Below are 57671 nucleotides of genomic sequence, written 5' to 3' on the forward strand. Positions count from 1 at the left end.
CGGAAAAGACACACTTTTCTTTACTTAACCCCTTTTTGCTACTTAACCCTACTTTTGCGCCCTAGAAATCAAGAAAGCCAGGTAGGAAACATCGTCCTACCTGGCTTAATTGCTCCTCCAGCTGGACTCGAACCAGCAACCCTTCGATTAACAGTCGAATGCTCTGCCATTGAGCTATGGAGGAATATCCACCGCACAGAACCGGCTAAACCGTACTTCGGCCATGCCGTTCCTTGCGACGGATAGATACTTTACCCAGACCCCTTGAAACTCACAAATCGCCAGGTCAAAGGTCAATTTAGACCTTCTTTTCCCACACGTCATGACACCGTTGTGAGTTCTCAGAGCCACGCAATCCACACAATCCACGCAACCTCGCACAGCGCCCACAAAGCTCCTACCAGTACTGAAAATGCTTTCCATCATGCACTTTTCATACCGCGTTCATACGATGGGGCTTATGTCTGAACAAACCAACGGAACCGAAAACACCGAGCAAACCGCACGCGTTGTTCGCGGCGTTATCGCACACGAAAAAGGCGCACCTGTAGAACTTACTGATATCCACATCCCGTCCCCGGGCCCGAACGATGTCATTGTTGACATCCAGGCCTGCGGCGTCTGCCATACAGACCTGGCTTACCGCGACGGCGATATCACCGACGAGTACCCGTTCTTCCTCGGCCACGAGGCCGCAGGCGTGGTCTCCGAGATTGGCGAAGAGGTCACGCATGTTGCCGTCGGCGATTTCGTTGTCCTCAATTGGCGCGCCGTCTGTGGCGAGTGCCGCGCCTGCAAGCGCGGTGAGCCACAGTACTGCTTTAGCACTTTCAACGCCTCCAAGCCCATGACGCTTGCCGACGGCACCGTCCTCACCCCAGCACTTGGAATCGGCGCTTTTGCGGATGCCACCCTCGTCCACGAGGGCCAGTGCACCAAGGTCGATTCGGCAGCCGATCCGGCCGTTGCCGGCCTGCTTGGCTGCGGCGTCATGGCCGGCATCGGTGCGGCTATTAACACCGGCGAGGTCAAGCGCGGTGAATCGGTAGCCGTCATCGGCTGCGGTGGCGTTGGTACGGCCGCTATCGCCGGTGCCAAGCTGGCCGGCGCTAGCAAGATTATTGCCATCGACATCTCAGACGAGAAGCTGGATACCGCCCGCGAATTCGGCGCGACCGAGACCATTAACTCTGCGGAGCTGGCCAAGAGCGATAAGGGCACCGGGGAAGAGGATTCCGTCGTTAAGCGAGTGCGTGAGCTGACCGACGGTTTCGGTGCTGATGTCGTGATTGATGCGGTCGGCCGTCCGGAAACCTACAAGCAGGCGTTCTACGCCCGTGACCTGGCTGGACGCGTTGTTCTGGTCGGCGTTCCGGCGCCGACGATGGAGCTGGATATCCCGCTGGCGGATGTGTTTAGCCGCGGTGGTGCGTTGAAGTCGTCCTGGTACGGCGACTGCCTGCCAGAGCGCGACTTCCCGATGCTGGTGGATCTGTCGTTGCAGAACCGCCTGCCACTAGAGGGCTTCGTGACGGAGCGCATTGGCATTGAGGATGTTGATGAGGCCTTCGAAACTATGAAGGCCGGTAAGGTACTGCGATCGGTGGTGGCGCTGTGAACAAGGATTTGAGGGTTGACCACGTTCTCACGTCGGGCACGTTCTCGCTCGATGGTGGCACGTGGGACGTAGACAACAACGTATGGGTGCTCGGCGATGACCGTGAGGTCATTGTCATCGATGCGGCGCATGAGGCGCAGCCGATTATTGATGCGGTGGACGGTCGCAAGGTAAAGGCGATTGTATGCACCCACGCGCACAACGACCACATCACTGTGGCCCCTGAACTGCAGGAGAAGCTCGACGCTCCCCTGCTCGTCCACCCGGGCGACCAGATGCTGTGGGATCAGTCCTGGCCGGACCTGGCGCACGAGGATCTCGCGCATGGTCAGCGCCTGGAGATTGCAGGCACGGAGGTTGTCATTATTAACACTCCGGGTCACTCCCCTGGCTCGTGCTGCCTGTACGTGCCGGAGGCCGCGGAGTTGTTCTCTGGTGACACGCTGTTTTCCGGCGGTCCGGGGGCGACCGGTCGGTCCTACTCGGATTTCGACACGATTATTAACTCCATCCGCGACAACCTGCTGACTCTGCCTGCGGAAACGACTGTCCGCACGGGTCATGGCGACCACACGACGATTGGCCGCGAGGCTCCGCACTTGGAAGAGTGGATTCGCCGCGGCTACTAGTCGCTAGCCACTAGCTACTCAAACACGACCTTGACCGCCTCTGCTTGCAGTTCGCGGCGGTACTGCTCCATCGCGAGCAAGTCCGCGAACAGCGAGTTGTAGGCGGTTTCGTCATCTGAGGGCCGCATTCGCGAGAGCATCGCCTTCAGCTGTGCAATTTGGTCACCGACCCACACTTCCTGCAGTCGCGCCAGAATCGCCTGCGCATACGGGCGCAGCGTCTCTGCATCGACGGCGATTTGCTCCACGCCCAGCTCAGTCACGAGATGCTTGACGACGTCCTCCCGAGCCTGATCCATAATTGCGGTCGCCCAGCTATGTGGCTGTGTGGCCGCCTCCCCACAGGCGCCCCCGGCAGCCATGATGGCGTCGAATACCGCTCGGTATGTCGGATGCCCAAAGGTCTCAGGTGCGAGCGCATCGAATACCGGGCCGGTGGTAGCGGGCTCTTGAATTGCCAGCTTGAGGGCCTCACGCTGCGCATAAAGCACAGGGTCCCTCGGGTTTGGATACGGCAGTGCCGGGTTGCGCCGGCGCCGCGCTTCCTCCGCCTCTTCACGGGCCCGGGCCTCTTCTTGGCGACGCTGGTAGGGAGTGCGCTTTTCATTCTGTGGCCGACTGGCCTCCTCGCGGACGCGCTGCACAAGCTCGGCTTCATCATTCCAGCCAATCCAGCCGGCAACTTCGCGGGCATACTCATCGCGCAGCGCCGCGTCCTTGAGCTGGGCCAGGACAGGCACCACTCGGCGCAGCCCGGAGACCCTGCCATTAGCGGTGGTCAAGTCATAGTCGGCCAGAAGTGTGCGGAGGACAAATTCGATCAATGGCCGTCGTGAAGCGACGAGATCGCGGACTGCGGCCTCCCCCTTCTTCTGGCGCAAATCACACGGATCCATGCCGTCCGGCGCGACCGCGACGTAGGACTGGCCGGTGAAGTTCTGCTCCCCCTCGAAGGCGCGCATGGCGGCCTTCTGTCCTGCCTCGTCGCCGTCGAAGGTGTAGATGAGTTCGCCGCGGAAGAAGTTGTCGTCGAGCATGAGACGTCGCAGCAGCTGGAGGTGCTCCTCGCCGAAAGCGGTGCCACAGGACGCGACGGCTGTGGTCACGCCCGAGGCGTGCATGGCCATGACGTCGGTGTAGCCCTCCACGATTACAGCCTGATGACCAGCGGCAATATCCTTCTTTGCCAGATCCAGGCCGAAGAGGACCTTGGACTTCTTGTACAGCATGGTCTCGGGCGTGTTCATGTACTTGCCCAGATTGTCATCGTCGAAAAGCTTGCGGGCACCAAAGCCGATGACATCGCCGGACATATTGCGGATCGGCCACATGAGACGACGGTGAAAACGATCGATCGGCCCCATGCGCCCCATCTTGGAAAGACCCGCCTTGTCCAACTCCTCGAAGCTAAAGCCCAGGCGCTGCAGGTGCTTGGTTAGAGTGTCCCAGCCGGCCGGCGAGTAGCCACAGCCGAACTGGGCCGCGTGCTCGGCGGTGAAGCCGCGGTTTTCCAGAAACTCGCGCGCGGGCGCTGCCGCTGGAGTGGAGAACTGTTCGCGGTAGAACTTCTGTGCCTCGCGGTTTGCGGCGATGAGACGCTGGCGAGTTCCCGGTTCCTCGCGACGGCCCGTGCCGCCGCCCTCATAGTTAATGTGGAAGCCAATTTTCTCCGCACAGGCTTCGACAGCCTCCGGGAAAGACAGGTGTTCCATCTCCATGAGGAAGCTGAATACATCACCGCCCTTGCCGGTGGAAAAGCAGTGGTAGTAGCCATGATTGGGGCGTACGTGGAACGACGGCGTGCGCTCGTCTTTAAAAGGCGAAAGCCCTTTCAGAGAATCCGCGCCAGCCGGTTTGAGGTTCACGTATTCTGCAACGATCTCCTCAATCGGAGTCCGTTCGCGGATTGCCGCGATATCGGAGTCCGGAATTCTTCCCCTAGCCATGAAAATAACCTTACCCAAACCGTCCAATCGACTCCGCCGTAGAGGTTTCGCATGCCGACGAGCCGCCCGCGCCCAACCCAAAAACGTGCCGGCGGTGACAGATATGGAAAGATACTAGCCATGGCTGAGTGGAAGAAGATTGCGAGCGGCGTAGGCGCTGCCGCCCTGGTGCTGGCTGGTAGTTATTTCGGGCTCGATGGCGGAGATCAGAACGCATCGGGGTCGGAGGACTCACAGGGGTCGCAGAGTTCCGAATCGCAGAGTTCCGCTGCCTCTAGCGCGAAGTCGAATCCCAAGCCGGGTCCTAACTCGAGCAGCAACAAGTCGGGTGCAAAGGGTGCCACCTGCGCAGTAGATACCCTGCCGCAGGAGGCCGACGATGTTATCGACCGCATCCTGACCGACCAGGACCACATCTACTCGCAGCACGACGGCAAGCACTTCGGCAACTACGAGGGACGCCTGCCGAAGGAGCGCGGTGACTACTACCGCGAATACACCGTGACCACCCCGGGCAATTCCAGCCGCGGTGCACGCCGCATCGTTGTCGGCGGCGGTTCCGAAAACGATCCGGATGTCTGGTACTACACCGACGACCACTACGAGAGCTTCTGCGAAATTCCTGACGCGGAGGACTGAGCCAAAGTATTACTGCGGAATCAGCGCTACCCGATAAAACCGAGTTGATTTGCGCTCCGGGCAACAAGAACGATGCCAATTATTGCTGCCACCCACAAAACAGTGACCTTTGTTTCATATTCCAACCGGGGGATAACGTTCACTACCCGGTTGTAGACCTTATCTCCGAAGGCCGCGAAGAGCACTCCAACGATGACTGCGGGCGAAATCATCACTACACAGTAGAGCGCGAGGATAAGCAGTTGCACTGCGAAAGGCACTGCCATCGATTCAATGATTCCGATTGCCGCCAAGTACGGCAACATCGTACCGACCTCGACAACTGCTGCTGCTAAGGCTAAACCCACCATCGCGGGGAGGCCGGCAGAACCTTTCTTCGTGTCCTCCGACCGAGATTCAAGTACCTCTTCGACAGTCCGTTTCTTGGGATTCGGTGCCAGGATTCCGTAAGCGGCTAACAAAATACCCAAAACCATCATCACCCAACTGAACCAGGTGTTGGATGCAATGCCTGAGACTGCGTCTAAAGCCTGACGCAGGCCGAAAAAGAGCGCGATGCCAACCGCAAAGTAGGACAAGACAATTGTCCCTAAATAAGTAACGTATGCGGCGCCCCTCATCCTCCGCCAGACGATGAGCAGCACTACTGGAATCAGCAGGGTTCCAGCACTGAGACTGTCAAGAAGCGCAAGCCCCACAAGAACAAGATAGTCCATCTCCATCACTCCCTCGTACATTCGTATAGTAAACTATCATACAGTCGTACGGGAAGTGGCGCGAATGAAACCCCAAAGGAGTTTTAGGATATGAGCATGATGTCACCTCAAGAAAAAGCCATTTCCGATGCAGCAATCAAAGTAATTGTTAACCAGGGGTTCGACGTTGTCAGCGTTCGAAAAGTGGCTCAACAGGCGGGCGTAGCCCCTGGAACAGTGCAGTATTTTATGGGCACGAAAGACGAACTACTCAGCAGGGCACTTCTGCGCTCGGCAGCACGACAGCATGAAAGAGTCTCGTCGTTACGCTTTCAATCGAATACCTCGCCGCTAGAACAGCTCCACCGCTCCCTGCTCGAACTACTCCCCATCGGCCCAATACAGCGCGAAGACGCAGCACTGTGGGTTATCCTCGGTGCCGCTGCATCAACACGCAAAGTTCTGGCCCAGGAGTACCAGAACGAACTCAGTAGATTCCAGGACCATCTCATTTCAGCACTGTCCGCCGCAGACGTCCCTGGAGATATAGCTCAGACGGCCCGGCTCATCACAGCTATCGTAAATGGACTAGCCCTCGATTACATGCATGCGAAGCCCGACGCAGAGACTACGAAGGCGCTTTCCGATGACCTCAGTAGTAGCCTTCAGCGGATACTTCAAAAATAGTAATCGCTGACAGCACTACCCCCACGCCGCAGCCACACCAGCAATCTGGCGATCAAGCCGCTCTACACGCGATTCCGTCATCGACGCTAGCTGATCAACGATAACCCGCAGCCGCGCTTGGTCACTCTCCGCCCGGGAATAGAGCCACTGGAACATCGGATCAAGCGTTCCCGGAGCACCCTCCTGCAGATACTCGGCCACCCGGAAAAGGCGATCGCGCTCACGCTCCTGACGGCGAATATGACGCGGAAGATCCATCACATACAGCACGGCGATGGTCTTCAGCATGGTGACCTCGGCCAGAATCGAGCTGGGCACGGCGAGGTCCGCGTCGTAACGCCCGAGCGGAAGCGTCGACCCGGAGGCAGCACGCGTACCCGCGACGGAAGCAGTGACAAAACGGCCGACCAGCTCCGAGGTCATCCGTTTCAGCGCGACCAGCGAGCGCAGCGAACCATCATAGGACGCCGCAGCTGATACCACCGGCAAGCTGGCAAGACGCCCGGCAGCCTCGACGAGCTCCGCTGGATCGCCACCAAATGCGGCAGCGCCCTTGTCAGCGAGTGCGGCCAGTTCCACCGTGTCCCACAGAACACCCAGGTCAACGCGGCCAGAGACGATGCCATCCTCGACATCGTGGACGGAATAGGCGACATCGTCAGACCAGTCCATGATCTGCGCCTCAAGACACTGCTTGCCGTGCGGAACGCCCTGGCGAATCCACTGCAGAATTGCGGCATCTTCCTGGTAGGCCCCGTACTTGTGGCGGAGCTGACCATCGGGACCGATTGGCGTCCACGGGTACTTACAAGCCGCATCGAGCGCCGCCCGAGTGAGATTGAGTCCGCAGGGCTCACCTGTACCATCGAGCACCTTCGGCTCGAGGCGAGTGAGAATACGCAGCGTCTGCGCGTTGCCCTCAAACCCGCCGCACCCAGCGGCAATCTCGTTGAGGGCGCGCTCGCCGTTGTGGCCATACGGCGGATGCCCGATGTCATGGGTCAGGCCGGCCAGCTCTGCGAGATCCTCATCTGCACCCAACTCGCTGGCGATTCCGCGGGAAATCTGCGCGACCTCCAGCGAGTGAGTCAGGCGTGTGCGGGGAGTATCGCCCTCCCCTGGCCCCACAACCTGGGTTTTGTCAGCCAGCCTGCGCAGCGCTGCGGAGTGCAGGACGCGGGCGCGATCTCGTGCAAACGCCGCCCGGTGGGTTTCCAAGGACTGCACCCCGGGCAGCAATGACTGCTTCGGAGACTCCTCGACAATACGAGCGAGTTCAAAAGATGAATACGAAAATTTACCGGCCACGTAATTATTGTTACGTATCCTTGTAGATATGTCTGACAGGAATCGCGTGTTTCGCCCCCTTTACCTTGCCGCATCGGGTGCTTTTCTCGGCCTGAGCATGCCGCTAATTACTGCCGCACTACCGGCACAGCCACCGGTTCACGCACCTGCTTCGCTGCTGGCACTCGCACCGTCAGCATCCCTGGCGCACGCCGAGGCACCGGCGGATGTGTCGGGCGAGGTGGCTGATCTCGCAGGTGTGCTGAGCGGCGGCGATGAAGCTCGTCTGAAGGAGCAGATTCAGCAGCTCAAGACAGAGAAGCGACTCCTGTTCTCGGTGTTTTACATCAAGAGCTTCGACGGCATTCAGGGCGAACAGTGGGCGCAGCAGGCCTGGGAGCACCTCGGAGCTGCCGACAACCGCGGTGTCCTGGTCGTCGCCGTGGAAGACCGAAACCTCGGCGCTTTCGTCGGAGACTCCTTCCCCCGCAACGCGGAGGCCATCAACAGAGCAGCTCAAGGGCAGTTGTTAGAGGATGACAACTGGGCAGCTGCGGGTGAAGCTGCCATCGCCGAGGCAGGCGGTGGCAGCGGCTCCGCCGGTGGGTGGGCACTCGGCGCCGGCCTCGGTGGTGCCGCCGTTGTCGGTGGCGCCACCTGGGCCGTGGGCCGCCGCAATAAGAAGAAGCGCGATGAGGAGGAGATCGCTCGTGGCCGCAACATCGACCCCAAGGATGTCTCTTCGCTGGACTCGCTGAGCACCAGCTCACTCGATGTTCTTGCGCACGATGAGATTGTCAGTACCGATGAGTCCATTCGCAAAGCCCGCACCGAGCTCGACCTCGCCCGCGCTGAGTTCGGCACCGAACGCATCCGCAGCTTCGACAACGCACTGAAGCACTCTCAGTCCACGCTCGAGCGTGCGTTTGCACTTCGCCAACAGCTTGACGACGGCTCCGTGTCCGACGAAATCGAGCGCCGCAGTGTCCTGCTGGAGATTATCTCCACCTGTGGTGTTGCGGATGACCAGCTCGACGGCGAGGCCGCAAACTTCCAGAAACTCCGCCAGGAGTTGATGAATGCTGAAGCGACGATTTCGAAGCTCACTCAGCGAAGTGTCGAGCTGCGTTCACGTATGCCGCGTGCCGGCGAAATTCTCGATGGTCTGCGCGCACGTTACGAAGAGCAGATGCTCAGCTCTGTGACCGACAATATCGACATGGCCACGGAGCACCTGAATCAGGCTGACCAGTCAATGTCTGAGGCCCGCCGCATCGCGGACCTACCTGCCGGTGAGCAAGGTGGTCTGATTGATGCGGTGTCGGCCACCGACTTTGCGCTCACACAGGCAGAGAGTCTTCTGGAGGCCATTGAACACGCCGATAGCGATATTCACGCTGCAGTCGCTGGACTGGCTTCCCTTATCGCCGAGGTCCGCGGTGAAATCGATGAGGCCTCGCACCTGATGTCGGCACCGCAAGGCGCCAACATCAACCGCGAGCGTCTCAATGCGGCCATCGAAGCAGGCCGTGAAGCACTCGGTGTGGCAGCCAATAAGTCCGAAGTGGATCCACTGAGTTCCTGGACCGCACTGACCGATGCCGATGAGCTGCTCGACGAAGCCCTCGACTCCGCTCGAGACAAGGCCGCGTCGTTCGCCCGCGCTACCGCTACTTTGCAGCACAGCATGCAGGATGCCGACAATCACATTCGCGCCGCGGCTGACTTAATTGCTACCCGCCGCCGTGTGGTTGGCGCTGAGGCTCGCACTCGCCTCGCGGAGGCGCAGCGTGCTTACGGCTCTGCTCAGGGCTTGGCCAACGACGATCCGCGAAAGGCGTTGGCCTACGCACGTCGTGCGCGCAAGCTCGCGGCTGAGGCCGCTGACTTGGCCCGCCGTGACATCCGCCGCTACCAGGATCAGCGCCGCGGTGGCGGCAGCAACGGATCGATGGTCGCCGGCATGGTGCTGGGAAGCATGCTCAGCAACAACAGCGGCTTTGGTGGCAGCATCGGTGGCTTCGGCGGTTTCGGCGGAGGTTCGAGCCGACCAGGCGGCTCCGGCAGCACAATGGGCTTCTAGATTCCCGCCTAAATTCGCATCTGGCGTGGTCCATCCACAGACCACGTCGCCAGAGCGGCGGCAATCAGCCAGTCTTCGAAACTCCCCCGGAAGTCTCCTTTCTGGGCATAGACACCAAATACCCCTCGGCCTAGACTGTCCTCTCTGACGATTCGGGCGAGCTCATAGCCTGGCCGCTCGATGTCGAAGACCGTGCGAATTCCCCGTCCTTCTCTGTTTAGGACGAAAGAATCCCCCTCATCCGGATTCGTCATCACTAGCGCGTTCGTGCTAAAAAAGCGGGCTTTCACCTGCCAGCCACGCCCTTGTGACGAGGTGATCCAGAAAGCACTAAAGACCCCGTCCTGACAGCTCCAGCCGTCGGACAGGGCCTTTTGGTTCTCGTCGTAAACGACGCCGTCTGCAATAGTTGCTACACGATCCACACCCAAATCATATAGGCAATCAGCAAGAGCAAGCAGACAGTGAGAATCCAGGTAGAGGAAACCATGCGGGACTCCAGCACTCGACGAGCACTGTAGACCAGGAAGATCTTCTCCTCTTCCGGCAGCGCACGGCCCTCATCAGTGTCGAACTGCACCTCTGCGTGGCGCACGCCACGGGACGCACCGGTAAACTGACCCCACTTCTCGCCGGTCTTCGCATTCTCGATGACGTAGTTCGTCGATCCCTCGCACACCAGCTTGCCTTCAGGACGATCCGGCCCAAAGGTCACTGAAAGCTGCTTGGCTCGCGAAATCTTGTCACGGTCAGCAGCAACGGTCGAGAACACGCGGCCGTTGGGAAGCGTGGCGGAAACACGGTGATTAGCAGAGGCATCAATGACCCACTCCCCTTCCGGGGTGTTGAGGCGATCGCCCTGCTCATCACGGATGTACGTGCCGACTTCGGTGCTTTCCTTCAGAATCGGCCAGGTTTGCTCGGATTTTTCCCGAGAGCCGTCGCCGAGACTATAGGATTCCCAAAAAACTTCTTCGGCCATTAGCAGCCCACCAGGCGAGCTGCGAGGTAGCCTTCCAGCTCGTCAATCTTGACGCGCTCCTGCTCCATGGTGTCGCGGTCACGGACGGTCACAGCGTTGTCCTCGAGAGTATCGAAGTCAACGGTGACACAGAACGGAGTACCGATCTCATCCTGGCGACGGTAACGACGGCCGATAGCACCGGAGGTGTCGTAATCGACGGCCCAGTACTGGCGCAGCTTGTCCGCGACAGCCTCAGCGGTCGGAGTCAGGGTGTCCTTCTTCGACAGCGGCAGAACAGCAACCTTAACCGGCGACAGACGCGGGTCTAGCTTCAGCACGGTACGGGTGTCGGTGCCGCCCTTTGCGTTCGGCACCTCTTCCTCGGTGTAGGCATCACACAGGAAGGCCATCAAGGCGCGGGTCAGACCGAAGGACGGCTCAATGACGTACGGAACGTACTTTTCGCCGGTGACCTGGTCGTGGTAACGCAGGTCTTCCTTGGAGTGCTCGATGTGGCAGCCGAGGTCGTAGTCCGTACGGTTGGCGACACCCATCAGCTCGCCCCACTCGTTGCCCTGGAAGTGGAAGCGGTACTCGAAGTCAATCGTGCGTGCAGAGTAGTGAGCGCGCTCTTCCTTCGGAACGTCGAACTGACGCATGTTCTCCGGGTTAACGCCCAGGTCAATGAACCAGTTCCAGCAGGCGTCGACCCACTCATCGAACTTCTCTTCCGCCTGGTCCGGTGCGACGAAGTACTCGATCTCCATCTGTTCGAACTCGCGGGTACGGAAGATGAAGTTACCCGGGGTGATCTCGTTGCGGAATGCCTTACCGGTCTGGCCGATACCGAACGGTGGCTTCAGGCGAGCCGTGGTCATAACGTTCTTGAAGTTGACGAAGATACCCTGAGCGGTCTCCGGGCGCATGTAGTGCAGGCCCTGCTCATTGTCGACCGGGCCGAGGAAGGTCTTCATCAGACCGGAGAACATCTGCGGCTCGGTCCAGTTGCCCGGCTGACCGGTCTCCGGGTCCGGAACGTCTGCCAAACCATTGGCCGGCAGGTGACCGTGCTTGGCCTCGTAGGCCTCCAGCAGGTGGTCAGCGCGGTAGCGCTTGTGGGTGTGCAGGGACTCCACCAGCGGGTCGGTGAAGGTAGCGACGTGGCCGGAAGCTTCCCAGACCTGGCGCGGCAGGATAATGGAGGAATCCAGGCCGACGACATCCTTACGGCCGGTGACGAAGGTCTTCCACCACTGGCGCTTGATGTTTTCCTTCAGCTCCACACCCAGGGGACCGTAATCCCATGCCGAGCGGGTACCGCCGTAAATTTCACCACACGGGTAAACGAACCCCCTGCGCTTACACAGGTTGGCGACGGTATCGACAACTGACTTAGGTGCCACGGTCTAGACCACTCCTTATAAATGGCTTCGCATCGCACACCACACGCCTTTTCCGGGCACACAATTCAGCCCGTTCCGTGCGGCGAACGACATAATGAAAAGCAAAATGTACTGACCCCAACAGGCCAGTTAAAAGTTCCCCTATACTCTAGCGCATCTTGTCCAACCGATACCGGGTAGTGTCGGTTACATGGCTGGCGAAGATATGCACGAAGTTAGTTCTGGCGAAAACCCACGTGGTACGGGCTCCCCCGCTAGCACCGGGGCACACGCCTCCGCGCGGCCGGCCGCAACCCGCATCGGCCAGCGCAGTACTCGCCAACGCCGCGCCGTCGTGTCGATTATGAGTGAGGCCCCTAATTTTCGCTCCGCTGCTGACATTCATAAGTCGCTGACGGAACGTGGGGACAAGGTCGGCTTGACGACGGTCTATCGGACGCTCCAGTCCCTTGCAGAAATGGACATTGTCGATGTTCTGCACAATGCCTCCGGAGAGGCTCTCTACCGGCTGTGCGGTGACCACCACCATCATCACCTGGTCTGCACCGATTGCGGCAGCACCGTTGAAGTCGCCGGCGGCCCTGTCGAGCAGTGGGCTCACAGCCTTGCGGAGGAGCACGGTTTTAATCTGACCGGGCACACTGCTGAGGTCTTCGGCCTGTGCAGGGACTGCCAGAAGAAGTAGCCCGGGCTCCCTCCCCCCCCTAAAAAATATCGGCTCTAGGCCTTGCCGAACCTACGGTCGCGCTTGGCGTACTCCACCACTGCGGCGCGTATGTCATCCCGACCGAAATCCGGGAAAAGCTTGTCCTGATAGACCATCTCCGCATAGGCGGACTGCCAGATTAAGAAGTTGGACGTGCGCTGCTCGCCCGATGGACGCAGGAACAGATCAACATCCGGCATAGTCGGCTCATCCAGGAACTGTGCGAAAGACTTCTCGGTCAAGTCATATTCGCTGAGCTCCCCCGCTGCTGCCTGACGAGCAATCTCTCTAGCAGCATCAACAATTTCAGCGCGACCACCGTAGTTGACGCACATATACAGAGTTAGCGCGTCATTGTCCTTCGTCTGCTCCTCGGCAATCTCAAGTTCCTTAATAACCGAGCGCCACAGTCGCGGGCGACGCCCTGCCCAACGCACGCGAACGTTCTTCGAATCCAACTCATCACGACGTCGGCACAGCACATCGCGATTAAAGCCCATAAGGAATCGGACCTCATCGACCGAACGGCGCCAATTCTCAGTGGAAAATGCGTAAGCCGACAGGTGCTTGACGCCCATCTCCAAACAAGCATCGACGCACTCCATCAGCACGGCCTCACCACGCTTGTGCCCCTCGGTGCGTTTGAGCCCACGCTGTTCGGCCCATCTACCATTGCCGTCCATCACGAGCGCGATGTGATTGGGCACGAATTGCTGCGGTACAGGAGGATTCAACACGCTTCCTATTGTGCCCCACCGCTACTGTTTACTGCCAAAAAGCATCCACATGTTCCAGCGCCGGCACCCGGCGGCCCAGGTAGTACTGCAGGTACTTCGCCGTTAGGGTACGCGCCGTCGCCATCCGCCCCTCGAATTCGCTTGACGACGTATCGATGCCCGCCCATTGCTCATGAGCAAGCTGCCACATTAGATGCAGAACCTCGGTCGGCGGAGTATCTGCACCCGGTGGCCGGCAGTTAGTGCACACTGCTCCGCCCAGTGCGGGAGAAAACGCGTGGTGCGGGCCGGCTTTGCCGCAGCCTGCGCATTCAAAGAGGCTTGGCTGCCAACCTGCCTGCGCCATTGCTCGCAGGATGTAGGAGGTCAGCAACAAATCGGGGCGATGGCGACCGGCCGCAACGTCGTCGAGCGATTGGGTGGTGAGATCCCACAATTCGGGAGCCGGCACTTGCTCCTCGCCGACAATGCGTTCGGCGACGTCCAGGACTGCACACGCACAGGTGTAGCGCGCATAGTCGTCGACAAGCGGTGCTGCCCACGTGCGCACGGTATCTGCGCCTGCGATAGTGGACAGTCCTCGGCGTGGGTAGATGTTGACATCCACGTCGACGAATGGTGAGAGGCGGGAGCCGAAGCGGCTCTTCGCGCGCCGCACGCCTTTGGCGACACCGCGGACTAGGCCGTGGTCGCGGGTGAAAAGGACGATGATGCGATCGGCTTCGCCGAGGTCGTAGCGGCGTACGACCAGCGCACGGTCGCGATACGGCTCGACCAACTTTTTAGAATCCCAACTTGCCCAGCTGCTTCGGGTCCGACTGCCAGTCCTTCAGCACCTTCACGCGCAGGTCGAGGTAAACATTCTGACCGAGCAGCGCAATGAGTTCCTTACGAGCCTTGTGAATGGTGGTGCCCATGCGTCGACCGTCGCGCCCCATGAGGATGGACTTCTGCCCCGAACGCTCGACATAGATAACGGCGTGGACATCCAGGACGCCTTCGCGGTCCTGGTTCGGCAGCACCTCATCAATCTGGACTGCCACGGAGTGCGGCAACTCATCGCGCAGACCGCCGAGGGCCGCCTCGCGAATGAGCTCCGCCATCCGGGTGTGCAGATCCTCATCGGTGATGTGCCCCTTTGGGTACAGGCGTGGGCCCTCCGGCAACTGGGAAGCCATGACATCAATCAGCGTATTGATATTCTCCCCGGACTTCGACGACAGTGGAACCAACTCAGCATCCGGACCGAGCAACTCCTGCAGCTCGATCAGGCGCTCAATAATGGTGTCGCGCGAGACCTTATCCACCTTGGACACAATGCCCATGATGTTCTTGCAACCTTTGGAGACGTTCTCGTAAATCCAACGGTCACCGGGACCAATTTTCTCGTCGGCAGGCACGACCATCGCGACCAAGTCCACATCGGAGTAGGTCTCCTGAACCATGTCATTCAGGCGTTCACCGAGCAGCGTGCGTGGCTTGTGCAGACCTGGCGTATCCACGACAACAATCTGACAGTTCTCGCGGTGGACTACACCTCGGACTGGATGACGCGTGGTTTCCGGCTGGTTAGCGGTAATAGCGATCTTCTCGCCCACCAGGGAATTGGTCAGCGTGGACTTACCGGTATTCGGACGCCCCACAATGGAAACGAACCCAGAGCGAAAGCCCTCCGGCGCACTGTAATCATCAGCATCTCCGCCAAGTCCAGCATTGGCCAGCATGTCATCAAGATTGCCCATCAGTATCTTCTTCCTCGGAGTAAAACTCCGCAGTCGGCTCCACCACCACAGTGCGTACCCGCATACGACCACGACGGTCACGCGAGCCCTCGGCGGTAAACTTCAGTCCTGCATATTCTACGTACGAACCGGGCAGTGGCACACGTCCAAGCTCATATGCCAACAGACCGGAGACCGTATCCACCTCATCGGTGACCTCGTCATCGAAGACGAGTTGGCGCCCGTGGGCTTCGTCGTAAAGCTCTATGAGCTCGCCCAAGCTGAGGCGCGCCTGCACGCGGTAGGAGGCATCCCCCAGTGGTTCGATGGGGGCCTGCTCGGCCTCGTCGTATTCGTCGGCAATCTCACCGACAATCTCCTCGAGGATGTCCTCAATAGAGATAAGACCGGCGACCGATCCGTATTCGTCGATGAGAATGGCGATGTGATTGCGGGTGCGCTGCATTTCATCGAGCAGATCATCCAGTGGCTTGGAGTCGGGCACAAAAACGCAGTCGCGCATGACTTCGGAGACGCGAACACCGCGGCCACCATCAGTACGCGAGTACGTCTGCTGGACAATGTCCTTCAAGTAAATGACGCCGACGATGTCCTCAACGCTCTCGCCAATCACCGGCAACCGCGAGTGACCCGACTTCACGCATAGGGCCACTGCCTGACCACAGTGCTTATCCGCCTCGATCCACACCATCTCTGGGCGCGGAACCATAACTACGCGTGCCGACGTTTCCGCGAGATCAAACACAGACTGAATCATGCGGCGCTCATCGTGCTCCACAATGCCGCGCTCCTGGGCGATATCGACCATCTCGCGCAACTCGACTTCGGTGGCGAACGGGCCATCGCGGAAGCCACCACCAGGGGTGATGATGTTGCCGAACCAAATCAGCAACTTTTCCAGTGGCCCCAACACCTTGGCCATAAAACTCAGGACGACCGCGGTGGCAAGGGAAATCGAGTACGGATTCTTCCGACCCATCGTGCGGGAAAACACCCCGAGGACCAGGAAGGTGAACAGAGCCAGCAACACCACTGCAGCCACAATGGCCCAGCGTTCCGGCTCGAAAAGCTTAAGACAGACCGCCGCCAGCGTCACTGCACCGATTGACTCGCACAGCGTACGCAAGATCACCAGCACATTGACGTGCCGGGCGCGATTTTCTACGACCTTGAGAAGAGCATTAGCACCTGCGACCTCGTCGCGCTGCAGTTCTGCCACGCGCGCACGGGAAATGCCTGCGACCGCAGTTTCGACTGTGTTGAGTCCGCCAGCGCAGATCATCGCCACAACGGCGACAATTATCAAAGTGATCATCGCTCGTTAGAACGCTCCGGGAACGCATTGGGGTTAATTGGTTTTTCGGAAAAGCTCACGCCACGTCGATCGATGTCGTCGTACCAATCCGCCAACAGGCCATTCTGCAGGGAGAACATCTGACGCTCTTCCTCCGCCGTGACATGGTCATAACCCAACAGGTGCAGTACGCCGTGCACGGTGAGCAGAACCAACTCGTGGCTCAGCGGATGGCCTGCACGCTCAGCCTGCCCCGCGGCAAACTCCGGGCACAACACAATGTCGCCCAGCATCGCAGGCCCTGGGCTAGCTGCATCTGGTCGGCCAGAGCCAGGAGTGAGCTCATCCATCGGGAAACTCATCACATCCGTCGGCCCCGGCAGATCCAGCCAGCGCACATGGAGGTCTTCGATCGTCTTCAAGTCGACAATGTGAATGCTCAGCTCAGCTGCCGGATGTACGTCCAGGCGGCCCAGCGCATAACGGGCAACGTCGATAAGCGACTCTTCATTGACGCCCTGACCGGACTCGTTGAAAACTTCAATGCTCATGTAATTTCAGCGTCCTTTATCGCTTTGTGGCGGACTGTCGCTTTTGTGGGGACTCGGCGCCCTGCTCAATACCTTCGTGATAGGCATCGTAGTCATCGTAAGCCTCGACAATTGCGGTTACCAGCGGGTTGCGCACCACATCCGCGGCCACCAACGCCGGAAAAGCGATTCCCGGCACACCGCGCAGCACCTCACGGGCGACAGCCAGACCGGACTTCTGCCCTCGTGGCAGGTCGACCTGGCTGGCGTCACCGGTGATGACCATCTTCGAACCGAAGCCCAGGCGGGTGAGGAACATTTTCATCTGCGCCGGAGTAGTGTTCTGTGCTTCGTCGAGAATGATGAACGCATTGTTCAAGGTACGACCGCGCATGTACGCCAGCGGTGCGACCTCCACTACCCCAGTTTCCATCAGCTTTGGAATCAGCTCTGGCTCGAGCATTTCGCGCATCGCATCGTGCAATGGGCGCAGGTAGGGGTCAATCTTCTCGTGCAGAGTACCCGGCAGAAAGCCCAGGTTTTCACCGGCCTCCACTGCGGGGCGAGTCAGAATAATGCGTTCGACCTGCTTATTCTTCAACGCAGCAACAGCCTTGGCCATGGCCAGGAAGGTCTTGCCCGTACCGGCGGGGCCGATACCGAAAACAACGTTATAGCGGTCGATGGCATCGACGTAGTTCTTTTGCCCCTCGGTCTTGGGACGCACGGTCTTGCCACGATGCGTCACGATGCCGCCACCGAGCACCTCGCTGGCGGACTTCTCACCGCGATCCACAATGCCCACCGCGTGCCGCACCGACTCCGGGGAGAGCTCGTGCCCACGACGGGCCATTGCCTCTAGCTCCTTGAACGCGCGGACAGCCAACGAAACATCCGCCGGAGCACCCTTGATTGTCACAACTCCGCCGCGGACATGAATATCCGCTGCCAGCAGAGATTCCAGCAGACGTAGGTTCTGATCCGCATGACCGACCACAATCGGCGCGAGATTGTCATCGAGCTCGACGACGGCAGTGGTACGAGCAGTTACTGAATACTTTGTCATTATGCGTCTATCCTACTGACCAGGCGTGGGTGCGCCGCCCCAGCGCTTTGTCAACGGGCCCAGTGCGCAAAGAGCAGCAGCTCCCGCGAGGGCGCTGCGGAGAACTGTCGGGCCGAGTACTACCGAGCTAGCACCTGCGGCGCGGAAGGCCTCGAGTTCCCCAGGGCTGACTCCCCCTTCTGGGCCGACGATGAAAAGAACCTTGTCAGCGTTTGCTGCCTGCGCGGCGAAGTCCACGAACGGAGCTGTTTCCTCCTCGTGCAAAACTGCTGCCACACCACCTGCTGACGTGGTTTCCCGGATGAGTTGCTCAATATCAGCGGAGCTATGCAGGTCAGCGACCGGCGGAATCCATGCACGACGAGCCTGCTTGGCTGCCTCGCGCGCAGCCGACTGCCACTTGGCGCGGGCCTTAGTGACCTTCGCGGTACCCTGCCATCGGGCCACACAATTCACGGCCGCCCAGGGGATAATCTCATCGACCCCGGCCTCGGTCATCAAATCGACCGCAAGCTCAGCACGATCCGACTTCGGCAGCGCCTGCACCACAGTGACGTGCGGGCGCGGACGTGGACGTTCCTCAGCGGCAACCACACGAACGTGAACCTCACGAGGGTCTACGTGCATGAGCTGTGCTCGCACCACCTTGTCCGCACCATTGGCAAGAAGGATCTCCGAGCCCTCCTTCAGCCTGCGAACGCTGATGTGTTTTGCCTCCGACCCGAGGATTCGAATGATTTCTTCCGGGCGCGGCAGCTCGGTGAACTCACCGAGGAATACGGGCAAACTCATGCGTGTTTCACACTCACTGGAGGGGGCTTTGGGTGGCTGTTTTAACGGCGGCGGAAACGGGAGAAGAAACCGTTGCGCTCACTCGAGTCTGACACCTTGGCATCATCATCGCGGTGCTCGCGTAGCTTCTCCAGCAGCTCGCGGGACTTGCGGTCCAGCTTCGTCGGCACCGTGACATCGACGTGTGCGACCACGTCGCCGTTGCCCTCGCCGCGCAGATGTGGCATACCCTTGCCCGACAGGCGAATCTGCTCTGCCGGCTGGGTGCCCGAATCAACCTTGATGGTCATTGGCTCGCCGAGTAGGTCGTCGACCTCAAACTCGGTACCAAGTGCGGCATCAGCCATGGGCACCTGGACGTTAAAGTGCAGGTCATCGCCCTCACGCTCGAATACCGGGTGCGGGTCCATGGCAACTTCCACGTAGAGGTCACCCGCCGGGCCACCGCCCGGACCGACCTCGCCCTGACCTGCCATGCGAATACGCATGCCATCAGAGATACCTGCCGGAACGTTTACCGTCAGATCACGGCGAGCGCGCACGCGGCCGTCGCCACCGCAGTTGTTACACGGATCGGGGATAATTTCGCCGGTGCCCTCACAAGTCGGGCACGGCCGCGAGGTCATCACATTGCCCAGGAAGGAACGCTGGACCTGCTGAATCTCGCCAGTACCATCACAGCTGGTACACATCTTCGGCTTGGACTTGGACTTCGAGCCAGTTCCCTCGCACTGCTCACACAGCACCGCGGTGTCCACCGTGATGGGCTTGCGGACACCGGTGAATGCCTCATCGAGGCCCAGCGAAATACGCAGCAGCGCATCTGCACCTGGCTGCACACGCGAGCGGCGCTGGCGGGTCCCGCCGGCACCGCCGAAAAATGCTTCGAAGATATCGCCGACTCCGCCGCCGCCGAAACCGCCGAAGCCACCGCCTGGCATACCGGCCTGCGGATTGAGAGGATCTCCTCCCATATCCACAATCCGGCGCTTTTCAGGATCCAGGAGGACCTCGTTCGCCTCAGAGGCCTCACGGAACTTCTCCGCAGCTTCTTCATCACCCGGATTACGGTCTGGGTGGTACTTGAGCGCCAGCTTTCGGTACGCCTTCTTAATCTCAGCGTCCGTAGCGTCCTTCTCCACTCCGAGGATGCCGTAATAGTCGCGTGCCAACTTTAGCTACTTCCTTTCAATACCCGGCCAACGTACTGTGCAACAGCAGCAACCGAGGAAATTGTTCCCGGATAATCCATAAATGTGGGGCCAACTACGCCCATGCCACCCAAAATTTCGGTGCCGGTGCCATAGCCAGTTGAAACAACTGAGGTAGCGCGCAGCTCCTCGTCCTCGTTTTCCTCACCGATGGAAACGCGAACGTGGTGCAGATCCTGCGCGGCCGACAGCAGTTTCAGTACGACCACCTGTTCTTCGAGAGCTTCAAGAACCATGGGCAACGTAGAAGGTAAGCGACCGGCCATATTACCACGGGTCAAATTCGACGCTCCGGCCAGGATGAGTCTGTCATTCGGCTTTTCAATCAGCGACTCCACCAGCACCGTCGAGCAGCGAATAAGCACATCCCGCAAATCACGCGGGGCGTTAGCCGCAAGATCGGAGATCGCAATCGACGCGTCGGCAAGCGTGTGCCCCGACATTGCGCGGTTGAAATGCTCACGCAAGAGCGGCACGAGATCGGGATCCATCGGTGCTGGCAGCTCAACATTGCGCTGCTCCACGCGCCCGGTGTCAGTGATGACTACCAGCAACAATCGCGCGTCGGCGAGCTGTACGACCTCGCAGTGCCGGACGCGGGAGACCTCCAGCGTCGGCACCTGCACCACTGCGACCTGACGAGTTAGCTGGGCCAGCAGCTGCACACTGCGGCGCAGCACGTCCTCCAGATCGACGCCGCCTTCGAGGAACTCGAGGATAGCTCGGCGCTCAGCCCGGGACAGCGGCTTAATCTGCGAAAGATTGTCCACAAAAAGGCGGTAGCCCTTCTCAGTCGGGATACGTCCGGACGATGCATGTTCCTGCTGGATATACCCCTCGGCCTCCAGCACCGCCATGTCATTTCTAATGGTCGCCGAGGACACACCCAGATTGTGGCGCTCCACCAGAGCCTTCGAGCCAACGGGCTCCTGGGAAGCTACGTAATCCGAGACAATTGCCCGAAGAACTTCCTGCCTGCGCTTATCCGTCTGAGATGACATGCGGATAGTTTAACTAAGGATGTCAACAATTATTGCGTCGGCCAGCAAACGACCGCGATTGGTCAGCTGAATCCGCTGGCCGCCATCGACGGAAACAAACTCCACCATGCCCGCTTCCGCTTGCCGACGTGCCTTACCCAGCTCATTCTCACCGAGCAGATTGGCATCGATGCCCTCGGCCAGACGGAGGCCCAGCATAATCTTCTCAGTGTGCCGATCCTCGGCCGTAAGCCTTTCTGAATCCTTAATCGGCAACTCTCCGCCGGAAATGGTCGCCGCGTAGCGAGCCGGATGCTTGACGTTGTAAAACCTCGTGCCATCCAGGTGCGAATGTGCACCGGGGCCCGCACCCCACCAATTTCCATCGCGCCAGTAGAGCATATTGTGGCGACACTGGCCGCCCGGCTTCGCCCAGTTGGACACCTCGTACCAGGAGAAACCGGCTTGACTCAGTGCGGCATCGATGCGCTCGTAGCGGTCGGCGAGATCGTCGTCGTCAGGCATGGGCAGTTCACCGCGACGCACCTTTCGCGCCATCGCAGTACCCGGTTCGACGATCAGCGAGTACGCCGAAACATGGTCGACATCGGTGGCCAGTACCGCCTCCAGCGTCGTATCGAGGTCCGACATCGACTCCCCTGGCGTGCCATAAATAACGTCGAGGTTGATGTGCTCAAAACCGGCAGCGCGTGCCTCCGCCACTGCCGCCGCGGGACGCCCCGGCGTGTGCGTACGATCCAGAGTGGTAAGCACATGCGGCACGGCCGACTGCATGCCCAAGCTCACACGGGTAAACCCTGCCTCGGCCAGGCCTTCGAAAAACTCCGGGGAGGTCGACTCGGGATTCGACTCGGTGGTGACCTCGGCATCGTCGGCAAGCCCAAAGCTGTTGCGCACACCGTCGAGCAGACGACGAAGACCACTCGCCCCCAACATCGACGGCGTACCACCGCCGATAAACACGGTATCGGCGCCACGCGCGAGTTCGGGGTGCTTTACGACGGCCATCTCGAGCTCGGCCACGATGGCATCGAGGTAGTCTCCCTGCGTTGCGCCACTGCCCAGCTGACCTGGCGTGTACGTGTTGAAATCACAGTAGCCACAACGGGTGGCACAGAATGGGACGTGTAAGTAGACACCGAAGGAATCGGTGTGTGCGGAGGCTTCGCTCACGCATGCTCCTTGGCTCGACGTTGCTTGACGCGGCGGACAATTTCATCGATGCGGGCACGTTCCATCAGGAACTCCGGAGGCCTACGGCCGCGCAGCGCATTGGCAACTGCCGGATGAGTCTCGGGAACAGCAACACACCAAGCGGCGGCAGCGGACAGTGCTCGGCGGCCAGACTGTGCGTAAAGCTGCGGAAGCACCACACTACCGATCTTTTCCACGCCTCGGATGTTTTCGGCGGAAACCCAGTCGGCGAGTTCCTCCAGGTAAGAAGCCACGGCATCGGAGCGAGCAATCATTGCCTGCGTGACCGTAGGGACTGCAACCGGATGCTGCAATGGTGCCGGAATCAGCGACAGTGACTGCACATCCGGCGACTTCGGTGCCGGATGTGGGTGTCGCCGCGGTGTCGAAGCGGAGGAAAGAGTACCGATGCGCCCCGAGCGAATGCCGGAGGTAAACGCTTGGCGTAGACCATCAAGCTCACCAATCAGAGGGCGGCAGTCCTCAACGGCCTCGTCGACGATGTCAGCGAGCTCGAGGACACATTCGTCCACCAGCTCACGATCTACATCAGCAACCGCCTGAGCAAGGTGCTCGATGTGTTCGGCAACTTCGTCACCAATGTCGTAGAGCTCTTGGGTCACTTCGCGCAGGCGTAGCCGAGCATCGAAGTGGTTAATCATTGCCCGCCCTCCCACGACATCTTCGGTGCCGGTGACATCATTGCAGTTTTCCGCTTTCGAATATTGACGAATGCCGACTTTCGAAAACTGAAAACTCCTTAAAAATTTCTAGCGCCCCTCACCTTAATGGGGTGAGGGGCGCTAGCGCGGTAACAACACGCTGCCGTTTTCTATCGGCAGCGGGTAGACCGTGAATTAACGCTGGTAGAGAGCCTCAATGTCACGCGAGTAGTTGTCCATGACAATGTTGCGCTTGACCTTCATGGTCGGGGTCAGCTCGCCGCTTTCCTCGGTGAAGTCACTGTCCAGAATATGGAACTTCTTAATGGCCTCTGCGTGAGAAACCAGCTCGTTAGCGGAGTTGACGGCGTCCTGAATCTCGGCGCGCAAAACTGCGCTGGAGGCAGCGAGTTCACGGATCGAGGTGTGCTCGGGGACGGAGTGCTCAATCTTCCACTTCTCCAGTGCCTCCTCATCGAGAGTGACCAACACGGAGACGAACGGACGACCATCGCCGATGACGACTGCCTGGGACACCAGCGGGTGCGCACGCATGCGGTCTTCCATCGGACCCGGCGCGACATTCTTACCACCTGCGGTGACAATGAGGTCCTTCTTGCGGCCGGTGATCTTCAGGTGGCCTTCTTCGGTCAGCTCACCGAGGTCACCAGTCTTAAACCATTCGCCGTCGATGAAGGCTTCCTTGGTAGCCTCTTCGTTCTTCCAGTAGCGGTCGAACACAACCGGACCACGCAGCAGAACTTCGCCATCATCAGCGATAGCGGCGGAACAGCCACCGACCGGACGACCGACGGTACCAATGATTTGCTCGCTCGGGTTGTTCACGGTGACGGCAGCCGTGGACTCAGTCAGACCGTAGCCTTCGTAGACAGGCACACCGAGACCACGGAAGAAGTGCCCGAGGTCAGAGGACAGAGCCGAACCACCGGAAATGGTGTACTGCACGGCCTCACCCATAGCTGCGCGAATTTTCGAGAACAGCAGGCGATCGTAGAGCTGGCGACGCAGCTTCAAGACACGCGACGGGCCTGCCGGAGTATCCAGCGCCTTGGAGTACTCGATGGCGGTGGCCTCAGCACGCTCGAACATGGCCAGACCGAATGCGCCCTTCTCCTTAGCGGAGGCGTAGGCGGAGTCACGAACCTTCTCGAACACGCGCGGCACACCGAGAATCATGTGCGGACGGGAACGCTGGAACTCCAGGGTGACGGTCTTGGTATCAGCCCAGTGAGACTGGGTAGCACCGGAAATCATCGAAGCCAGGGACACTGCGTGAGCCAACACGTGCGCCAACGGCAGGAAGGTCAGAATGCGGTTACCCGGACGGGCAATCAGGCCAATCTCGTTGGTGAGGATGGCGCGGGCCTCCGCCAGCCAGTTGCTGTGCAGGAGCACGCAGCCCTTCGGACGACCAGTGGTACCGGAGGTGTAAATCACGGTTGCCAGGTCGTCGGCCTTGGTGTCCTTGATGCGGCGCTCGACCTCGTCGCCGTCAATGTCACGGCCTTCGTAGCTAATGGTGTCAGTAGCGGAAGCGTTAATCTCCAGCACACGACGCAGCTGGGACTCGCCCTCCGGGTTCTCGGTGCCCTTTTCGACCAGCAGAGGCTTCATGCGGTCGGTGTGCTCACGCGACTCGGTAAATGCGAAAACAGCACCGGAGTTTTCAATAATCCAACGAATCTGGCCAGACGAAGAAGAGCCGTAAATCGGGACAACAGCAGCGCCTGCCATCCAGATGGCGGTATTGATCAGGTTCCACTCGTAGCGAGTCTCACTGAGCAGCGCTACGCGGTCGCCCGGCTGCACGCCGTTGGCAATTAGCCCCTTAGCGACCCCCTTTGCCTCGTCATAGAACTCCTGAGCGGTGACATTTACCCACTCAAAGTTCTTGGGGCGGGTGAAAAGCACCAGCTTCGGGCGCTTCTGCACCAGCTCCTGCAGCGAGGTAATAATCGTTTCGTCCTCGCCGATGACGTATTTCGCCTCGGTAGTATATTCACGCATCGAGTTACAAACCCCTACTTTCGGTAGTTCTGTCCGTCGTTGGTTTCGTTAGGAATCAACTTAGAACATCAAACCCTGCGCCGTTGTGATTTCAGTAAATATTTCGATAACGAAGTGATTTGCCTTACTGCTGGCAAAGTTTTTCTAAACTGGCATGATGGAAAGGGTGACACAGGCAGCTTCCAATCCTCCCCTTTCCTCTCCACTCGCCGACCTCGCTAAAGATGTCGGAGTTGGGGTTTCCTACTACTCCACCGAGGGCCAACTCGTGCACGTCTCTCGTGAGACAGTGCTAAAAACTCTCGCTGCTCTCGACATCGATCTGGGCCCAGATCCCAGCGATGCCGACATCAACGACGCCCGTCGTGAGTGGGCAGACACGCAGTGGTCTCGCCTTCTCCCGCCCGTGGTAGTTACCCGCCAGGGCATCTTCCACCGAGTTCTGGTTCACGTACCGCACGGCAGCAATGTCAGCGTGACTGTGAAACTGGAGGACGGCGCAGAATGGCCCTGCGCTCAGGTGCACCACTTGGTTCCGCCACGCCAAGTCGGCGATGTGTTGATGGGAGAAGCCGCCTTCGCAATTCCAGAGGATCTGCCACTTGGTTGGCATCGCTTGCGCGCAGTCAACGATGACAACGTCGCTGAGTGCGATGTGGCCGTAACCCCCAACCGTCTCGCCACTGCCGACAAGTACGTGCAGAATCCTGCCCATGGTGTCATGGCACAGCTGTACTCGGTACGCTCCAGCCGCAGCTGGGGTATTGGCGATTTCGCTACCCTCGGCGACTTGGCACAGGTCAGCGCGCAGCACGCGGGCTCTGATTTCGTCCTCATCAATCCGTTGCACGCCGCAGAGCCACTGCCTCCGGTAGAAGACTCGCCGTACCTGCCCACCACGCGCCGCTATGTCAATCCGCTGTACGCGCGCCCAGAGCTTATCGACGAGTTCGGGTACCTGGACAAGGACGAGGCCGATGAAGCCCGTGCGCTAGCGAACTCTTTCCGCCAACTCAATCACAGCCCTGATGAGATTGACCGCAACCCCATCTACGCTGCAAAGCTCAAGGTATTGCGGGCAATTCACAAGATCCCCCTGTCCAGCGCACGCCAGGCGGAATTTGACCGTTGGCTGGAGGCCGAGGGTCGTGGCATTTACGACTACGCGTCGTGGTGCACCGAGCGCGAGCTCGCGGATCGCGCTGCTGCCCGCGATGCTGCACGCGCTGCCACTTCCGATTCTGGTGCCGTAGCCGAGAACGATATCGAGTTGGTTCCACCGTTGGGTAACCACGCCAGTGTCGAATCTCTGCGGGAGGAAATCTTCCAGTTCCACCTCTGGGTGCAGTGGATTCTCGATCAGCAGCTCGGCCAGGCACAAGAGGCAGCCCTGGATGCGGGTATGCGCATCGGCATCATGGCCGACCTTGCCGTCGGCGTGCACCCTGGCGGCGCGGATGCCGAGAACCTTGCGGATTGGCTCGCTCCTGCTATCTCTGTTGGCGCACCGCCAGACGGTTTTAACCAGCGCGGCCAAGACTGGTCGCAGCCGCCGTGGAACCCGCACAAGCTAGCCGAGGCCGGCTACCGCCCCTGGCGCGACATGCTGCGCACAATCCTTCGCCACGCAGGTGGCATTCGTGTTGACCACGTGCTGGGTATGTTCCGCCTCTGGGTCATGCCGCGGATGGAGTCCCCCGTCAATGGCACCTACCTGTACTTCGACCACGAGGCAATGGTCGGCATTCTCGCGCTTGAGGCCGAGCTCGCTGGGGCCGTCGTCGTAGGCGAAGACCTGGGCACTTTCGAGCCGTGGGTGCAGGACTACCTGGCCTCGCGGGGCATCATGGGCACCTCGATTGTGTGGTTTGAATCCGAGGGCGACCAGCCGAAACCACCGAGCGCTTACCGCAGCCTGTGCCTGTCCTCCGTCACCACGCACGATTTGCCGCCGACGGCAGGCTACCTCGCAGGCGAGCACATCAAGCTGAGGGAACGCCTGGGGCTCTTGCTTTCCGACGTCGCGGAGGAAGACCGCCGGGACTTCGAGTGGATTCGAAAGGTTTTGGGCGCTGCCAAGGAAGCTGGCTGCTTTGGTGGCACGGCTGCTGCGGACATGGATGTTCAGTCCCTTACCCGCGATAATCTGCCACCAATTGACGCACTGGTCACGGGCCTGCACCGCTTCCTCGACCAGACGCCATCCGCGCTGAAGTGTGAGGCCCTGGTGGACATGGTCGGCGATCGTCGTACTCAGAACCAGCCGGGCACGAGCCACGACCAGTACCCGAACTGGTGCATTCCGCTAACCGATGCCGAGGGCAAGGCCGTGCTTGTCGAGGACCTGCCTCGCTTCCCCGGATTCAAGCGTTAATTGGTTCGTGAGCGACTAATCCCTCATTTTTGCTGTTCACCGATCTTTCAGGTTATGTGCCCGGCACTAAAACCGAGGCTAAAACTGGAAATCGGTGACTGCACCAGCGATGAGGATGAGAAGAAGCAAAACGATTAGGGCAAGTAGGACCTTCGAGTGCCTCGACCGATGCATGCTAACTCAGCTCCCTACTGCGAAATATTTGCGAACTACCCAACTCTAGCCTGTTGGGCAAATTTCCTAATACTTTAAGACATACCTTAGGGCAGCGATAGCGACCCAACACTTAAAGGGGGCTTGTCCCAGCTCAATTCACCGGGCCTCCCGGTGAGCTATCCGCAAGGCCACTACCTCATCGGCTAGCTCTCGCTGCCCGCTCCTCGACGCTCCTGCGAACGCTCCCGCCGATGCACCGACCTCTGCCACAGACGACCGATGACAACATCAATTGCGCCAACGAGAACGAAAGCAACAAACCCTCCGACTACCAGCAGAACCGCGCATAGCACGCTGACCTGCGCAAGCAGTGGCAATTGAATAAGCCACTGCCCTACTCTGTCGAATGCTTCTGCCATGAGTGTCAACCTACCCTGCCGGTGACCGGAATAACTAGCGGGCTGCGGTCGCGGGGCTCGTCGTAAAGCGTGAAGCTAGGCATCAGTGCCCGACAGCCCGCGGCGTTCGAGGAGCGGCTGGATGTCCTTATCGCGACCTCGGAAGGCACGGTAGGCGGCCATGAAGTCGATGGCGCCACCACGGGAGAGAATCTCCTCGCGGAAGTGGCTGCCGCCGCTGATTGTGGCACCGCCGTTGTTGGTGAACCAACCGAAACCGTCCGCGTCGAGCACCTCTGCCCACAGGTAGGAGTAATAGCCCGCCGAGTAACCGCCGGCGAAGATGTGGTTGAAGTAGCGGGAGCGGTAACGCGGAGCCAGGTGGGGAACGTCGAGGCCGAGTTCGGCGAGTGCTTCCGCTTCGAAGGCATCAACATCAGTGACCTGAGCTGCTTCCTCCTCGGTGAGGCTGTGCCATGCCAGATCGATGGCGCACGCGGCGAGGTACTCAACCGTGGCGAATCCCTCACCAGCGGTGCGGGCCTTCTTCACCGACTCGACTAGCTCGGCCGGGATCGGCTCACCGGTACGAACGTGGACGGCGTAATTGGCCAGAATGGACGGCTCAAGCGCCCAGTTCTCGTTAATCTGGGAGGGGAATTCCACAAAGTCGCGTGGGACGTTAGTGCCCGAGAAGGTCGGGTACGTGACGTCGGAAAGCAGACCGTGGAGGGCGTGCCCGAACTCGTGGAAAGCAGTGGTGACCTCGTCGAGCGTCAGTAGCACCGGGGTTCCCGGCTCGGTTTCGGCGATGTTCATCACGTTGACCACGACTGGCAGGCGCCCCAGCAGACGGGACTGGTTCCTAAACGAGCTCATCCATGCACCACCGCGCTTGGTCGGGCGCGAGAAGTAGTCCGTAATAATCAGGCCGATGGTCTCGCCTCCGCCCTGGCGTACCTCCCACACGGTCGTGCCCGGCGCGTATCCCTGCAGGTCCTCGCGCTTGACTACCTCGATGCCGTAGAGCTTGCGGGCAGCGTAGAACACGCCGTCTTCGATGACACGGTGCAGCTCGAAGTAGTTCTTGAGTTCCTCCGTGTCGACTGCGAATTCTTCCGCTTTACGACGGCGCTCCCAATACGGCCAGTCAGCGCCCGTGACCGTCTCACCGCCAGCCAGATCAGCGACCCGCTTGTACTCGCCTTCAGCATTGGCAATGGCAGCTGGCGCCAGGTCTGCAATGAGTTTCCGAGCAGCTTCTGCGGTGGTTGCCGTCTCCTTGGCAATGACGTAATCCGCATGCGTGTCGTAGCCGAGCAGCTTGGCACGGCGGGCACGCAGGCGCGCCATTTCCAGCACAATGTCGGAGTTGTCGAACGTGCCGGAGGCAGCACCCGCGCGCCCCAGTGAGGCTTCGTAGAGCTTGGCGCGAGTAGCCGGATTATCCAGGTCAGCCAGCTGTGCCGGAGTTGATGGTAGGTCCAGCGGAATCAGCCACGGCGCATCGGTGTCTGCCTTTTTCGCGTAGGCGGCGAAGGACGCAATGGCATCGTCGGAAAGCCCGGCGAGTTCCTCGCGGTCGTAGATTTCCACGGCGCGCGCGACGGTGTCCTTCAGCAGGTTTTCACCGAAAGCCGTGGAGAGCTCAGAGAGGCGGGAATTGATGCGGCTGAGCTCGGCTTTGTCCCCGTCGCTGAGGTCCGCACCGGCGCGCTGGAAGTCTTCGCGGACCTTCTTCAGCAGCAGCTTCGCCTCTTCCGGGTTGGCGGCATCGTCAACGCTGTCGATGGCATTGATGCGCTGCCACAGGTCACTGCGCATGCGAATCTGATCCAGGTGTGCAGTGAGCTGCGGGGCAATCTCGGCTTCAATTTCCATGCGGACATCGGTGGCGTCCGTACCGGCAACGTTGAAGAAATAAGCAGCAACGCGGTCCAGATCTTGGCCCGCCTTTTCCATTGCCTCGATGGTGTTAACAAAGGTCGGCGCCTCCGACGACGTGGCGATGGCGTCGATCTCGCGCGCATGGCTGCGCATTGCTTCGCTAAAGGCCTCGCGGACGTGGCTGTCATCGATTGCCGCAAAATCTGGCAATTCGCAGAACAATTCCGACGGTGTCAACAGTGGATTTCGTGCATCATTGGTCATAGTGAATTCAACTGTAGCGTGCTCGAGAAACCAGAGTGCGCCTACCGTCTGAAACAGGCTCCCCGCCGTTCTGGCAGGACCAACCGTGACGAGGAGGCGTTTTCCGCCATGACAGAGACGACTATTTCCGCTCCCTGTGGGAGGCTAACCGGCCGTATTCACGATGACGCAATACAAGTTTTCAATATCGATTACGCAGATGCTGCTCCGTTCGCCGCGTCGGCACCGGTGGCAGACGGCCCACAGTCGGGCACTCGGCGCTGTGAACCCGAGCGCGAATTAGTTCTCACCGTCACCGCACCGGCTGAGCCCGCGGACGCTTCCTATCCCGTATTGCTGTGGATCCACGGTGGTAGCTACGAGTTTGGGCATCCCTCCGAACCCTGGACGGACGCGACGGCCTTCGCACAGGCGGGCATCGTCACCGTTTCGCTTGGATACCGCAAGGGCCTCGAGGGCTTCTGGCGTGACAGTGAAACAGAGAACTACCGGGCCATTGATGACCTGTATCTGGGGCTGCAGTGGGCTCGTCGTAATGCGCCTGCCTTCGGCGGCGATATCGACAACATCACTATCTCGGGGCAATCGGCGGGTGCGGCGCTGGCGCTCACTCTGGCTGCTGACGATCGCACGCGCGGCCAGATCCAACGCACCATTGCCATGTCGCCCGCCTTCTCACTGCTGTCGGGCTCGCGCCTCCGCCGCACGTTGGCGGGCATCGGTGTGGGACGTGCGCCGTCCACCGACGTCTTTTCGCGTGCCGACGAACGCAGGGTTGCTCTGGCCCAGAAATTGGTGTCGGCATCCTCGCCTTCGGATCCCGCAATTGGGCCTCGCTTTGACAGCTTTGCTCCCACACTGCCAACGATGGTGACCGCCACCAGCGAAGAGTTCTTCTCAGAACCGCCGGTTGTGGCGATGGACAAGTTGCCCATGCGGGAGTGGATGGCTCGGCGCTACGCCAAGGGGCATCGCGGCCACGGCGAATTTCCGGCCACCGCCTATGCCGAGCGCCCGATGGGGAATGTCATTTCTGACTCAGCGATTCGCTCATACGCTGTTAAAGTCGCCGAACGGTCCGTGGCGGCTGAGCTGGATGTGTGGGCGGCACAGTTCGAACCGGGAGAGGGGTTGGGCTATGCACCTGCTGGCCGCACCAGTGGCGCTCCGCACTGCATCGACATTGCACGCTTCTTCGGTATGAAAGAGCCCAACCATCCATTCCACCAAGTGGCGGTCGAGTTCATCCGCGAAGGCACCTCACACATGCCCCGCTACAACGACGACCGCAAGGTGACCACCTTTGCTGGCGCTAACGCCCAGGCAGTCGAGGACATTGCCATCGATGCGTGGGCGGCTCCGCGCCAGCTCTTTGGCGCATAAGGCATAAGGCGGGTGAGGCTTGCGCTGGTTAGCGCTGTGCTGTTGCGCTCAACAACTGAGCCCAGCGACTTAAGCTGGCAGAGTCTGCATGTACCGATAAATCTCTACGCAGACCAAAATGGTGATCAGCGTGATGAGTACTGCTATGAGTTTCCTGCGATCCATAGCCACCGTTCTTACCGAAGCACCAGGCCAGACGCAAGCTTTACCCTCTGTGTTTAACTGTTAACTATGGAGCCGCTTAATTTATTAGTCCCCGAGAATTCCGCGCTGCAGCCGGTCGACCCCGCGCTGGCTAAGGTAAAGCGAGTCGCGCATGCCGCTCCCCTGCTAGTTATCACGATTGCAGCCGTCGTCGCCGCTGTGATGTGGACTCCGTGGATGTGGTTGGGCGTCCTCGCCTGCGTGCTCTACTTCGCATATATCTACTGGCTCATCGGCCGCCGAGTTCGTGCCCACCGATACCTCGAAGAGGACAACGACTTCATTGTTGCGTCCGGACGCTGGTGGCGCTCGGTCACTGTTGTCCCTTACGGACGAATCCAGTTCATCGACATCGATGAAGGACCTCTCCTTCGACTATTCGGACTGGCAACGCTGAAGCTCAACACAGCATCGGCGAGCTCGGATGCAGCCGTCCACGGTTTGCCACGTGAAGAAGCGCTCGCCCTGCGCGCTCGTCTATCTCAGCGCGCCCACGACCGGATGGCGGGTCTCTAAATGAGGCATAGAGTTCATCCCCTATCTCCGCTGCTCAAAAGCTTTGCCACAATCGCTGCGGTGACTGCATTCGCAGTCGCGAATCAGTGGCAGTTGGCCGTTGCTGTCGTGACTCAGCTCTACGACTGGGCATGGCTCGGTCTCCTTGTCGGTACCGGTGCGGTCGCCATAATTATTGGTCTGATTGCATTTTTCTCATGGCTATCCTGGCGGTATACGTTCTACGAACTCACCGACGATGAGGTTCGCTACGGCTCCGGATGGCTACTGCGTTCTCGACGCGCGGCACGGCTCGACCGCGTGCAGGCGGTGGATATCAACCAACCATTGTTGGCGCGTATTTTCGGGCTCGCCGAAATTGTCATTGAAACAGCCGGCGGCTCCGATTCGCACTTCACAATCAAATACCTCACTCCCCCGCAGTGCGAACAGTTCCGCGCCGACGTGTTGGGTGAGGTAGAAAAGTTGGACACCGAACTGGCACATTCGCTTTACGACGGTGACACCCCTTCCGCGCCCCTAGACTCCAGCGCCCACATGTCCTCCCGCATGTCCGCCACAAAGACCATCTTTGGCCCGGTCGATGTCGGACGGCTGATTGCATCCGTGGCCATTGGACCCGGTCTTTTCGTCGGCATAGCTCTCATCCTCCTCGCCGTTGTCTCTGCGCTGTTCACCGACTTCATCGTGGAAATCCTCAGCGGAGTAACCATCACTACTCTGATTGTGATTGGCAGTTTCGCGCTCGGCCTTTTCGGAGTACTAAATCAGTCGTGGGATTTCACGCTGAAGGTGTCGTCGGAAAGCAGGCGTCTGGCGATTACCGCCGGACTGTTGTCGACGCGCGCCCAAACCATTCCGATTGATCGCATTCATGGCTTTAAAGTGGTGCAACCTCTCTGGTGGCGTCCGTGGAAATGGTCCCGCGCGGACGTTTCGGTGGCCGGCTATGGCCTGGACAGCACACAGTCGAACAACACACTGGTGCCAGTGGCACCGGCACCGGAGACGGACGCGATTGTCGATTACCTGATGACTGAGATTGCGGGACCGTCCTCCGCGGATGACCTGTTGGGCTCCTGGCAGACTCCACGCACGGCATGGTGGCTCAGCCCAATTGACTGGAAATTCCAAAAGGTGCAGGCCACGCGGCGGGGTCTTTTAGTGACAAAGGGCCGGTTCTGGCATACGCGGTTCATCGTTCCCTGGCAGCGTATTCAAGGACATACACTGATTATTTCTCCGCTGAAGAAAGCGGCGGGAGTGGCGAACGTGCGGATCGACATGGTGCCGGGAGCGGTCACTCCGGTGGCAACGGAGTTGAAGTTGGATGATGCGTACCAGCTCGCTGCGTTAATTCAGGAACACAAGGCTGTTTAGAATGCTGTTTAATGAGGTCTCCCAGGACGGCCATCTCGCACGGTCTTGTGGGATCTCGCAGGAAAACTCTCTCTGCAGGCTAGTGGCATAGTCATTACGCTGGGATGCATGACTATCGCCAAGGAAGATTACGAGTGGTACCGCAGCGCGGTGTTCTATGAGGTGCTCGTCCGGGCCTTCTTCGACTCCGACAACAACGGCTCCGGCGACCTCAAAGGGCTGACGGAGAAGCTCGATTATCTGCAATGGCTGGGCGTTGACTGCCTCTGGCTGCCGCCTTTCTACGACTCCCCGCTGCGCGACGGCGGTTACGATATCCGCGACTTCCGCGCCGTGCTCGACGAGTTTGGCACGGTCGAGGATTTTAAGGTGCTTCTCGACGAGGCCCATGCGCGCGGTATCCGCGTTATTACTGACCTGGTGATGAACCACACCTCCGATAGCCATGAGTGGTTCCAGCAGTCGCGCACTGACCCCGATGGCCCCTACGGCGATTTTTATGTCTGGACTGACGACCCGGACACCTACTCGGGCGCACGCATTATCTTCGTCGATACCGAGGACTCCAACTGGACCTATGACCCGGTGCGTGGCCAGTACTACTGGCACCGCTTCTTCTCCCACCAGCCGGATTTGAACTATGACAATCCGGCGGTGCAGGAAGCGATGCTCGATGTGCTGCGCTTCTGGTCCGATCTCGGCATCGATGGCTTCCGCCTCGACGCTGTGCCCTACCTCTTCGAGCGCGAAGGCACTAACTGCGAGAACCTGCCCGAGACCCACGCTTTTCTGAAGCGCTGCCGCAAGGTCATGGATGAGGAATACCCGGGTCGCGTCCTGCTGGCGGAGGCCAACCAGTGGCCCTCCGATGTGGTGGAATACTTCGGCGACCCGGAGGTCGGCGGCGACGAATGCCACATGGCTTTCCACTTCCCGCTCATGCCACGCATTTTCATGGCGGTGCGAAAGCAGTCCCGCTTCCCCATCTCGGAGATCCTGGAGTCTACGCCAGAGATTCCGTCTTCGGCTCAGTGGGGAATCTTCCTGCGCAACCACGATGAGCTGACGCTGGAAATGGTCACCGATGCCGAGCGCGACTACATGTACGCCGAGTATGCGCACGATCCGCGGATGAAGGCCAACATCGGCATTCGCCGTCGTCTAGCGCCACTGCTGCAAAATGACCGCACACAGCTCGAGCTTTTCAATGCCCTGCTACTCTCCCTGCCGGGTTCGCCGGTGCTCTACTACGGGGACGAAATTGGTATGGGCGACAACATTTGGCTCGGCGACCGCGATGGCGTGCGCACACCGATGCAGTGGTCGCCCGACCGCAACGCCGGGTTCTCCAAGGCCGACCCCGGTCGGCTCTATCTGCCGACCATTCAGGATGCGACCTACGGTTACCAGGCGGTCAATGTCGAGAACCAAGCGAGCTACTCCAATTCGCTGTTGAATTGGGTGCGTCGACTGATCCAGGTCCGCAAGCGCTATGAGGCTTTTGGCCTCGGTGACTTCCGCGAGCTGAATAGCGACACCGCCTCTGTTCTGACCTATCTGCGCACATACCGCGACGAAGTGCTGCTGTGCGTCAACAACCTGTCCTCCTACCCCGCGGCCGTCTCGCTGGATCTGTCCGAGTTCGCCGGAGCCACCCCGGTAGAGCTCACGGGTTCGGTTCCCTTCCCCACGATTGGCACTGATTCCTACCAGATCACGCTTCCTGGTCACGGTTTCTACTGGTTCGAAATCCAGTTGCCGCCAGAGACAAACCTCGAATCGAGCGCCTCGATGTCGGCGCCGACAATCCCGGTTGCGCAGGCGATATCGGACGCGCCGGTGACGTCATCACGCGAGCACTCCGGCACGGCCGCCGATGCCTCCGCCGATGCCGTAACAAACGCCGATAATAAAGAGTGATCTTTTAAGTCCCGAAAGGCGAAAGAACTAAAATGACTATTCCCACCGCCGAATTCATTGCCGAAGAGCTGGCAGAAACACTGGTCAAGATGCGCTTTTTCGCTGACAAGGTCTCTGACATCGACCACGTCGAGATCCTCGCGCTTGACCCCGTACTGCGCGACAATCCCGACAGTCCCGATGTCGATATCGCATTGGTGAGGGTGCACACCGCACATTCTGCACCGACCTATCAGCTGCCCATCGCTTGGGCGGAGGACGTCCCCGATGGCCACGAGCAGTCCCTGCTGGTTCGCGCCGAGGGCATCGTCGGCTACGACGCTCTGATCGATTCGGATGCCATCACAGCACTCGGCCAGAAGCTTTCCGACGAAGGCAAGCTCGGCCGCATGGAACTGCGGCGTGTGCCGGGCTCTGAGCAGCTCCGACCGGAATCCGGCCGCCCCATGGGAGTCGAGCAGTCGAACACCTCGGTCATTTTCGACGACCGCGTGATGTGCAAGTTCTTCCGTCGCCTCTACCCCGGTACTAATGCCGATGTGGAGCTGCTGGCCGCACTGGCCCAGGCGGATTGCAAGTTCGTCCCTGAGCTCTACTCCTGGGTGGAGACCACCATTGGCGAAGACACCTACACCACCGCCATGCTGCAGGAATTCGCACCGAACTCGGTCGATGGCTGGGAGTTGGCTCTTGGCGCAGTGCGCGATGCCATCCGCGACAGTCAGACCCCGCTGGAAGATTTGGGCACCGACTTTACATCCGAAGCGCGTGCGCTCGGCGCAGCAGTGGCCTCGGTACACAGCAGCCTCGCTGCCGCTGTCGCGGTAAAGGAGCGTCTGACCGGTGCGGAGCTGGTAGCCCCACTGCGAGCTCGACTGGACTTCGTTGCTGGTGTGGTGCCACAAATTGCTGAGGTCAAGGATAAGGCTCAGGCTATCTTCGATCGCGCGGAGGCTGCGGTTCCGGAAGGTGGCGCCGTCGTCCAGCGAATCCACGGTGATCTGCACTTGGGGCAGGTATTGCGCACGCCGAGCTCTTGGCGCTTGATTGACTTCGAAGGCGAGCCGTCGCGCCCGTGGGAGGAGCGCCGGCTGCCGGATCACCGCCTACGCGATATCGCCGGCATGATTCGCTCCTTCGATTACGCCGCTCACTACCCGCTGCTGACCGGACGTGAAGACACCGAGGCGGCTACCGAGCGTGTTGAGCAGTGGGCTCGCCGCAATATCGATGCCTTCCTGGAAGGCTATGGCGACGCCAGCGACCCGGCACTACTGGAGGCTTTTGTACTGGATAAGGCCATCTACGAGTGCCTTTACGAAGCGCAGAACCGCCCCAACTGGCTGCCGCTGCCGCTTGGTGCTGTGCGTTCGCTGTTAGGATAGGGCTTTTGTCGCAGTAATTTCATAGCGGGAGTGATCCTCCCGCAAGATAGAGGTCTTTCGTGCGTCTGCTCAGCAGAATCCTGTCCACTACACGAGTGCTCTGGCCTTTCTATATCGGGGTCATCATCTGTTCGCTGGCCACCGCCGCCGCGTCGTTGATTAGCCCCTTCCTCATCCGCGATGCCACCGACGCCATCGTCGGCGCGGTGTCCAGCGATGAAGGCTTGAGCCAGGCGGCGATGTCCGATACCACTCGCACGGTAATCTGGCTGGTCATCGGGCTGCTAATCGCAGATCTGACGCAAACCATCGTGCATAACATCGGTGGTTACCTGGGCGATGTGATGACTGCGCGCATGCGCGAGATTCTGTCGACCCGCTACTATGCAAAGCTGCTGTCGCTGCCGCAACGCTATTTCGACAGTCAGGTCACCGGCACAATTATCTCCCGCCTGGAACGCTCGATTACCAATATCACGCAGTTCCTCCAGGCGTTTTCCAACAACTTCTTCCCAATGCTGTTGACCGTCGGCGCGGTACTGGGCATCACCGCCTGGCACTACTGGCCACTGGCGGTGCTGTTGATTATCGTTTTCCCGGTCTACACCCTGCTGACCGCGCTGACCTCGAAGCGCTGGCAGAAGATTGAAGCGAAAAAGAACGAACAAATCGATATCGCCGGTGGCCGTTTTGCCGAGGTCATCGGCCAAGTCAAGGTTGTCCGCTCCTTCACTGCAGAGCTGCGCGAAATCGCTTTCTTTGGTTCCCGCTTCCGCCGCACCATCTCCCTGACCCGCGATCAGTCAACGTGGTGGCACCGCATGGATGCCCTTCGCGGGGGCATTTTGAACATCATCTTCGCAGGCATTTACCTGCTGCTTTTCCTGCGTACGCTGTCGGGAGAATTCTCCATCGGCACCATGGTCATGCTCATTCAGCTGATTAACATGGCGCGCCAACCAGTGACCATGATGAGCTTCCTGGTCGACGCTGCCCAACGCGCAGTCGCCGGTTCGCGCGATTACTTCAAGGTCATGGAGCTTACTCCAGAGACTCGCACGCAGCCGGAGCTGCTCAGTGCAGCGACCGCGAATAACGGCGACTTCGACTCCGCGTCCGTTAGTTCCACCGCAGACGCAGAGTCCGTCGACAGCGCCCACCGTTCCTCCCTGGAACGCGCAGCCGAACAGGAGGCAATTGGCGCTCCCATTGTCGACTTCGACGCAGTGGATTTTGCCTACGAAGAGGACAAGACGGTGCTCTCCAATGTCAGCTTCCAGGCGTACTCGGGCCAGAAAATCGCCCTGGTCGGCGAGTCGGGTGGCGGCAAGTCCACCATCGTCAACTTGCTGCTCGGCTTCTACGCCCCGACCGCAGGCCGCTTGAGCGTGCTGGGGTCGGATGTCTCCGAGGTTTCCGGTTCCACTCTGCGTGCTGGCTCTGCCGTCGTGTTCCAGGACTCGTCACTGTTCTCCGGCACGATTCGGGAAAACATCGCCTACGGCAAACCCAACGCCACCGACGAAGAAATCATTGCCGCCGCGAAGAAGGCCAACGCCGACGACTTCATCCGCAGCTTCGCCGACGGCTACGACACCACTATCGGCGAGCGAGGTATGAAGCTCTCGGGTGGCCAGAAGCAGCGCATCGCCATCGCGCGCGCAATTTTGAAGGATGCTCCCCTGCTCATCCTGGACGAGGCCACTTCGGCGCTGGACACCAAGGCAGAACGCGAAGTTCAGCGAGGCTTGGACAAGCTGATGGAGGGACGCACAACGGTTATCATCGCCCACCGCCTGTCCACAATTTCCGATGTGGACACCATCGTGACGCTGCGTGACGGTCACGTCGACGAGGTCGGAGCACCCGCAGAATTGGCGCAGACTGACGGTATCTACGCCGAGTTGCTACGCCTGACGGCTTCGGCCTCGGCGGCGGATCGTCTGCGCCTGAAGAAATACGGCATCAAGGGGTAACGCGCCGTCGTCAAGCATGCAGGAAACGCTTGACGACGGGCACCCCTGCGCCCTTTTACGGACGGGGAACGATGTAGCGGCCAGCGCCCGGAACAATTTCGACGGTGACCGGCATCGGGAACATGAGGTCGCCGTCAGCGTAGGCATTCATCTGGCGTGGCGGGCCGATGTATTCCACGTAAGCCTTCTTGGCGCGGTAGGTGCTGACCTCCCCGATTTTTTCAACGGTGCCGTCGAACACGGACTTGAAGGCCAGGGCGGCCTTGATGCGCCCGGCTTTGCCGATGACAGTGATGTCCATCAGTCCGTCGGAGTGGTCTGCGGACGGGCAAATCTTCATCCCACCGCCGTAAGAACGGGTGTTGCCGAAGGCGGCCAGCGTGATTGGATCTTCGAGAACCCGATCGTCATCGAGCGTGATGCGGAATGGTAGCGAGTGAAAAGCCAAGAACTCGCGGACGATAGCCAGGTTGTAGCGGTTGCGGCCATGCGGCCAGGTCATCTGATTGACGCGGTCGGAGACAATCGAGTCGAAGCCGGCACACATGATAGTGCCGAACCAGCGCTGCTCCCCTGCCTCATTGATGATGCGGCCGAGGTCAGTGGTCGTCCAGAAGCCATCGGCGATAACGTGAGCGGCATCGCGAGCATTGCCACGCGGCAGATTGTATTCGCGACCGTGGTCGTTTCCGGTGCCGGCCGGGATAATACCGAGGGGGATGCCGGTCTGTGCCTGCTCCTGCAGTGCGAGGTTAATCATGCCGTCGCCACCACAGACTGCCAGGGCATCAATTCGGCCGTCGGCGATGACCTCACGAATGAGCTTGCGGGCGTCGTCGGGGTTAGCACCTTGGAGAGCGATGACATCGATGCCGCGATCCGCGAACACCCGGCTCGCCCGGGCGGACGCAATCTGCGAGGCGCCATGACCCGCGTGGGGGTTAGTGACCAGAGCAAGGGTACGAATCTCAGTTGTTCCCAGCGGGTAGTTGAGATCCTTGTCGTTAGCGTTCATCGAAGAAATACCTACTTTTACGTGGGCTTTTGACCGGTCAATACTGGCCTTTATGGGAGTGCGTTAATGCATCTAACTAAAGCTTACCAAGATTGATTGACATTTTTTGAGAAAACGTAACGTAATACCGCTATAATAAAAGATGTAAAGATGTGCTTCCGCGCAAGTTACATATAATTCCGCAGTTCAGACTCGCAGCACCGATGCCCAAGGAGAAGCTCAGGATGTCTAACAAGCTCACGATTCCGTACCGCATGCGCTGGTGGGGCTGGGGTGTTGACGGCAACGACAAGCCAATCACCACGGCCAGCGAGAAGCTACTGCAGCGCGAAATCGGTATGTCGTTGGACGCAAACAACCCGCCGCGCAACATCGCCGACGTCACCATTCCCGATAGTCGCCTCAGCGCCGAGGATATCGAAGCCCTGGGCGCTGTTGTCGGCGCGGATGCCGTCGCCACCGACCACGACACCCGCGTCAAGCACGCGGTCGGACGCTCCTACCCCGACCTGGTTCGCCTTCGCGCAGCCAAGCTCGATGTCGCCCCAGATGCTGTAGTGCTACCGAAAACTGAAAAGCACATCGAAGACCTGTTCAAGGTATGCGCTGAGCGCAAGATTGCAGTCGTCCCCTTCGGTGGTGGCACCTCGGTCGTCGGCGGCGTGGAGGCTGTTGACGGAGGCATGGGTAAGGCCATCGCAGTGTCCATGACCGCCTTTAACAAGATCATCGACATCGACAAAGTCGCTGGCACTGTCACCGCCCAGACCGGCGTTTTCGGCCCCGACCTGGAAAAGGAGCTGTCCAAGGCCGGCTTCACCGCTGGTCACTTCCCGCAGTCCTTCGAGTACTCCACTGTCGGCGGTTGGGTTTCCTGCCGCTCGGCAGGCCAAGAATCCTCTGGTTACGGTCGTATCGACCGCAACGTGATTGGCATGCGCGTCGTCACGCCAGCCGGCACCATGGAATTCCGCGACATGCCGTCGTCGGCATCCGGCCCGAACCCGCGTGAGCTTTTCCTGGGTTCGGAGGGCACCCTGGGCATCATCACGCATGTGACGATTGCCCTGAATCAGCGTCCACAAAAGGAGATGCTCTTCGACACCTACTTCTTCAACTCCTTTGAGGAAGCCGCCGAGGAGCTGCGCAAACTGGAGCAGAGCGGCAATATCCCGCACCTAGCACGCATCTCCGACGAGAAGGAGACGCTGTTCGGCCTCACTCAGCTGGGCTCCGCCAGCATGTCCGAGAAGGTCACAAAGTACCTGAAGCTGCGTGGCATCGACACCCCGTGCATGGTGATTTTTGGCTTTGCGCAGACGGATCCGGTCGGCGCCCGCGTCACCCGTGAGCGCCTGGCCGCTCGCCTGCTGGCCAAGAAGTGCGTCCGCATGGGCTCCATCCCGGGCATGGCTTGGGTTAACCACCGCTTCTCCTCGCCGTACCTGCGCGATGTCATGATGACTCGCCGCGTCGGCGTCGACACCCTGGAAACCGCCACCACCTGGGATAACGCCGCTACACTGCGCCGCGAAATCGCCTCCGCAATGGAAGCCGCTGGCGAGAAGCACGGCACCCCGGTGTACGTCTTCTGCCACATCTCTCACATGTACGAATCCGGCTGCTCGCTGTACTTCACGTACTTCTTCCGCGAGACCGAGGGCGAGATCCTCCAGCAGTGGATGGACATCAAGACCGCGGCGTCGGAGGCCATGATGAACTTTGGCGGCACCATCACGCACCACCATGGCATTGGCCAGGATCACAGCCCGCAGTACTACGAGGAGAACACCGAGTTGTTCGCCAAGGTCATGCGTGCAATTAAGGACGAACTCGACCCTGCTGGCATCCTCAACCCGGGCAAGTTGGCTACCGGTCCGCGCTCCTTGGAAGAGCGTTACGACGGCAACATGATTTAACCCTGTTGCTGTCGGCTTCGGCTAGCGAGCTAGACTAACCAGTTCGCTAGCGTAGATTTCCGGTGACGTTGGGCCGTCATAAATAAACAGTGAAACGTAATCGTCAAGGGTAAAAGATTCAAGTGCTGCGGTCATTGTCGCTGTCGCTTCTTCCTGGGATTCCAAGCGAGAATGCTCGGATGGTGGGATGGTCGGCTCAATCGGTGCGATTTCGTCCGTGCGACCGCAAACAGCGTGGCGTTTTACATGCCTAAGCGCGCTTTTCTAGTGACGACCTGTCTGAGGTGGCACGGACTGGAGACAGCAGCAACACATCTGCAGCGATGGTGCAATAGCAGCGAAAGCTCGGTTCATGGACTCAGAGCGGTTGGACGCTGGGTGCATAGCCATCGAGGTGTCTCCTTCCTTGTAATCCCGGGAAATGATTCGCATCTAAGAAAGATTTCTTGAATCAATATCCGTGCCGGTCGTTGATAATGAACAACTTAGTCTATTTCTAAGCGCCTTGCAATGGGGTACGCCCGAAATAGTTCACACTCACTACGCACTCCACAACTTCATCACTTACGCCAGATAGTTTCATCATTATTACCGTCTTCGGGAAAGTCGAGGAAGAAAGACTATGACTGCCACGCACGCTCCTCAGCGCGATCGCTCAGCTGCGGTTTTGAACAAGGCTCGTCGGCAAGCGGACTTGAATCGTCTACGCGAAGAAACCGCTAAGGGCGACATCCCTGATCTGCTGGTCATCGGCGCCGGTATCACTGGTGTCGGCATCGCTTTAGATGCGGCGTCGAGGGGTTTGAAAACCGTTCTCGTCGAATCGAAAGACCTCGCTTTCGGCACCTCTCGTTGGTCATCGAAGCTCGCCCACGGCGGCTTGCGCTACCTTGCCAGTGGCAATGTCGGTATCGCTCGCCGCTCAGCTATTGAACGTGGTGCGCTGCTCGACGTCACCGCTCCGCACCTGGTGCATAACCTGCCACAGGTTGTACCGGTGATGGACAAATTCGCACCGTTGACCCGGGTTTTGCCGCGTTTAGGCTTCTTGGCCGGTGACTTTCTACGCATTATCGCTGGTACCTCCGCCACTACCCTGCCGTTGTCCCGCACTGTCAGTTCCCGCCGAGTCAGCCAGCTTTCGCCGACCGTCCGTAAGCGCGACGTGAAATTCGGCTACGTCAACTACGACGGTCAGTTGCGTGACGACGCACGCTTGGTCACCGCTATCGCTCGAACTGCCGCCAGCTACGGTGCAACTATTCTGACCCGGGTGCGCTGCGAGAACGCCTCTGGAACGAGAGCCACACTAATCGACGAGCTCACTGGCGATTCCTTCGAGCTGCCGGCTCACGCTGTGGTCAATGCCACTGGTGTGTGGGCCGCAGACCTAGCGACGAACATCAAGATTCGCCCATCTCGCGGCACGCACCTGGTTCTTGACGCCGCGAAGCTAGGCAACCCTACCGGCTCTCTCACGGTACCGGTTCCTGGTCACACCAACCGTTTCTGTTTTGTCCTTCCCGCAGAGCACAACCGCGTCTACATTGGCCTGACCGACGAGGATGCACCGGGCCCGATTCCGGACGAGCCGGAAGTGCCGGAGGATGACATCGTTTTTCTGCTCGATGTCATCAACCAGGCACTCGAGGTTCCGCTCACTCGCGACGATGTCATCGGTGCTTTCGCCGGCCTGCGTCCGCTCATCGACACCGGCGAGGCACACACCGCTGACCTCTCCCGCGAGCACGCCTTATTGGAGGCCCCGAACGGCCTGATTTCCATTACTGGTGGCAAGCTCACCGAGTACCGTCTAATGGCTGAGCAAACCGTGGACAAGGTTGCGGAAAAGCTCGGTGTTTCGCTTGCTCCGTGCTCCACCCGCACCATCCCTGTGCTGGGCTCCGAGCCAGAGGAGCTCGACCGCGCTCGCACCGCTGCCGCTGCCGGCCGTATCCCAATGCCGCTGTTTAACCGCTACGGTGCCGAATCCTTCGGGGTCATCGAATCCTGTCCGCTCGACCGACCGCTCGACCCGGTAGCGGAGGGTCTCGATGTCACCCGCGCCGAGTTCGCCTGGCATGTGACGCACGAGGGAGCTCTCAGCGTCGACGATATTCTCAATCGCCGCACACGGTTGGGGCTGGTCAAAGCTGATCGCGAAGCTGCACTGCCAGCTGCTGAGGAGGCACTGAGGCTAGCCTAGCGCTGGCCATTGCCGCGGCTGCTTCTGATGCGGCCGTAGCTACTGGTTAAAGCAGGGGTCTTCGGACTTCCCACTTTTTCTGTATACACGGGAATTATGAGTGTAAATAACGCTGTCACTTTCCCCTCCCTCGATGAGCTCCGCTCCCGCAGGACGGTCAAATGGACCGCATATTCACCGGACGTGCTGCCACTGTGGGTCGCAGAATCTGATGCCACAACCTGCCCTGCGGTCAGTGCCGCGATTGACGAGGCGTGTCAGCGCGAACAGTTCGGATACCTCTCGCAGGACATCACCGCGCTTACGACCGCAACCGCGGACTTCTCTGCAGCACGCTACGGTTGGCGTCCGAACCCAGACAATATCTTTGCAGTCGCCGACGTAGTCCGCGGTGTCACACTCGCGGTTGAACGCTTCACCCGCCCCGATTCCGCAATTGTCGTCCCCACTCCCGCCTACATGCCGTTTTTCCAGGTAGGTCCCGCGCTAGGACGCGAGACAGTGTGCATTCCCACGCTTGCCGACGGCCCGGATCTCGGCGCCCTCGAACGCGCCTTCGCCGACGGTGCCGGTTGCCTGATCTTGTGTAACCCGAATAATCCTCTCGGCTTTACCTACTCCCCCGAAAAACTGCGTGAGATTACCGATTTAGCCGCTCGCTTTGGTGCGCGCGTTATCTCAGACGAGATTCACGGCCCAGTTGTTCTAGATGGCACTCACACTCCAACCGCGTCGGTGTCGGATACTGCGGCGGCCGTGACTATCACGGTGACTGCTACCTCGAAGGGCTGGAATACCGCCGGCCTCAAGTGTGCGCAAATCATCTTTAACGACGAAGATGCCAAAACCTGGCTGGAGCTGCCCTTCATTGTTCGCGAAGGCGCTTCTATTCTTGGTGTCGCCGCAGCCACCGCCGCCTACCGCGATGGCGTGCCCTGGCTGGACAATTTTGTCGATGTCCTGCGCACCAACCGTGAGACTCTGCGAACACGTTTGTCCACTATTGCGCCACAGGCTCGCTTTACCCCACCGCAAGCATCATTTTTGGCGTGGTTGGACTTGGGTGACGTGTCTGGTGTTGACAGTGAGGACCCAGCTGCGTGGCTGGTTGAAAACGCCAAAATAGCACTCAACCCCGGCTTCGCATTCGGCGAAGGCGGGGTTGGGCATGTGCGGCTTAACTTTGCGACCTCCCCGGAAATCCTCGGGGAGGCCCTGGACCGTCTTGACGCGGCCCTGCGCTTGTAGTTGACGTTTTAGTTGGTGACAGTGACGCTGCCATCGGCGTTGACAACAACGTTGGCGGCCAGAGCGCGAGCCAGGTTCATGCGAACGTGCTGGCCCTCACCGTCAGTGCGGTCGAGCGGGTAGCCGGATGGGATTGCAGTCTGAGCGAGGATGGAGCTGCGCTGTTCCTCAGTCAGCTGCGGGAAGCGGGTCTCCAGCAAACCTGCGTAACGCTTCGGTACAACAACTGGCTCGTTAGCCGGGCCAACCTGCTTGAAGTCGTAGGTCATGCGTTCGGTGTACTGCTGAACGGCAGCTGCGGTGCTCATGTACGGAGTGTCCTTGGCAACGCAGTTGGCGATGGTGTCGCCACAGCGGTACTCGAGCTCCGTACGCAGCTCATCCATGGCTTCTTCGATGAGTGGGCGGAACTCTGGGTCTGCCCAACGGTCAGCTGCGGCTTGGTTGCCCATCATGCGGCCGCCCATGACGTCCAGCGGGTAGTGGACGCCCATGACAAGGCGAGAATGACCGGCCTCGGACGCACGAGCCTGAATCTGTGGTGCAACCTCCGGCAGCATCATGGCCAGCATGGTTGAAGTCCATGCAGCCTTGTTGGTGTGGCCCGACGGGTAGGACGGCGTGGTTGAGTACGGGTCGTCCTGACCTTCGCGGTAGTAGCGCTCGATGCGCTCCGGTGCCACCACAAACGGGCGATCGTAGCCGTAGACGTACTTCTCGAAGAAGGTCGAGCTGACCAGACCGCCGCCGCGAGCAAGGTTGCCGGACAGCAGGGCCTTTACCTTCGGCAGGCGATCCTCGTCGTAGGCATCACGGAAGTGCTGGCCCAGGTTTGCACCGAAAGCAGTGGAAATATTGGCCAGTGGGTCCAGGTAGTCGTCATCAAGAGCGAGTTCCTGTGCCTGCGGGTCATTCTTGGCAGCGTTGTTAATGCGGACGACCGTTTCGAGGTTCTGGTCCATGACCTCTGGGTGGTTCTTCTCCAGCTCCACGAAAGGATGCACAACGTAGAAGTAGAACCAGTTATCGGTGGCGGCATCCGACGGGTACGCGCGTGCAATCTGGTCCGGGCGATACGAGGTTGGCTTCGGCGCATTCGGGTCGGTGTTTTCATCGGAAGATGATGGCAGCGAGATGGAATCCGGGACCTCGAAGCCACCGCCGGGGAGCTTGATTCCCTCTGGAGCGGCCACATTAGCTGGAAGATCAGAAACAGAGTCCAGGCGGTTGCCGTGCTCGGCCAACGGGTTGACCGGAGCTGCCACGGCCGTTGCCGGTGTAAGCCCCATTACAACTGCCATTGCTGCGGTAGCAGCGCCGACGCGAGTACGTGTTGCAGTGCGCTTGTGCGGCTTCAAAGAAGACACTGAAGCATTCCTTTCCAGATTGCTGCGTGGGAGGCACCAGTTGTGAAGTGCTCTATAAGCCAAGGTCTGACAAAATCTTCACTTATGTTAAGCGCACTGTGAGGTTTCGGCGCGTTGAAAAGAAACAAGTTTTCAAAATGCTAGCGCCGATCGTGGGAGCTTTCCCCATCAGACTCCGGGTTTTCACTGATAAATGCATAAAAGAAACCGGTTGGCGGGAGAAACGCCCGTCAACCGGTAAGAACTCAATACTCGCCCCAAACGGGGCTAAAAGCGTGGACTACTTGGAGTAGTCGTAGAAGCCACGGCCGGACTTGCGGCCGAAGTGACCCGCCTCAACCATGCGCTTGAGCAGTGGAGGTGCCGCGTAAGTCGGCTCCTTGTACTCATCGAACATGGCATCGGCAATGAACTTGATGGTGTCCAGACCAACCATGTCGGCCAGAGTCAGCGGACCCATCGGGTGCGCACAGCCATTGACCATTCCGGCATCGATGTCTTCTGCAGTAGCAATGCCGTCCTGCAGCATGCGAATAGCGCCGAGGATGTACGGAACCAGCAGGGCGTTAACAATGAAGCCCGAGCGATCCTTAGCGCGAATGACGGTCTTGCCCAGCGCCTCGGAAGCGTACTCGTACGCACGCTCCGACTGAACATCACCGGTCGTCAGAGTAACGACATGCTCTACCAGAGGCAGAACCGGAACCGGGTTGAAGAAGTGCAGACCCATGACGCGCTCCGGGCGCTTGGTAGCTGCAGCAATGGACTGAATCGGCAGCGAGGAGGTGTTGGAAGCCAGGATGGCATCTTCCGACTCAACAATTTCATCGAGCTGCGAGAATACGCTGGCCTTTACTTCTGGGTTCTCCACGATGGCCTCGATGACCAGCTCACGGTCAGCGAAGTCTTCCAGCTTGGTGGTGAAGCTAATACGCCCCAGAATCTCATCACGTGCAGACTGCTCTAGCTTGCCACGGGAAACGGCCTTATCCAGCGACTTTTCAATACGGGCGCGACCGGACTCAAGGAACTCCTCCTTGGCCTCCCAGACCTTGACATCGCTACCGGCCTTCGCACAGACCTCAATAATTCCGGAGCCCATCTGACCGGCGCCGACGATACCTACTCGCGAGATACTATTTGCCATTGGCGTGTTTTCCTACCTTCTACTCTGGGTTATTAGCCAGCATTGTGCTTCATCCGAGTGCGCATTCGCTTGACGACGATCACAGCGCACTGGCTTTATTTACACGCTACTCACTTCCCCGGTTCCCCGGGCACGCTTTGCAGGACTTTTTACTTGAATTTCCCCCCACGAGCTTTGGGCAGCGGCTAGTACTGCATACGTTTTTCCAGCGCCTGCTGAATATCTTCCAGCTGCTGCTGAGAAGAGCGTGCCAACTCTTGCAGGTCGTTTCCGCCATGCTTTTCCAGCTCTTCCCACTGTCCGAGCATCTTATCCAGGCTGCCTTCCATCAACGTCAGATAAGCCATATCTGCGTGTGGCCCCTCCTCGTTCTCGAGGCGAGTCATGGTGGCGGTGTCGAGCTTGGTCTCCGACGGATCAACATCGACGCCGAGAGTCTTGACTAGCTGCGCTTCCTCTTCAGCAAAGATTGGCTCCGCCTGCTGCGCAATCTTTCGAGTCTCTTCCGAGACCGATTCCTTTGCAATTAGTGTCTGCGATGCTTTCTTCAGCGCCGCAGTATCTGCCGCCAGCTGAGCCAAGTTATCCCGAATGGCGGCAGTGGAGGCAACAGCACTCTGCTCCTGGCTTGACTGATTTTGGCTACCCTCCAGGGCTGCCTCATCGCTATCCCCACAAGCACTGAGACCAACGACGAGAGCAGAGGCCAGCACAGCGGAGCCAATACGCAGGCCACGCCCAATCAGAGAATAGGTGTCACTGCTGGAAGCGGCTGCGCTATCGCGAATGGTGTCTGAGGACATTAGTCGACCTGCAGCTCGCCCATGCGATCCCAGTCCTGCTTATCTGGCAGTACCTGCGAGACAATCTTCGGGGTCTCAGCGAGCAGCGGCTTCATCGCCTCCAGGCCCTTGGCGAAGTGCTCGGAATGGACGTGGGCTTCACCAGCGTCATCATCGAATGCCTCGACGAGGATGTACTGGTTGGGGTCTTCTACGCTGCGGGACCATTCAAACCACTTGTTGCCAGCCTCTGCGCGGGTGGCAGCGGTGAACTCAGCGACGTGGTCCATCCATTCGTCGGCAAATTCCGACTTAACTTGGTAATTCACAACGATAAAAATCATGTCGCCCACTGTAGGCGCGTCCAAGCAGAATTGCACCCTTCGACGAATAGAGTTTCGCTGAGAATTTTTCTTACGCTGACCTCAGGTGACAGTTATATTGGTTTGTATGATGAACACTCCGCTCATTCTCACCTACCAAGATAAGACCCCACGCATTCATTCCAGCGCCTGGATTGCGCCCGGCGCGGTCATTATCGGTGATGTCGAAATCGGTGCGGATAGCTCCGTGTTCTACGGTTCTGTTCTCCGAGGAGACGTCGCACCGATCCGCATCGGCCAGCGCACCAATATTCAGGACAACTCCACAGTCCATGTCGACCGAGGTGTGCCCACAATTCTCGGCGATGATGTCACCGTCGGACACATGGCCTTGGTCCACGGCACCACGGTTGAAAATGGTTGCCTCATCGGCATGAAGTCCACCCTGCTTTCGCGTTCCCGTATCGGCGCTGGCAGCCTCATTGCTGCAGGTGCCGTGGTGTTGGAAGATCAGATTATCGACCCCAGGTCGCTGGCTGCAGGCGTTCCCGCCAAGGTGCGTCGTGAACTCTCCGCCGAGGAAGCAGAGGGCTTCATCGCCCATGCAGGGCGTTATGTGGAAACAGCGTCCACCCACCGCCACCTCCGCGAGGTCGACCTGGATATGGTGACTTTTAACTAGGCGGCTGCCGAGGCGCCTAGCTAAGCGGCTAGGCGGATTGTTTGACGGTCAACGTCGCAGCACTACACCACTGTCGCGCCCGCCGCGGCCAATTCCGCTAGTGCAGCCTTGCCGCGCTCCGGGTCCACCGCCGCGACCTGATTGCTCAGAACACGAACGGAAAAGCCCTCCTTGAGGCCATCGAGCACTGTGGCGCGGACGCAGTGGTCAGTCGCAACTCCCACCACATCGATTTCTTCGATGTCAGAGGCGCGGAGAGCGTCGGCAAGCGAAACGCCAGCCTCCGTTGTTCCCTCGAAACCGGAGTAGGCGGCGGCGTACTCCCCTTTTGTGACATCGATACGCACAGCAGCGGGGTTGAGCTGCCCAAAAAACGCGATGGCGCGCTGCATGCCGGGGTGAATCTCTGCGCCCGGGGTACCTGCAACACAGTGTTTCGGCCAGGTATCGACGAAATCCGGGGTTTCAGAGAAATGCGTGCCTGGGTCGATGTGATTGTCACGGGTGGTCGCAAGAACCGAGTACTTGTTAGCTGTGCCCGCAACATGCAGATATGTAGCGGTGTACGCTGCCTCAGCACCGTCGACGGCAAGTGCGCCACCCGCGGAAAAATCATTCTGAGCGTCGACTACTACCAGTGCCATGCGGGGACGCGCCGGGCGCTGTTGTTCCTCGGAGTGGGCATCGTTGCTGGTGTCTGCCGCGGTGCCAGCGTTGTCCGAGTTGTCCGCATTGACCTGTCGGTAGATTTCGGAGAAGGAAGCGTTCATGGCCTATATCTTGCCACGTGCTCACATTCAGAGGAGCACGTGAACTATCGACCGGACATCGACGCCCTACCGACAACACAGAGTCAATCCGGGAAAGCGGTTAAAATTGCTCCGGTAATTCTTTGATACGACGACGGCTCCTGGTCGCGTCCTCCAATACGGGAGGTTTTTATGGCAGGCGGACTTGTCGCGCTGCTTGACGACGTTGCCACGATTGCACGTGCTGCAGCGGCAACAACAGACGATATTGCGGCTGCGGCCGGCAAAGCTAGCGCTAAAGCCGCCGGTGTTGTGGTTGACGACGCTGCGGTGACACCTAAATTCGTCGAGGGTGTCTCGCCGAAACGCGAGCTGCCGATTATTTGGCGTATCGCCAAGGGCTCCTTGGTCAATAAAATTGTCATTATTCTGCCGATTGCATTGCTGCTAAGTCAGTTTCTGCCCTGGGCGCTGACGCCGATTTTGATGCTCGGTGGCTCCTACCTGTGCTTTGAGGGCATGGAAAAGGTCTGGGAGAAGATTAAGCACCGAATCTCTCCCGATCAGACTGAGCAGGAGCGGATAGAGGCGGCGACCAACCGCACACCACAGAATGAAGATTCGCTGGTGAAGTCTGCAATTTTCACAGACTTGATTCTCTCTGCGGAAATCATGGTGATTTCTCTCAATGAGGTCGCTGATCAGCCGCTGCTCAATCGCGCGCTGATTCTTATTGTGGTCGCACTCATCATCACGCTTGCGGTCTACGGCGTGGTGGGCCTCTTGGTCAAGATTGATGACATTGGCCTGCACCTGCAGTCCAAGAAGTCAGCCGGTATCAGCAAGTTTGGTACGGCACTGGTCAAAGCCATGCCAATCGTTCTGAACACGATCGGCATTATCGGCACGTTTGCCATGTTGTGGGTCGGTGGCCACATCATGGTGGTCGGCCTCGACGAGCTGGGCTGGCATCTCCCCTACCAGCTGGTCCACAACCTTGAGCAGCTGTTTACCGGCGGCTTCCTCGGCTGGTTGGCCAATACCACCGGCTCACTGATTTTCGGCACCATCTGGGGTGCAATCATTGTGGCGATTGTCGCCGTGCTGCCATTCGGCCACGGCAAGCACAACAAGTCTGATGCTTAGGAGTACGTGACCTCGCCGTCGACGTAGACCCAACGTCGCGCACGCCGAACAAAACGGGAACGCTCGTGCATCGTACCGACACCGTCATGGTCATGAAAAGCCGCTTCAAATTCCACGATGCCTTCGCGGTCATCCTCGCCGCCATCGACAGCGTTGATGATGGTGAGTCCTTCCCATTCCACACCGTCATCGACATTGATAACTTCCGGGCGGTAGCGCGGATGCCACGTCCGCCAGATGTAATCCGCCTCGTGGGCAGCGTAAGCGCTGTACCTCGCTGCCATCAGCTCAGCTGCGGTCACCGCCTCCCGCTCACCGCGGTGCAGCGGGCCACAGCACTGCCCGTAGAGTCCCCCACCACACGGGCACAAATCGGAATCAGTAACGCGGGCGCGAGCGAAAAATGCGTTCCCGCTTCCTGCTCTAGCACCGTTTCCTGCTACCAATCCAGACTCCGTTACAGCACTATTTTCTCTTACCTGCCGACCCATAATCGCCAGCCCCTCCCCAATCTCGCACGTGGTACTAAACACGTCCTAACAACGTCTTTACATACCTACCAATTGGCCCGCAGCACCGCTAGTCGGCTTAGCCCCGAGAGGCTTGACGACGGCTACCGCGTCGCCCTCGGCATTCCTTCCGCAAAGCCCGCAGCGGATTGAATTCCCACCACTGCCCGCTCAGCGAACTGCTCGATGGTGGCCGAACCCGCGTATGTGAACGAAGAACGTACACCCGAGATAATGCGATCGATCTGGTCCTCCACACCTTCGCGGCCGGGCTCCAGGTAGATTTTCGCAGTCGAGATACCCTCTTCGAACATTTCACGCCGGGCCTTCTCAAAGGCCTCTACCTGTGCATTTCGGCTCTCCACTGCACGGTGTGAAGCCATGCCAAACGACTCCTTGAACATGCGCCCGTCGACGTCCTTTTGGACATCACCTGGGGACTCGAAAGTACCGGCAAACCACGAGCCAATCATCACGTTGGACGCACCCGCAGCCAACGCAAGCGCAACATCGCGAGGATCCTTCACCCCACCGTCAGCCCAGACATGCACGCCGCATCCACGGGCGGCTGCAGCGCATTCGAGCACGGCGGAGAACTGTGGACGCCCAACTCCGGTCTGCATTCGGGTTGTGCACATCGCACCCGGACCGACGCCGACCTTAATAATGTCGGCTCCCGCCTCCGCTAGGTCGCGAACACCATCGGCGGTCACGACATTGCCAGCGGCAATTGGCACAGGTGGGTTGAGCGCGCGGACTCGTCGTAAAGCATGGAGCATCGATTCCTGATGACCGTGGGCGGTATCGACAACGAGCACGTCGGCACCTGCGTCGAGCAGTGTCTTCGCGCGCCCTTCAACATCACCGTTGATGCCGAGCGCCGCACCGACGCGCAGCTTACCCTCCGCGTCGACAGCCGGCTTGTAAAGCGTCGCACGCAGCGCGCCCTTACGCGTGAGAATACCCACCAGCGCGCCATCGGCGTCCACCACCGGAGCGAGTTTGCGCCCGGAAGCAGTGAGCTGGTCGAAAGCGTCACGGGGCTCAATATCGGCCGGAAGCGTAAATAGCGAAGTGGACATGAGCGTCCCCACCTGCGCAAAGTTGTCAACGCCCGCCAGGTCACGGCCGGTAATCAGACCAACCGGTTTGTTGTCTTCCACCACCACTGCCGCACCGTGCGCGCGCTTCGGCAGAAGATGGCGCGCATACCCCGCGGTGTGGTGAGGCTTGACGACGATTGGAGTGTCGAAAACCAGCCCAGCGGACTTGACCTTGCGGATGGTCTCAGCAGCAATGTCAGCTGGGACGTCCTGCGGCAGGATGGCAATTCCGCCTCGGCGAGCGGTGGTTTCGGCCATCCGGCGACCGGAGATGGCCGTCATATTGGAGACGACAATCGGAATGGTTGTGCCGGTGCCATCATTGGTGGCCAAATCGACACCCATGCGAGAGCCGACGGATGACTTTGACGGCACCATGAAGACATCGCTGTAGGTCAACTCGTAGGGCGCGGACTGATTGTTGAGGAATTTCACACACCCAAGGATATGCCGATTCTTCCCGCACGCACGGTGAGAGTGCGCAGAGGTGAGCATCAGTGGCTGACCTCGCCTGGTGTAGGTTCGAACGGGACTCCATTGACTCAACCGGGATTTTTCAGCCCAGGAAAGATGCTTAGCAAAATCTGATGAAAACGCCGATCAAAGATTATCTGTCCGAAATCGTCGAATCCGTCCGCCCCGATGAGTCTGGCGAGGTAGCGGACTATATTCCCACCCTTGCCCAAGCTAATCCCGACCGCCTGGCCCTTGCTATGACCACCGTGTCAGGGCGCACCTATACCGCTGGCGACACCGATGCTGAATTCACCATTCAATCGATGTCCAAGCCCTTCGCTTATGCCGCAGCCATCACCGAGCACGGCACAGACAAAATCGACAGCATTGTGGGCACCGAACCTTCCGGTGAGGCATTCAACGAGCTGTCGCTGGAGCAGGGCACGCACCGACCAAAGAATCCGATGATTAATGTCGGCGCACTGGCCATCAACCAGTTCATATGCCAGCCAGGTGCCAACTGGAAGACTCGCACCAAGCACATGGTGGAGCTTCTCTCGACTTTGGCTGGCCGTAAGCTCCGCGTTGACTACGATGCCTATGAAAGCGAAATGGACACTGCCCATCGAAACATGTCCATCGCACATATGCTGGCAGCTTACGGTTTCATCGAAACCACGCCCCACGATGCTGTCCGCGGCTACACCGCACAGTGCTCCGTGCTGGTCAACACTCGCGATGTCGCCATGATGACCGCAGTGTTGGCCAACGGTGGCGTTAACCCGGTCACCAATCAGACTGTGCTCGGCCGCTCGGTTGTTCGCAGAGTCTTGTCCGTGATGGCTATTGCCGGCATGTATGACGAGGCCGGTGAATGGTTTACCGAGGTCGGGATTCCCGCCAAGAGCGGTGTCGCCGGCGGCTTGCTGGGAGCGCTGCCTGGACAGGCGGGTCTCGCAGCCTTTTCGCCGCGATTGAACGACCACGGCAACAGCGTCCGCAGCATTGCCATCTTCCGGAAGCTCTCCGAAGATTTGGGTCTTCATCTCATGGATGCCGATGCGATTGGTTCGCGTGCGCTGCGCGGTACACGCGTCAGCAATGGCCGCTCGATCATCGAGATTCAGGGCCCAGTCAACTTCACTGCGGCCGAGATCATTCTCAACAGGTTGGCGACTTCCACACCGTCGGAAAGCGAAGTTGTCTTCGACGTCAGCCGCGTTGGCGTTGTCAACCCGGTGGGACGCACGTTGATTCTGGAAGCGATGCGACGTCTGAGCCACGAGGGCAAGGAGATCTTGTTCTACGACCCGGAGGGCGTACTGCCTAACCCAGATATGGGCGAGGGGCTGCTGCCGGTCATCCTCCAGGATGCGCCGTAAACTACGCTAACCGAAATCCAATATGGTGACGTTCGGGTAGTCTTGAACGATCGTAACGCCCGAAAAGCAGCAGCGCGAGAACAACCGGAGGGATGTAAATGCAGGTCAGCGATGTAGCATTAGTCTTCGAGGGTGGAGGGACTCGCAATAGTTACACGGCACCTTTCGTCGAACGGTTACTTCGCGAGGGCATCGATGTCGGCTGGGTCGGTGGCGTAAGCGCCGGCGCCTCTCACGTGGTCAATTACCTTTCCCGGGATATCCAGCGCTCTATAAATAGCTTCACTGACTTCATCGCGCAGCCGGACAGCAGTGGCTGGCGCCCAATGTTGCGCGGACGCGGCTACTTCGATGCCGAGTACATCTACGAAGACGCGGGACTTCCCGACGGCGCCATGCCCCTGGATTACGAGACTTTTAAGAACAATCCAACTCCCTACCGGATTTCTGCTGTCCGAGCGGATACGGGCGAGACCATCAACTGGAGGCCAGACGATATCCCAGATCTACCTACGCTGATGAAGTACACTCGCGCCAGTTCGACGATTCCGGGTGTCATGCGTATGCCCTATATTGATGGCGTTCCGTTCGTCGACGGTGCACTGGGATCATCAGGTGGCATTCCCATTAATGCCGCCGAAGCAGATGGTTTCAAGAAGTTCCTCATCGTTCTGACTCGCCCGAAGGGATTCCGCCGCACCGCCCCTAAGCGCCCACAGCTACTGCGCCAGATTTTCCGCAGTAACCCGGTGGTGGCTGAGCTGCTTATCACTAGACACGAGCGCTACAACGCTTCTCTCGATTGGGCTGCTGAGCTTGAACGAAAAGGCCAAGCATATGTTTTCTACGCCAATAACATGAGCATCACAAAGGCGGAGCGGAGGCGGTCGAAGCTGCTGCACAACTACGAGCTCGGCCGGGCGCAAGCCGATGCCGAGTGGCCAGCAATTCGAGAGTTCATGGGCTTATAACTTCCGCCACCTTTAGGAAGCTTTTCGTTCATTCCTCTTTACTGTGTACGTAACCTTGTGTTAACCTTTGCGTAGCGAACAACCTCGTTAGGTAAGGCTCCTATATCCACATAGGCCGCTACCCTGCACTTCATCGAGAGTTTCGAAAGCCTCTCGAAGCAAGGTTCCATCTCAAGTGGCCACCTTTAGTTACGGCATTACATTGCCAACACTCTTAGGCGGGGAGCCATAATTTTTCAATCAACAGAAATTCCCTCCTAGCAAAGGAGCTGGGATACCTGGAAAAGGATCCACAATGACACAGACACAGAACACCATCGCCAACTTCTTCAAGCCGAAATCTTCAATCAGCCCGTACAGCCTCCTGCCTGACACCGTAAGCATGCACATGACGGATTCTTACATTGCGCTGCCGGAGGACATCACTGTCGGTGAGGCACTGAGCACCTACGCAGCCGAATTTGCTGGTCTCGATGACGATACCTGTGTCTTCCTCGTCGACGATGAAGGCTACCTGACCAGCGATATTACGCTGAAGGAACTCCGTGAGTACGCCGACCGCGATGCCTACATGAACACCGTCGGCGCCCCGGTGAAGGTCTTTGTCAAGCCCGAGGATCCAGCTGCAATCAGGGCTCGCCAGCTTATTGACGGGCCCCTCAGCGAGCTGCCCGTCGTCCGCAGCGGCAAGCTGGTAGGTGTCCTCACCGACCGCATCTCTGAGCGCATTCTTGGCAGGACAAAGGCAGCTAAGAAGTCAAAGAAGTCCAAGGGATTCTTCTCGCCGATTACCGCGTTTTTCGGCGCCGCCAATAACTAGGGCGACTAACTTGGGTAGACGACCCGAGTAACTCAATAGGCCAGCTAGCGTTTGCTAGCTGGCCTATTGTTGTTACCACACTGTTCTATCCCCACAGATGAGAGCCCTCAGGAGGCAACCGTGATACGAGACTGGATTCGGGTAGCCCTGGGCATGTTCGCGGTTGCGTTTGGAGCCAACCTCTTCGCACCACTCCTGCCCGCGTATCGAATAACCGATGCTCTCAACCAGTCCCAGGTCACCTTTCTCTTCGCCATCTACGTCGCAGGACTCATCCCCGCGCTACTCATCTGCGGCCCACTTTCCGACCGGCTCGGCCGTCGCGCCATCATCCGGCCTGCACTCATAACCTCTGCCGTTGGCTCAGCCGTCCTACTCACCGGCATCTGGTTCCACTTCCCATCACTTCTGGTAGGACGTCTTATCATCGGCATTTCGATGGGCATGGTAATGGCCGCCGGTGCCTCGTGGATCAAAGAAATTGCGCCCGTCGCACCTCAAATTTCTGCCCGGCGCGCAACCGTTGCACTCTCCGCCGGATTCTCCCTCGGCCCCCTGGCTTCCGGGTTGGTCGCAGAATTCACCCCGCGCCCTGATGTCATCCCCTATCTTGTTCATCTCGCACTGCTGCTTTTTATCGCACCACTAACATGGAACGCTTCCGGAGGACTTCCAAACGCAGCGCACAGCGACTCTCCGCAACGGTTCTTCTCCTCCGCCACGCTTAGCCCGAGGTTCCTGTGGGCAGTCGCCGCTTGGGCACCGTGGGTCTTCGGCGCTGCGTGCACATCCTTCGTCGTCCTGCCAACAATCGCCGAATCCCGCTACCCCATCGCCTTCGCAGGACTCATCGCCTGCCTTACGATGGGCACCGGTGTTCTGGTGCAACCACTGGTCACTCGCATCAGTTCCAGCAGCTTTATCCCGCCAGCTATTTTCGGTCTTGGCTTAACGACGGTCGGAATGCTGCTCAGCCTCATCGTCGCACTCACCCAGAATGTGTGGAGCGTTTTCCCCGCTGCCCTGGCTCTCGGTGCCGCGTACGGCGTGATGATGGTCTCCGGCCTCCGCGAAGTGCAAATTATCGCA

At 59.3% G+C, this 57671-nt stretch carries 51 protein-coding genes and 1 tRNA gene (1 of these 52 running past the window's edge); 22 read left to right on the forward strand and 30 right to left on the reverse strand.

Annotated elements, in window-relative coordinates; all coding sequences use genetic code 11:
* Nucleotides 1–112 precede the first annotated feature (112 nt).
* A tRNA-Asn gene (locus HMPREF2787_RS08780) sits at nt 113–184 on the reverse strand.
* Between the two features lie 276 nt (nt 185–460).
* Between HMPREF2787_RS08780 and HMPREF2787_RS08785 the strand changes: the two genes are divergently transcribed.
* A complete protein-coding gene (locus tag HMPREF2787_RS08785) occupies nt 461–1618 on the forward strand; it encodes an S-(hydroxymethyl)mycothiol dehydrogenase (protein ID WP_070859058.1) in 1158 nt (385 codons plus the stop codon).
* Nucleotides 1615–2247: an MBL fold metallo-hydrolase gene (locus HMPREF2787_RS08790; protein WP_070642011.1), complete on the forward strand. Its 633-nt coding sequence runs from the start codon at nt 1615–1617 to the stop codon at nt 2245–2247. Before HMPREF2787_RS08785 ends, HMPREF2787_RS08790 begins: the two co-directional genes overlap by 4 nt.
* A 14-nt stretch (nt 2248–2261) precedes the next feature.
* Here the strand turns inward: HMPREF2787_RS08790 and dnaG are convergent, their stop codons facing one another.
* A complete protein-coding gene (gene dnaG, locus HMPREF2787_RS08795) occupies nt 2262–4193 on the reverse strand; it encodes a DNA primase (RefSeq protein ID WP_080969560.1) in 1932 nt (643 codons plus the stop codon).
* 120 nt (nt 4194–4313) lie between these two features.
* On the opposite strand from dnaG, the gene HMPREF2787_RS08800 reads away from it, so the two are divergent.
* A complete protein-coding gene (locus tag HMPREF2787_RS08800; protein WP_070859032.1) occupies nt 4314–4832 on the forward strand; it encodes a guanyl-specific ribonuclease in 519 nt (172 codons plus the stop codon).
* 26 nt (nt 4833–4858) lie between these two features.
* Here HMPREF2787_RS08800 and HMPREF2787_RS08805 read toward each other — a convergent pair whose 3' ends face one another.
* Nucleotides 4859–5569, reverse strand: a complete 711-nt coding sequence (locus HMPREF2787_RS08805) for a GAP family protein (protein ID WP_246824267.1) — start codon at nt 5567–5569, stop codon at nt 4859–4861.
* Between the two features lie 69 nt (nt 5570–5638).
* Here HMPREF2787_RS08805 and HMPREF2787_RS08810 point away from each other — a divergent pair, with 69 nt between their 5' ends.
* Entirely contained in the window at nt 5639–6214 is a 576-nt protein-coding gene (locus HMPREF2787_RS08810; RefSeq protein WP_048732681.1) for a TetR/AcrR family transcriptional regulator, read from the forward strand.
* A gap of 15 nt (nt 6215–6229) precedes the next feature.
* Here HMPREF2787_RS08810 and HMPREF2787_RS08815 read toward each other — a convergent pair whose 3' ends face one another.
* Nucleotides 6230–7522 carry a deoxyguanosinetriphosphate triphosphohydrolase gene (locus tag HMPREF2787_RS08815; protein ID WP_048732682.1) on the reverse strand — a complete coding sequence of 431 codons (1293 nt, stop codon included), beginning with the start codon at nt 7520–7522 and terminating at the stop codon, nt 6230–6232.
* Nucleotides 7523–7550: 28 nt separating this feature from the next.
* Between HMPREF2787_RS08815 and HMPREF2787_RS08820 the strand changes: the two genes are divergently transcribed.
* Nucleotides 7551–9584, forward strand: a complete 2034-nt coding sequence (locus tag HMPREF2787_RS08820) for a TPM domain-containing protein (protein WP_246824269.1) — start codon at nt 7551–7553, stop codon at nt 9582–9584.
* A gap of 8 nt (nt 9585–9592) precedes the next feature.
* Here the strand turns inward: HMPREF2787_RS08820 and HMPREF2787_RS08825 are convergent, their stop codons facing one another.
* From HMPREF2787_RS08825 to HMPREF2787_RS08835, 3 genes are read right to left on the reverse strand one after another with little or no spacing between them, the layout of a single operon-like run.
* Nucleotides 9593–10009: a hypothetical protein gene (locus tag HMPREF2787_RS08825; RefSeq protein ID WP_016423108.1), complete on the reverse strand. Its 417-nt coding sequence runs from the start codon at nt 10007–10009 to the stop codon at nt 9593–9595.
* Nucleotides 9997–10566: a hypothetical protein gene (locus HMPREF2787_RS08830; RefSeq protein WP_016423109.1), complete on the reverse strand. Its 570-nt coding sequence runs from the start codon at nt 10564–10566 to the stop codon at nt 9997–9999. The genes HMPREF2787_RS08825 and HMPREF2787_RS08830 overlap by 13 nt, the downstream gene beginning before the upstream one ends.
* Complete coding sequence (locus HMPREF2787_RS08835) at nt 10566–11951, reverse strand: glycine--tRNA ligase (RefSeq protein WP_070859034.1); 1386 nt, start codon at nt 11949–11951, stop codon at nt 10566–10568. The genes HMPREF2787_RS08830 and HMPREF2787_RS08835 overlap by 1 nt, the downstream gene beginning before the upstream one ends.
* A 190-nt stretch (nt 11952–12141) precedes the next feature.
* On the opposite strand from HMPREF2787_RS08835, the gene HMPREF2787_RS08840 reads away from it, so the two are divergent.
* Nucleotides 12142–12636 (forward strand): Fur family transcriptional regulator, encoded by a 495-nt coding sequence (locus HMPREF2787_RS08840; protein ID WP_016423111.1) that lies wholly within the window; start codon nt 12142–12144, stop codon nt 12634–12636.
* 35 nt (nt 12637–12671) lie between these two features.
* On the opposite strand, the gene HMPREF2787_RS08845 is transcribed toward HMPREF2787_RS08840, so the two are convergent.
* The 12 genes from HMPREF2787_RS08845 to HMPREF2787_RS08900 form a co-directional block, all read right to left on the reverse strand.
* Nucleotides 12672–13394, reverse strand: coding sequence for an isoprenyl transferase (locus HMPREF2787_RS08845; RefSeq protein ID WP_168168059.1), 723 nt, complete (start codon nt 13392–13394; stop codon nt 12672–12674).
* Between the two features lie 28 nt (nt 13395–13422).
* Nucleotides 13423–14172 (reverse strand): DNA repair protein RecO, encoded by a 750-nt coding sequence (gene recO, locus HMPREF2787_RS08850; RefSeq protein WP_016423113.1) that lies wholly within the window; start codon nt 14170–14172, stop codon nt 13423–13425.
* Nucleotides 14173–14176: 4 nt separating this feature from the next.
* The gene (gene era, locus HMPREF2787_RS08855) at nt 14177–15118 is read right to left on the reverse strand and encodes a GTPase Era (RefSeq protein WP_042389423.1); all 942 of its coding nucleotides are present in this window, start codon (nt 15116–15118) and stop codon (nt 14177–14179) included.
* A 4-nt stretch (nt 15119–15122) separates the two neighbouring features.
* Nucleotides 15123–16451: a hemolysin family protein gene (locus tag HMPREF2787_RS08860; RefSeq protein WP_016423115.1), complete on the reverse strand. Its 1329-nt coding sequence runs from the start codon at nt 16449–16451 to the stop codon at nt 15123–15125.
* A complete protein-coding gene (ybeY, locus tag HMPREF2787_RS08865; protein WP_005511056.1) occupies nt 16448–16981 on the reverse strand; it encodes an rRNA maturation RNase YbeY in 534 nt (177 codons plus the stop codon). The genes HMPREF2787_RS08860 and ybeY overlap by 4 nt, the downstream gene beginning before the upstream one ends.
* 16 nt (nt 16982–16997) lie before the next feature.
* Nucleotides 16998–18026, reverse strand: coding sequence for a PhoH family protein (locus HMPREF2787_RS08870; RefSeq protein WP_070859036.1), 1029 nt, complete (start codon nt 18024–18026; stop codon nt 16998–17000).
* Nucleotides 18027–18038: 12 nt separating this feature from the next.
* Nucleotides 18039–18818, reverse strand: a complete 780-nt coding sequence (locus HMPREF2787_RS08875) for a 16S rRNA (uracil(1498)-N(3))-methyltransferase (protein ID WP_069359237.1) — start codon at nt 18816–18818, stop codon at nt 18039–18041.
* A 41-nt stretch (nt 18819–18859) separates the two neighbouring features.
* Complete coding sequence (gene dnaJ, locus HMPREF2787_RS08880) at nt 18860–19990, reverse strand: molecular chaperone DnaJ (RefSeq protein ID WP_016423118.1); 1131 nt, start codon at nt 19988–19990, stop codon at nt 18860–18862.
* Nucleotides 19991–19992: 2 nt separating this feature from the next.
* Complete coding sequence (gene hrcA, locus HMPREF2787_RS08885; protein WP_016423119.1) at nt 19993–21030, reverse strand: heat-inducible transcriptional repressor HrcA; 1038 nt, start codon at nt 21028–21030, stop codon at nt 19993–19995.
* 9 nt (nt 21031–21039) lie between these two features.
* Nucleotides 21040–22203, reverse strand: coding sequence for a radical SAM family heme chaperone HemW (gene hemW, locus HMPREF2787_RS08890; RefSeq protein WP_070859037.1), 1164 nt, complete (start codon nt 22201–22203; stop codon nt 21040–21042).
* Complete coding sequence (locus HMPREF2787_RS08895) at nt 22200–22886, reverse strand: hypothetical protein (protein WP_070429163.1); 687 nt, start codon at nt 22884–22886, stop codon at nt 22200–22202. Before HMPREF2787_RS08895 ends, hemW begins: the two co-directional genes overlap by 4 nt.
* A 195-nt stretch (nt 22887–23081) precedes the next feature.
* Nucleotides 23082–24914: an AMP-dependent synthetase/ligase gene (locus tag HMPREF2787_RS08900; RefSeq protein ID WP_016423122.1), complete on the reverse strand. Its 1833-nt coding sequence runs from the start codon at nt 24912–24914 to the stop codon at nt 23082–23084.
* A gap of 154 nt (nt 24915–25068) precedes the next feature.
* Here HMPREF2787_RS08900 and malQ point away from each other — a divergent pair, with 154 nt between their 5' ends.
* Nucleotides 25069–27288, forward strand: coding sequence for a 4-alpha-glucanotransferase (malQ, locus tag HMPREF2787_RS08905; protein ID WP_070859038.1), 2220 nt, complete (start codon nt 25069–25071; stop codon nt 27286–27288).
* Nucleotides 27289–27647: 359 nt separating this feature from the next.
* Here the strand turns inward: malQ and HMPREF2787_RS08910 are convergent, their stop codons facing one another.
* Both HMPREF2787_RS08910 and HMPREF2787_RS08915 read right to left on the reverse strand, forming a co-directional pair.
* Entirely contained in the window at nt 27648–27863 is a 216-nt protein-coding gene (locus HMPREF2787_RS08910) for a hypothetical protein (RefSeq protein WP_070859039.1), read from the reverse strand.
* 75 nt (nt 27864–27938) lie between these two features.
* On the reverse strand, nt 27939–29993 hold the full coding sequence (locus tag HMPREF2787_RS08915) for a M3 family metallopeptidase (protein ID WP_070859040.1): 2055 nt from the start codon (nt 29991–29993) through the stop codon (nt 27939–27941).
* Nucleotides 29994–30101: 108 nt separating this feature from the next.
* Here HMPREF2787_RS08915 and HMPREF2787_RS08920 point away from each other — a divergent pair, with 108 nt between their 5' ends.
* From HMPREF2787_RS08920 to HMPREF2787_RS08945, 6 genes are all read left to right on the forward strand, one after another.
* Nucleotides 30102–31376 (forward strand): carboxylesterase family protein, encoded by a 1275-nt coding sequence (locus HMPREF2787_RS08920; RefSeq protein WP_070859041.1) that lies wholly within the window; start codon nt 30102–30104, stop codon nt 31374–31376.
* 231 nt (nt 31377–31607) lie between these two features.
* The gene (locus tag HMPREF2787_RS08925; RefSeq protein WP_070602940.1) at nt 31608–32096 is read left to right on the forward strand and encodes a PH domain-containing protein; all 489 of its coding nucleotides are present in this window, start codon (nt 31608–31610) and stop codon (nt 32094–32096) included.
* Nucleotides 32097–32156: 60 nt separating this feature from the next.
* Nucleotides 32157–33476, forward strand: coding sequence for a PH domain-containing protein (locus tag HMPREF2787_RS08930; protein WP_070859042.1), 1320 nt, complete (start codon nt 32157–32159; stop codon nt 33474–33476).
* A 108-nt stretch (nt 33477–33584) separates the two neighbouring features.
* On the forward strand, nt 33585–35396 hold the full coding sequence (gene treS, locus HMPREF2787_RS08935; RefSeq protein ID WP_070859043.1) for a maltose alpha-D-glucosyltransferase: 1812 nt from the start codon (nt 33585–33587) through the stop codon (nt 35394–35396).
* 32 nt (nt 35397–35428) lie between these two features.
* Nucleotides 35429–36781, forward strand: coding sequence for a maltokinase N-terminal cap-like domain-containing protein (locus tag HMPREF2787_RS08940; RefSeq protein ID WP_070438715.1), 1353 nt, complete (start codon nt 35429–35431; stop codon nt 36779–36781).
* A 59-nt stretch (nt 36782–36840) separates the two neighbouring features.
* On the forward strand, nt 36841–38757 hold the full coding sequence (locus tag HMPREF2787_RS08945; protein WP_070438718.1) for an ABC transporter ATP-binding protein: 1917 nt from the start codon (nt 36841–36843) through the stop codon (nt 38755–38757).
* Nucleotides 38758–38812: 55 nt separating this feature from the next.
* On the opposite strand, the gene HMPREF2787_RS08950 is transcribed toward HMPREF2787_RS08945, so the two are convergent.
* Nucleotides 38813–39772 carry a diacylglycerol kinase gene (locus HMPREF2787_RS08950; protein WP_049192863.1) on the reverse strand — a complete coding sequence of 320 codons (960 nt, stop codon included), beginning with the start codon at nt 39770–39772 and terminating at the stop codon, nt 38813–38815.
* Nucleotides 39773–39996: 224 nt separating this feature from the next.
* Between HMPREF2787_RS08950 and HMPREF2787_RS08955 the strand changes: the two genes are divergently transcribed.
* Complete coding sequence (locus HMPREF2787_RS08955) at nt 39997–41691, forward strand: FAD-binding oxidoreductase (RefSeq protein ID WP_083326686.1); 1695 nt, start codon at nt 39997–39999, stop codon at nt 41689–41691.
* Between the two features lie 264 nt (nt 41692–41955).
* On the opposite strand, the gene HMPREF2787_RS11110 is transcribed toward HMPREF2787_RS08955, so the two are convergent.
* Nucleotides 41956–42123, reverse strand: coding sequence for a hypothetical protein (locus HMPREF2787_RS11110; protein ID WP_168168060.1), 168 nt, complete (start codon nt 42121–42123; stop codon nt 41956–41958).
* A gap of 190 nt (nt 42124–42313) precedes the next feature.
* Here HMPREF2787_RS11110 and HMPREF2787_RS08960 point away from each other — a divergent pair, with 190 nt between their 5' ends.
* Together HMPREF2787_RS08960 and HMPREF2787_RS08965 are read left to right on the forward strand one after the other, a co-directional pair.
* Entirely contained in the window at nt 42314–43897 is a 1584-nt protein-coding gene (locus HMPREF2787_RS08960) for a glycerol-3-phosphate dehydrogenase/oxidase (protein ID WP_070859044.1), read from the forward strand.
* A 96-nt stretch (nt 43898–43993) separates the two neighbouring features.
* Entirely contained in the window at nt 43994–45145 is a 1152-nt protein-coding gene (locus HMPREF2787_RS08965) for a MalY/PatB family protein (RefSeq protein WP_070859045.1), read from the forward strand.
* A gap of 8 nt (nt 45146–45153) precedes the next feature.
* Here the strand turns inward: HMPREF2787_RS08965 and HMPREF2787_RS08970 are convergent, their stop codons facing one another.
* The 4 genes from HMPREF2787_RS08970 to HMPREF2787_RS08990 form a co-directional block, all read right to left on the reverse strand.
* Nucleotides 45154–46512 (reverse strand): acid phosphatase, encoded by a 1359-nt coding sequence (locus tag HMPREF2787_RS08970; protein WP_070859046.1) that lies wholly within the window; start codon nt 46510–46512, stop codon nt 45154–45156.
* Between the two features lie 280 nt (nt 46513–46792).
* Nucleotides 46793–47659 carry a 3-hydroxybutyryl-CoA dehydrogenase gene (locus HMPREF2787_RS08980; RefSeq protein ID WP_016423138.1) on the reverse strand — a complete coding sequence of 289 codons (867 nt, stop codon included), beginning with the start codon at nt 47657–47659 and terminating at the stop codon, nt 46793–46795.
* A 185-nt stretch (nt 47660–47844) separates the two neighbouring features.
* Nucleotides 47845–48462 carry a hypothetical protein gene (locus tag HMPREF2787_RS08985; RefSeq protein ID WP_048732750.1) on the reverse strand — a complete coding sequence of 206 codons (618 nt, stop codon included), beginning with the start codon at nt 48460–48462 and terminating at the stop codon, nt 47845–47847.
* Nucleotides 48462–48785: a putative quinol monooxygenase gene (locus tag HMPREF2787_RS08990; protein WP_070859061.1), complete on the reverse strand. Its 324-nt coding sequence runs from the start codon at nt 48783–48785 to the stop codon at nt 48462–48464. Before HMPREF2787_RS08990 ends, HMPREF2787_RS08985 begins: the two co-directional genes overlap by 1 nt.
* Nucleotides 48786–48891: 106 nt before the next feature.
* Here HMPREF2787_RS08990 and HMPREF2787_RS08995 point away from each other — a divergent pair, with 106 nt between their 5' ends.
* Nucleotides 48892–49446 carry a gamma carbonic anhydrase family protein gene (locus HMPREF2787_RS08995; RefSeq protein WP_070859048.1) on the forward strand — a complete coding sequence of 185 codons (555 nt, stop codon included), beginning with the start codon at nt 48892–48894 and terminating at the stop codon, nt 49444–49446.
* Between the two features lie 62 nt (nt 49447–49508).
* Here the strand turns inward: HMPREF2787_RS08995 and HMPREF2787_RS09000 are convergent, their stop codons facing one another.
* A complete protein-coding gene (locus tag HMPREF2787_RS09000; RefSeq protein WP_070859049.1) occupies nt 49509–50216 on the reverse strand; it encodes an isochorismatase family protein in 708 nt (235 codons plus the stop codon).
* A 171-nt stretch (nt 50217–50387) separates the two neighbouring features.
* On the opposite strand from HMPREF2787_RS09000, the gene HMPREF2787_RS09005 reads away from it, so the two are divergent.
* Nucleotides 50388–51341 carry a DUF808 domain-containing protein gene (locus tag HMPREF2787_RS09005; RefSeq protein ID WP_069359251.1) on the forward strand — a complete coding sequence of 318 codons (954 nt, stop codon included), beginning with the start codon at nt 50388–50390 and terminating at the stop codon, nt 51339–51341.
* Here HMPREF2787_RS09005 and HMPREF2787_RS09010 read toward each other — a convergent pair.
* Complete coding sequence (locus tag HMPREF2787_RS09010) at nt 51338–51874, reverse strand: YchJ family protein (protein WP_172620241.1); 537 nt, start codon at nt 51872–51874, stop codon at nt 51338–51340. The two genes, HMPREF2787_RS09005 and HMPREF2787_RS09010, sit on opposite strands and share 4 nt — an antisense overlap.
* Nucleotides 51875–51954: 80 nt before the next feature.
* Entirely contained in the window at nt 51955–53388 is a 1434-nt protein-coding gene (locus HMPREF2787_RS09015; protein ID WP_070859050.1) for a GuaB1 family IMP dehydrogenase-related protein, read from the reverse strand.
* A 152-nt stretch (nt 53389–53540) separates the two neighbouring features.
* Here HMPREF2787_RS09015 and HMPREF2787_RS09020 point away from each other — a divergent pair, with 152 nt between their 5' ends.
* From HMPREF2787_RS09020 to HMPREF2787_RS09035, 4 genes are all read left to right on the forward strand, one after another.
* Complete coding sequence (locus tag HMPREF2787_RS09020; RefSeq protein WP_070602919.1) at nt 53541–54791, forward strand: glutaminase; 1251 nt, start codon at nt 53541–53543, stop codon at nt 54789–54791.
* 98 nt (nt 54792–54889) lie between these two features.
* Complete coding sequence (locus HMPREF2787_RS09025) at nt 54890–55762, forward strand: patatin-like phospholipase family protein (RefSeq protein WP_070859051.1); 873 nt, start codon at nt 54890–54892, stop codon at nt 55760–55762.
* 295 nt (nt 55763–56057) lie between these two features.
* Nucleotides 56058–56582, forward strand: coding sequence for a CBS domain-containing protein (locus HMPREF2787_RS09030; RefSeq protein ID WP_049189374.1), 525 nt, complete (start codon nt 56058–56060; stop codon nt 56580–56582).
* Between the two features lie 69 nt (nt 56583–56651).
* Nucleotides 56652–57671, forward strand: the 5' portion of a protein-coding gene (locus HMPREF2787_RS09035) for an MFS transporter (protein ID WP_371441148.1). The gene runs 204 nt beyond the window's last position; only the first 1020 of its 1224 coding nucleotides appear in the window; it begins with the start codon at nt 56652–56654; its stop codon lies off the right edge, out of view.

Origin of the sequence: Corynebacterium sp. HMSC061H03 (assembly GCF_001838215.1) — a bacterium.
Classification (GTDB): Bacteria; Actinomycetota; Actinomycetes; order Mycobacteriales; family Mycobacteriaceae; genus Corynebacterium; species Corynebacterium jeikeium_D.

Bases quoted from the DNA above. Each gene is read 5' to 3' on its own strand.
- HMPREF2787_RS08785 (WP_070859058.1), top strand. From the start codon at position 461: ATGTCTGAACAAACCAACGGAACCGAAAACACCGAGCAAACCGCACGC.
- dnaG (WP_080969560.1), bottom strand. From the start codon at position 4,193: ATGGCTAGGGGAAGAATTCCGGACTCCGATATCGCGGCAATCCGCGAA.
- HMPREF2787_RS08800 (WP_070859032.1), top strand. From the start codon at position 4,314: ATGGCTGAGTGGAAGAAGATTGCGAGCGGCGTAGGCGCTGCCGCCCTG.
- HMPREF2787_RS08805 (WP_246824267.1), bottom strand. From the start codon at position 5,569: ATGTACGAGGGAGTGATGGAGATGGACTATCTTGTTCTTGTGGGGCTT.
- HMPREF2787_RS08810 (WP_048732681.1), top strand. From the start codon at position 5,639: ATGAGCATGATGTCACCTCAAGAAAAAGCCATTTCCGATGCAGCAATC.
- HMPREF2787_RS08820 (WP_246824269.1), top strand. From the start codon at position 7,551: ATGTCTGACAGGAATCGCGTGTTTCGCCCCCTTTACCTTGCCGCATCG.
- HMPREF2787_RS08830 (WP_016423109.1), bottom strand. From the start codon at position 10,566: ATGGCCGAAGAAGTTTTTTGGGAATCCTATAGTCTCGGCGACGGCTCT.
- HMPREF2787_RS08840 (WP_016423111.1), top strand. From the start codon at position 12,142: ATGGCTGGCGAAGATATGCACGAAGTTAGTTCTGGCGAAAACCCACGT.
- era (WP_042389423.1), bottom strand. From the start codon at position 15,118: ATGCTGGCCAATGCTGGACTTGGCGGAGATGCTGATGATTACAGTGCG.
- HMPREF2787_RS08860 (WP_016423115.1), bottom strand. From the start codon at position 16,451: ATGATCACTTTGATAATTGTCGCCGTTGTGGCGATGATCTGCGCTGGC.
- ybeY (WP_005511056.1), bottom strand. From the start codon at position 16,981: ATGAGCATTGAAGTTTTCAACGAGTCCGGTCAGGGCGTCAATGAAGAG.
- HMPREF2787_RS08870 (WP_070859036.1), bottom strand. From the start codon at position 18,026: ATGACAAAGTATTCAGTAACTGCTCGTACCACTGCCGTCGTCGAGCTC.
- HMPREF2787_RS08875 (WP_069359237.1), bottom strand. From the start codon at position 18,818: ATGAGTTTGCCCGTATTCCTCGGTGAGTTCACCGAGCTGCCGCGCCCG.
- hrcA (WP_016423119.1), bottom strand. From the start codon at position 21,030: ATGTCATCTCAGACGGATAAGCGCAGGCAGGAAGTTCTTCGGGCAATT.
- HMPREF2787_RS08895 (WP_070429163.1), bottom strand. From the start codon at position 22,886: ATGATTAACCACTTCGATGCTCGGCTACGCCTGCGCGAAGTGACCCAA.
- HMPREF2787_RS08900 (WP_016423122.1), bottom strand. From the start codon at position 24,914: ATGCGTGAATATACTACCGAGGCGAAATACGTCATCGGCGAGGACGAA.
- malQ (WP_070859038.1), top strand. From the start codon at position 25,069: ATGATGGAAAGGGTGACACAGGCAGCTTCCAATCCTCCCCTTTCCTCT.
- HMPREF2787_RS08910 (WP_070859039.1), bottom strand. From the start codon at position 27,863: ATGGCAGAAGCATTCGACAGAGTAGGGCAGTGGCTTATTCAATTGCCA.
- HMPREF2787_RS08915 (WP_070859040.1), bottom strand. From the start codon at position 29,993: ATGACCAATGATGCACGAAATCCACTGTTGACACCGTCGGAATTGTTC.
- HMPREF2787_RS08920 (WP_070859041.1), top strand. From the start codon at position 30,102: ATGACAGAGACGACTATTTCCGCTCCCTGTGGGAGGCTAACCGGCCGT.
- HMPREF2787_RS08925 (WP_070602940.1), top strand. From the start codon at position 31,608: ATGGAGCCGCTTAATTTATTAGTCCCCGAGAATTCCGCGCTGCAGCCG.
- treS (WP_070859043.1), top strand. From the start codon at position 33,585: ATGACTATCGCCAAGGAAGATTACGAGTGGTACCGCAGCGCGGTGTTC.
- HMPREF2787_RS08940 (WP_070438715.1), top strand. From the start codon at position 35,429: ATGACTATTCCCACCGCCGAATTCATTGCCGAAGAGCTGGCAGAAACA.
- HMPREF2787_RS08950 (WP_049192863.1), bottom strand. From the start codon at position 39,772: ATGAACGCTAACGACAAGGATCTCAACTACCCGCTGGGAACAACTGAG.
- HMPREF2787_RS08955 (WP_083326686.1), top strand. From the start codon at position 39,997: ATGTCTAACAAGCTCACGATTCCGTACCGCATGCGCTGGTGGGGCTGG.
- HMPREF2787_RS11110 (WP_168168060.1), bottom strand. From the start codon at position 42,123: ATGCGAATCATTTCCCGGGATTACAAGGAAGGAGACACCTCGATGGCT.
- HMPREF2787_RS08960 (WP_070859044.1), top strand. From the start codon at position 42,314: ATGACTGCCACGCACGCTCCTCAGCGCGATCGCTCAGCTGCGGTTTTG.
- HMPREF2787_RS08965 (WP_070859045.1), top strand. From the start codon at position 43,994: ATGAGTGTAAATAACGCTGTCACTTTCCCCTCCCTCGATGAGCTCCGC.
- HMPREF2787_RS08980 (WP_016423138.1), bottom strand. From the start codon at position 47,659: ATGGCAAATAGTATCTCGCGAGTAGGTATCGTCGGCGCCGGTCAGATG.
- HMPREF2787_RS08985 (WP_048732750.1), bottom strand. From the start codon at position 48,462: ATGTCCTCAGACACCATTCGCGATAGCGCAGCCGCTTCCAGCAGTGAC.
- HMPREF2787_RS08990 (WP_070859061.1), bottom strand. From the start codon at position 48,785: ATGATTTTTATCGTTGTGAATTACCAAGTTAAGTCGGAATTTGCCGAC.
- HMPREF2787_RS08995 (WP_070859048.1), top strand. From the start codon at position 48,892: ATGATGAACACTCCGCTCATTCTCACCTACCAAGATAAGACCCCACGC.
- HMPREF2787_RS09000 (WP_070859049.1), bottom strand. From the start codon at position 50,216: ATGAACGCTTCCTTCTCCGAAATCTACCGACAGGTCAATGCGGACAAC.
- HMPREF2787_RS09005 (WP_069359251.1), top strand. From the start codon at position 50,388: ATGGCAGGCGGACTTGTCGCGCTGCTTGACGACGTTGCCACGATTGCA.
- HMPREF2787_RS09020 (WP_070602919.1), top strand. From the start codon at position 53,541: ATGAAAACGCCGATCAAAGATTATCTGTCCGAAATCGTCGAATCCGTC.
- HMPREF2787_RS09025 (WP_070859051.1), top strand. From the start codon at position 54,890: ATGCAGGTCAGCGATGTAGCATTAGTCTTCGAGGGTGGAGGGACTCGC.
- HMPREF2787_RS09030 (WP_049189374.1), top strand. From the start codon at position 56,058: ATGACACAGACACAGAACACCATCGCCAACTTCTTCAAGCCGAAATCT.